This window comes from Marinobacter sp. KMM 10035 (assembly GCF_046537445.1).
In the GTDB taxonomy this organism is placed as follows: domain Bacteria; phylum Pseudomonadota; class Gammaproteobacteria; order Pseudomonadales; family Oleiphilaceae; genus Marinobacter; species Marinobacter sediminicola.
Window position 1 is genome coordinate 2,075,186 of record NZ_JBBVMG010000001.1, and the last position, 57,671, is coordinate 2,132,856.

General features: G+C 52.4%; 46 protein-coding genes and 4 tRNA genes (2 of these 50 running past the window's edge). 33 read left to right on the forward strand and 17 right to left on the reverse strand.

The annotated features are described in order from the left end of the window. Window positions 1-281: the 5' portion of a bifunctional aconitate hydratase 2/2-methylisocitrate dehydratase gene (locus tag AADB16_RS09280; protein ID WP_410803629.1), read on the reverse strand. 2,314 nt of this gene lie to the left of the window's left edge; the window shows 281 of its 2,595 coding nt (coding positions 1-281); its start codon is at window positions 279-281; its stop codon lies off the left edge, out of view. Between the two features lie 193 nt (window positions 282-474). Here AADB16_RS09280 and AADB16_RS09285 point away from each other — a divergent pair, with 193 nt between their 5' ends. Beyond that, window positions 475-1,101, forward strand: coding sequence for a tRNA-(ms[2]io[6]A)-hydroxylase (locus AADB16_RS09285; RefSeq protein ID WP_410802834.1), 627 nt, complete (start codon window positions 475-477; stop codon window positions 1,099-1,101). Window positions 1,102-1,104: 3 nt separating this feature from the next. Here the strand turns inward: AADB16_RS09285 and AADB16_RS09290 are convergent, their stop codons facing one another. Further along, entirely contained in the window at window positions 1,105-1,989 is an 885-nt protein-coding gene (locus AADB16_RS09290) for a LysR family transcriptional regulator (RefSeq protein WP_410802835.1), read from the reverse strand. 143 nt (window positions 1,990-2,132) lie between these two features. Between AADB16_RS09290 and AADB16_RS09295 the strand changes: the two genes are divergently transcribed. Continuing rightward, window positions 2,133-2,903, forward strand: coding sequence for a ferredoxin--NADP reductase (locus AADB16_RS09295; protein ID WP_309043163.1), 771 nt, complete (start codon window positions 2,133-2,135; stop codon window positions 2,901-2,903). A 111-nt stretch (window positions 2,904-3,014) separates the two neighbouring features. Here AADB16_RS09295 and AADB16_RS09300 read toward each other — a convergent pair whose 3' ends face one another. Genes AADB16_RS09300 through AADB16_RS09315 form a run of 4 tightly spaced genes read right to left on the reverse strand, consistent with a single transcriptional unit; the run spans window position 3,015 to window position 8,394 of the window. After that, the gene (locus tag AADB16_RS09300; RefSeq protein WP_410802837.1) at window positions 3,015-4,436 is read right to left on the reverse strand and encodes an NAD-dependent succinate-semialdehyde dehydrogenase; all 1,422 of its coding nucleotides are present in this window, start codon (window positions 4,434-4,436) and stop codon (window positions 3,015-3,017) included. 23 nt (window positions 4,437-4,459) lie between these two features. After that, entirely contained in the window at window positions 4,460-6,238 is a 1,779-nt protein-coding gene (locus tag AADB16_RS09305; protein ID WP_410802839.1) for an acyl-CoA dehydrogenase, read from the reverse strand. A gap of 11 nt (window positions 6,239-6,249) precedes the next feature. Further along, on the reverse strand, window positions 6,250-6,999 hold the full coding sequence (phbB, locus tag AADB16_RS09310; RefSeq protein WP_298447802.1) for an acetoacetyl-CoA reductase: 750 nt from the start codon (window positions 6,997-6,999) through the stop codon (window positions 6,250-6,252). A gap of 27 nt (window positions 7,000-7,026) precedes the next feature. After that, window positions 7,027-8,394: a malonyl-CoA decarboxylase gene (locus AADB16_RS09315; RefSeq protein WP_410802841.1), complete on the reverse strand. Its 1,368-nt coding sequence runs from the start codon at window positions 8,392-8,394 to the stop codon at window positions 7,027-7,029. 149 nt (window positions 8,395-8,543) lie between these two features. On the opposite strand from AADB16_RS09315, the gene AADB16_RS09320 reads away from it, so the two are divergent. From AADB16_RS09320 to AADB16_RS09335, 4 genes are all read left to right on the forward strand, one after another. Next, on the forward strand, window positions 8,544-8,975 hold the full coding sequence (locus tag AADB16_RS09320; RefSeq protein ID WP_309043167.1) for a MaoC family dehydratase: 432 nt from the start codon (window positions 8,544-8,546) through the stop codon (window positions 8,973-8,975). Between the two features lie 14 nt (window positions 8,976-8,989). Beyond that, a complete protein-coding gene (locus AADB16_RS09325; protein ID WP_410802843.1) occupies window positions 8,990-9,535 on the forward strand; it encodes a hydrolase in 546 nt (181 codons plus the stop codon). A 96-nt stretch (window positions 9,536-9,631) separates the two neighbouring features. After that, complete coding sequence (locus AADB16_RS09330) at window positions 9,632-11,152, forward strand: ATP-binding protein (RefSeq protein WP_410802845.1); 1,521 nt, start codon at window positions 9,632-9,634, stop codon at window positions 11,150-11,152. Between the two features lie 6 nt (window positions 11,153-11,158). Next, a complete protein-coding gene (locus tag AADB16_RS09335) occupies window positions 11,159-11,797 on the forward strand; it encodes a response regulator transcription factor (RefSeq protein WP_247115033.1) in 639 nt (212 codons plus the stop codon). An 18-nt stretch (window positions 11,798-11,815) separates the two neighbouring features. Here AADB16_RS09335 and AADB16_RS09340 read toward each other — a convergent pair whose 3' ends face one another. Beyond that, the gene (locus AADB16_RS09340) at window positions 11,816-12,241 is read right to left on the reverse strand and encodes an acyl-CoA thioesterase (protein ID WP_309043171.1); all 426 of its coding nucleotides are present in this window, start codon (window positions 12,239-12,241) and stop codon (window positions 11,816-11,818) included. A 258-nt stretch (window positions 12,242-12,499) separates the two neighbouring features. On the opposite strand from AADB16_RS09340, the gene AADB16_RS09345 reads away from it, so the two are divergent. From AADB16_RS09345 to AADB16_RS09380, 8 genes are all read left to right on the forward strand, one after another. Continuing rightward, a complete protein-coding gene (locus tag AADB16_RS09345) occupies window positions 12,500-14,842 on the forward strand; it encodes a molybdopterin-dependent oxidoreductase (RefSeq protein ID WP_410802847.1) in 2,343 nt (780 codons plus the stop codon). A 202-nt stretch (window positions 14,843-15,044) separates the two neighbouring features. Beyond that, window positions 15,045-16,442 (forward strand): hypothetical protein, encoded by a 1,398-nt coding sequence (locus AADB16_RS09350; RefSeq protein ID WP_298447787.1) that lies wholly within the window; start codon window positions 15,045-15,047, stop codon window positions 16,440-16,442. A gap of 48 nt (window positions 16,443-16,490) precedes the next feature. Beyond that, window positions 16,491-18,116 (forward strand): AMP-binding protein, encoded by a 1,626-nt coding sequence (locus AADB16_RS09355; protein WP_410802848.1) that lies wholly within the window; start codon window positions 16,491-16,493, stop codon window positions 18,114-18,116. A gap of 204 nt (window positions 18,117-18,320) precedes the next feature. Continuing rightward, window positions 18,321-19,223, forward strand: a complete 903-nt coding sequence (locus AADB16_RS09360) for a hypothetical protein (protein WP_410802850.1) — start codon at window positions 18,321-18,323, stop codon at window positions 19,221-19,223. A gap of 158 nt (window positions 19,224-19,381) precedes the next feature. Then, on the forward strand, window positions 19,382-20,407 hold the full coding sequence (locus AADB16_RS09365) for an amino acid ABC transporter substrate-binding protein (protein WP_410802851.1): 1,026 nt from the start codon (window positions 19,382-19,384) through the stop codon (window positions 20,405-20,407). Between the two features lie 87 nt (window positions 20,408-20,494). Beyond that, window positions 20,495-21,682 (forward strand): amino acid ABC transporter permease, encoded by a 1,188-nt coding sequence (locus AADB16_RS09370; RefSeq protein WP_410802853.1) that lies wholly within the window; start codon window positions 20,495-20,497, stop codon window positions 21,680-21,682. Continuing rightward, entirely contained in the window at window positions 21,682-22,767 is a 1,086-nt protein-coding gene (locus AADB16_RS09375) for an amino acid ABC transporter permease (protein WP_309043176.1), read from the forward strand. The genes AADB16_RS09370 and AADB16_RS09375 overlap by 1 nt, the downstream gene beginning before the upstream one ends. Window positions 22,768-22,846: 79 nt before the next feature. Further along, window positions 22,847-23,557, forward strand: a complete 711-nt coding sequence (locus tag AADB16_RS09380) for an amino acid ABC transporter ATP-binding protein (RefSeq protein WP_410803631.1) — start codon at window positions 22,847-22,849, stop codon at window positions 23,555-23,557. On the opposite strand, the gene AADB16_RS09385 is transcribed toward AADB16_RS09380, so the two are convergent. From AADB16_RS09385 to AADB16_RS09395, 3 genes are all read right to left on the reverse strand, one after another. Next, window positions 23,554-26,265 (reverse strand): mechanosensitive ion channel domain-containing protein, encoded by a 2,712-nt coding sequence (locus AADB16_RS09385; protein ID WP_410802855.1) that lies wholly within the window; start codon window positions 26,263-26,265, stop codon window positions 23,554-23,556. The genes AADB16_RS09380 and AADB16_RS09385 overlap by 4 nt on opposite strands. A gap of 65 nt (window positions 26,266-26,330) precedes the next feature. Further along, window positions 26,331-27,065, reverse strand: a complete 735-nt coding sequence (locus tag AADB16_RS09390) for a UDP-2,3-diacylglucosamine diphosphatase (RefSeq protein ID WP_410802857.1) — start codon at window positions 27,063-27,065, stop codon at window positions 26,331-26,333. Further along, on the reverse strand, window positions 27,062-27,571 hold the full coding sequence (locus AADB16_RS09395; RefSeq protein WP_309043179.1) for a peptidylprolyl isomerase: 510 nt from the start codon (window positions 27,569-27,571) through the stop codon (window positions 27,062-27,064). The genes AADB16_RS09390 and AADB16_RS09395 overlap by 4 nt, the downstream gene beginning before the upstream one ends. A 136-nt stretch (window positions 27,572-27,707) precedes the next feature. Here AADB16_RS09395 and AADB16_RS09400 point away from each other — a divergent pair, with 136 nt between their 5' ends. The 3 genes from AADB16_RS09400 to AADB16_RS09410 all read left to right on the forward strand — a co-directional run bounded on the left by AADB16_RS09400 (window position 27,708) and on the right by AADB16_RS09410 (window position 33,119). Beyond that, window positions 27,708-29,378, forward strand: a complete 1,671-nt coding sequence (locus tag AADB16_RS09400; protein ID WP_309043180.1) for a glutamine--tRNA ligase/YqeY domain fusion protein — start codon at window positions 27,708-27,710, stop codon at window positions 29,376-29,378. A gap of 35 nt (window positions 29,379-29,413) precedes the next feature. Then, window positions 29,414-30,802, forward strand: a complete 1,389-nt coding sequence (cysS, locus tag AADB16_RS09405; protein WP_410802859.1) for a cysteine--tRNA ligase — start codon at window positions 29,414-29,416, stop codon at window positions 30,800-30,802. A gap of 136 nt (window positions 30,803-30,938) precedes the next feature. Further along, the gene (locus AADB16_RS09410) at window positions 30,939-33,119 is read left to right on the forward strand and encodes a malate synthase G (RefSeq protein WP_410802861.1); all 2,181 of its coding nucleotides are present in this window, start codon (window positions 30,939-30,941) and stop codon (window positions 33,117-33,119) included. Window positions 33,120-33,205: 86 nt separating this feature from the next. On the opposite strand, the gene folD is transcribed toward AADB16_RS09410, so the two are convergent. Beyond that, a complete protein-coding gene (folD, locus tag AADB16_RS09415) occupies window positions 33,206-34,063 on the reverse strand; it encodes a bifunctional methylenetetrahydrofolate dehydrogenase/methenyltetrahydrofolate cyclohydrolase FolD (protein WP_410802863.1) in 858 nt (285 codons plus the stop codon). A 225-nt stretch (window positions 34,064-34,288) separates the two neighbouring features. Here folD and AADB16_RS09420 point away from each other — a divergent pair. The 10 genes from AADB16_RS09420 (at window position 34,289) to AADB16_RS09465 (ending at window position 43,725) form a co-directional block, all read left to right on the forward strand. Then, window positions 34,289-34,365: transfer RNA gene (locus AADB16_RS09420), tRNA-Pro, on the forward strand. 33 nt (window positions 34,366-34,398) lie between these two features. Then, window positions 34,399-34,475, forward strand: a tRNA-Arg gene (locus tag AADB16_RS09425). A 133-nt stretch (window positions 34,476-34,608) separates the two neighbouring features. Continuing rightward, window positions 34,609-34,684 (forward strand) — tRNA-His (locus tag AADB16_RS09430). Window positions 34,685-34,792: 108 nt separating this feature from the next. Beyond that, window positions 34,793-34,877, forward strand: a tRNA-Leu gene (locus AADB16_RS09435). A 268-nt stretch (window positions 34,878-35,145) separates the two neighbouring features. Next, window positions 35,146-36,450: a trigger factor gene (tig, locus tag AADB16_RS09440; protein ID WP_298447768.1), complete on the forward strand. Its 1,305-nt coding sequence runs from the start codon at window positions 35,146-35,148 to the stop codon at window positions 36,448-36,450. 188 nt (window positions 36,451-36,638) lie between these two features. Then, window positions 36,639-37,274, forward strand: a complete 636-nt coding sequence (gene clpP / locus AADB16_RS09445; protein ID WP_298447766.1) for an ATP-dependent Clp endopeptidase proteolytic subunit ClpP — start codon at window positions 36,639-36,641, stop codon at window positions 37,272-37,274. Between the two features lie 81 nt (window positions 37,275-37,355). Then, complete coding sequence (gene clpX / locus AADB16_RS09450; RefSeq protein ID WP_298447764.1) at window positions 37,356-38,639, forward strand: ATP-dependent Clp protease ATP-binding subunit ClpX; 1,284 nt, start codon at window positions 37,356-37,358, stop codon at window positions 38,637-38,639. Between the two features lie 187 nt (window positions 38,640-38,826). Continuing rightward, the gene (gene lon / locus AADB16_RS09455) at window positions 38,827-41,244 is read left to right on the forward strand and encodes an endopeptidase La (protein ID WP_410802865.1); all 2,418 of its coding nucleotides are present in this window, start codon (window positions 38,827-38,829) and stop codon (window positions 41,242-41,244) included. 238 nt (window positions 41,245-41,482) lie between these two features. Next, a complete protein-coding gene (locus AADB16_RS09460) occupies window positions 41,483-41,755 on the forward strand; it encodes an HU family DNA-binding protein (RefSeq protein ID WP_200201015.1) in 273 nt (90 codons plus the stop codon). 116 nt (window positions 41,756-41,871) lie between these two features. Then, window positions 41,872-43,725, forward strand: coding sequence for a SurA N-terminal domain-containing protein (locus tag AADB16_RS09465; RefSeq protein ID WP_410802867.1), 1,854 nt, complete (start codon window positions 41,872-41,874; stop codon window positions 43,723-43,725). 76 nt (window positions 43,726-43,801) lie between these two features. Here the strand turns inward: AADB16_RS09465 and hexR are convergent, their stop codons facing one another. Next, window positions 43,802-44,680: a transcriptional regulator HexR gene (gene hexR, locus AADB16_RS09470; RefSeq protein ID WP_410802869.1), complete on the reverse strand. Its 879-nt coding sequence runs from the start codon at window positions 44,678-44,680 to the stop codon at window positions 43,802-43,804. Between the two features lie 211 nt (window positions 44,681-44,891). Between hexR and zwf the strand changes: the two genes are divergently transcribed. Genes zwf through eda form a run of 3 tightly spaced genes read left to right on the forward strand, consistent with a single transcriptional unit; the run spans window position 44,892 to window position 47,763 of the window. Further along, the gene (gene zwf, locus AADB16_RS09475) at window positions 44,892-46,367 is read left to right on the forward strand and encodes a glucose-6-phosphate dehydrogenase (RefSeq protein WP_309043187.1); all 1,476 of its coding nucleotides are present in this window, start codon (window positions 44,892-44,894) and stop codon (window positions 46,365-46,367) included. After that, window positions 46,354-47,073 carry a 6-phosphogluconolactonase gene (pgl, locus tag AADB16_RS09480; RefSeq protein ID WP_410802871.1) on the forward strand — a complete coding sequence of 240 codons (720 nt, stop codon included), beginning with the start codon at window positions 46,354-46,356 and terminating at the stop codon, window positions 47,071-47,073. Before zwf ends, pgl begins: the two co-directional genes overlap by 14 nt. A gap of 39 nt (window positions 47,074-47,112) precedes the next feature. Next, window positions 47,113-47,763: a bifunctional 4-hydroxy-2-oxoglutarate aldolase/2-dehydro-3-deoxy-phosphogluconate aldolase gene (gene eda, locus AADB16_RS09485; protein WP_309043189.1), complete on the forward strand. Its 651-nt coding sequence runs from the start codon at window positions 47,113-47,115 to the stop codon at window positions 47,761-47,763. Here the strand turns inward: eda and pyk are convergent. Together pyk and gap are read right to left on the reverse strand one after the other, a co-directional pair. After that, window positions 47,756-49,204 (reverse strand): pyruvate kinase, encoded by a 1,449-nt coding sequence (pyk, locus tag AADB16_RS09490; RefSeq protein WP_410802873.1) that lies wholly within the window; start codon window positions 49,202-49,204, stop codon window positions 47,756-47,758. The genes eda and pyk overlap by 8 nt on opposite strands. A gap of 66 nt (window positions 49,205-49,270) precedes the next feature. Next, on the reverse strand, window positions 49,271-50,275 hold the full coding sequence (gap, locus tag AADB16_RS09495) for a type I glyceraldehyde-3-phosphate dehydrogenase (RefSeq protein ID WP_410802875.1): 1,005 nt from the start codon (window positions 50,273-50,275) through the stop codon (window positions 49,271-49,273). 179 nt (window positions 50,276-50,454) lie between these two features. Here gap and edd point away from each other — a divergent pair, with 179 nt between their 5' ends. Then, window positions 50,455-52,275: a phosphogluconate dehydratase gene (gene edd, locus AADB16_RS09500; RefSeq protein ID WP_410802877.1), complete on the forward strand. Its 1,821-nt coding sequence runs from the start codon at window positions 50,455-50,457 to the stop codon at window positions 52,273-52,275. A 28-nt stretch (window positions 52,276-52,303) separates the two neighbouring features. On the opposite strand, the gene AADB16_RS09505 is transcribed toward edd, so the two are convergent. Then, on the reverse strand, window positions 52,304-53,047 hold the full coding sequence (locus tag AADB16_RS09505; RefSeq protein WP_410802879.1) for a nitroreductase family protein: 744 nt from the start codon (window positions 53,045-53,047) through the stop codon (window positions 52,304-52,306). Between the two features lie 117 nt (window positions 53,048-53,164). Between AADB16_RS09505 and AADB16_RS09510 the strand changes: the two genes are divergently transcribed. Beyond that, window positions 53,165-53,758, forward strand: a complete 594-nt coding sequence (locus tag AADB16_RS09510; RefSeq protein WP_410802881.1) for a uracil-DNA glycosylase family protein — start codon at window positions 53,165-53,167, stop codon at window positions 53,756-53,758. On the opposite strand, the gene glpD is transcribed toward AADB16_RS09510, so the two are convergent. Further along, complete coding sequence (gene glpD, locus AADB16_RS09515) at window positions 53,753-55,243, reverse strand: glycerol-3-phosphate dehydrogenase (protein WP_410802883.1); 1,491 nt, start codon at window positions 55,241-55,243, stop codon at window positions 53,753-53,755. The two genes, AADB16_RS09510 and glpD, sit on opposite strands and share 6 nt — an antisense overlap. Window positions 55,244-55,434: 191 nt before the next feature. Then, window positions 55,435-56,193 (reverse strand): DeoR/GlpR family transcriptional regulator, encoded by a 759-nt coding sequence (locus AADB16_RS09520; protein WP_410802885.1) that lies wholly within the window; start codon window positions 56,191-56,193, stop codon window positions 55,435-55,437. 210 nt (window positions 56,194-56,403) lie between these two features. Between AADB16_RS09520 and glpK the strand changes: the two genes are divergently transcribed. Continuing rightward, a protein-coding gene (gene glpK, locus AADB16_RS09525; RefSeq protein ID WP_410802887.1) for a glycerol kinase GlpK crosses the window boundary here: on the forward strand, window positions 56,404-57,671 show its 5' portion. 205 nt of this gene lie beyond the right edge of the window; only the first 1,268 of its 1,473 coding nucleotides appear in the window; it begins with the start codon at window positions 56,404-56,406; its stop codon lies beyond the right edge, outside the window.

Here is a 57,671-nt window from a genome sequence, read left to right on the forward strand (position 1 = left end):
TGCATCATTCCCAGCAGTTGAACAGCTTTAGGCTTGTCCAGTAAGGGGGATGCAGCTTCACCTTTCACAATGGCGGTCAGGAACGCTGCTTTCACGTAAGCGGCTTCATCTACACCCGGTGGAATACGGTTTTCCAGCAGGTCAACCAGAGTGTTTTCTTCGCCAGCAGGCGGGTTTTTCAACAACTCAACCAGCGCTGCAGTTTGTTCTGCGTTCAGCGGCTTGGGAGGAATATTCAGAGCCGCACGTTCTGCAACGTGTTCACGGTAGGCTTCTAACACGATTTGAACCCTCATCAGTTGGTATGTCCCGCGCCTTTAGCACACGCCTGGCGGGAGTTTTATGGCGGATGGACTTTAAGTTGGCGCTGTATTCTATAGGAAAGCACCTATAAAGTTAAGCTGGCCAGAGGTCGGAGAACACGGATAGCTGCGCTATAATCGCCCACCCTTTGAATTGACGCTGTTGATTACCATGACCCAGAAAACTGATTCTATAACCAAAGCCTTGCAAGATATTCACGATTTTCTGCCTTGTGCTACGCCCAAGCAGTGGATTGATAACGCTTTAGCCAATCAGGACCTGATGTTGATCGATCACGCACATTGCGAGAAAAAAGCTGCATCGACGGCACTGAGCTTGATGTACCGCTATGTTGATAACAGCGACTTGCTCAACAAAATGTCGCGGCTGGCCAGGGAAGAATTGCGTCATTTCGAAGAGGTTTTGGCCATTATTGATAAGCGCGGGATCCCATACTGCCATCTTACCCCTGCGCGCTATGCTGCCGGCTTGCGTAAAGAAGTGCGCACCGACGATCCGGGGCGACTGGTAGATGTAATGCTTGTGGGTGCCATCATCGAAGCCCGCTCATGCGAGCGCTTTGCGGCATTGGTGCCGTTTCTTGATGATGAGCTTGCGGATTTCTATGGCAGCCTGCTCAAGTCGGAAGCGCGACACTATCGAGATTACCTGGCGCTGGCCGTGCAGGCCAATAAGGGGCCTGTTGATGAACGGCTTGCGGATTTCATCGCCATTGAAAAACAACTCATTCTGGAACCGGATACTGATTTCCGATTCCATAGTGGCCCTGTAGCCTGAGCCTCAGGTTAGGGCTCGGCACAGCTTGATCCAGGCATCAATACCCGCACTGCGGTACTTCTGCTTGTGCAGGATAAAGTAGAACTGTCGTTCAAAACTACGGTGTTGAGGCGCTTTCAGAGCTACCAGGCTGCCGCGCTTGATGGCATCTTCCAGAACCACTTCCGACAGGCACCCTATACCCAGGTCGGCCTCCACCGCGCGTTTGATCGCTTCTGTGTGCTCCAGCTCCAACAGTACGTTCATGTCGGGTAGTAGGCCATGCATGCCGCGTTCGAAGCTTTGTCTGGTTCCGGAGCCTTGCTCTCTCATAATCCAGGTGGCGCCTCGTAGATCCTCGTCTGTCAGATTTTCTTTCTTGGCGAGTGGGTGGGTTGGTGAGCAGAACACAACCAGTTGGTCTCCGCGCCATGGCAAAACTTCAAGCTCGGAAGATTGCAGCTCGCCTTCGATAAGCCCTATATCCAGCTCGAAATCCTTGACTCTCCGCACGATGGTGCTGGTGTTGGCTACTTCCAGCGCTACCCGGGGCCGGGTAGGGGTATTCATGTATTGGGCCATAACGCCAACGGCCAGATAGTTACCTATAGTTAAGGTGGCTCCGACTTTAAGGGCGCCTATTTCAGAGTTTTTGCTGAAGGCTTGTTCCAGCTCTGTTGCCTGGGCGAGGACAGCTTCCACCTTGGGTCGGTAGAGACGCCCAAGTTCATTCAGTTGCAGGCGTTTGCCAACACGGTCGAACAGCTGGATGTCGAACTGGTTTTCCAGTTCTTTAAGCGCACTGCTGGCGGCAGATTGCGACATTGCCAGCGATTCCGCTGCCCGGGTAATGTTCTGAAAGTGTGCGGCAGCCAGGAAGACTTCAAGTTGCCTGAAACTGTATTTCATACAAAACGCTCTAAATCGATGAAACCGAATAGGGTTATGGGAATATCCCATTTCATCGATAGGTTAATGGTGGGTTAGACTTTAGGCAATTCATATTTTCAATATTCTCCGCCGATAATGAATCGAACGGGTGAGGGGCTTCAATGAGTAACTTGATAAAAGAAACGGTAACCAGCGTTCATCACTGGAACGATACTTTGTTTAGCTTCAAGACCAGCCGCGACCCCGGGTTTCGGTTCAAGAATGGTCACTTTGTGATGATTGGTCTGGAGTCTGAAGGCAAGCCTTTAATGCGCGCCTACAGCATTGCCAGTGCAAACTACGAAGAAGAGTTGGAATTTTTCTCAATCAAGGTCCAGGACGGCCCGTTGACATCTCGCCTGCAGAAAATTCAGGTGGGTGATGAGATTCTGGTCAGTCGTAAGCCCACTGGAACCTTGGTTCTGGATAACCTTCTGCCGGGTAAAAATCTCTGGTTGATCAGCACGGGTACCGGGCTGGCGCCATTCATGAGCATCATAAAAGATCCTGAGATTTATGAGGCGTTTGATAAGGTCATCTTGACCCATGGTGTGAGATATATTTCAGAGCTTGCCTATCAGCAAGAAATTGAAGAGTTGCCAGAAAACGAGTTCTTCGGCGAGATGGTGAAAGGGAAGCTTGAGTACTACCCGACGGTTACCCGGGAGCCGTTCCGCAATGAAGGCAGACTGACACGAGCCATGCAGAGCGGCAAGATCACCGGTGATTTTGGTTTGCCTGATCTGAACCTTGAAGATGATCGATTCATGATCTGCGGTAGCCCAAGCATGCTTAAAGACACATGCTCCATCCTTGATGAAATGGGCTTCAAGGAAGCTCGGGGTGGCGATTTGGGTCACTACGTGATTGAAAGGGCGTTTGTGGAGAAGTAGGGCCGCGCTCGTTAAGCACAGTGTGCAAGCAGGACCGATGCGCAATTTCCGCCCTGCTTGATTCCAATAAAATCGCCCCTGCACGCAGGGGCACATGTTTGGATCGGTGAATTAGATCGCGAAGCCACCCAGCTTGGTTTCCAAATATTCTTCAATACCCTCCTGAGCACCCTCCCGACCAAGCCCACTATTTTTCATGCCGCCAAATGGGGCCGCTGCGCTGGTTGGGTTGATGTCGTTAATGCCAATAATGCCGAAATCCAGAGCTTCAAATGCGCGCATCGCTGTCGGCATGTTGTTGCTGTAGATGTAAGCCGCCAGCCCAAACTCGGTGTCGTTGGCCATGGCAATCACATCGTCGTCGGAGCGATAGGTGATCACAGGAGCGACTGGGCCAAAGGTTTCTTCCCGGTAGATTTTCATGGCAGACGTTACGCCGGATAACACGGTTGGCGCATAGAAGTAGCCGTTTGAGAGGCCGTTTTCTGTTAGACGTTGCCCACCGGTTTCTAAAGTCGCGCCTAGAGCAATTGCATCCTGAACCTGCTCATCGACCTTCTGGATGGCCTGCTCATTGATCAACGGGCCAATACCAACGCCTTCGGACATCCCGTTACCGGCTACCAGGCGATTGGCCCGGTTGGTTAGTTCCGCAATAAACGGCTTCAGGTGGTCCTCGTGCACAAATATCCGGTTAGGGCTAATGCAGGCCTGGCCGGTATTAAGAAACTTCACCAGAGACAGCCCTTTCGCTGCGTGCACTGGATCGGCATCGGGGAACACAATGGCGGGTGCATGTCCGCCAAGTTCCATAGACACTCGCTTCATGTTGGCTGCCGCCAGCGCGTTCAGCTTTTTGCCAACGGGAGTGGAGCCTGTGAACGTCAGTTTGCGGACTCTTGGATCAGTACAGAAAGCGTCGCCTACCCGCGCTGGATCCCGCACAGTGAGCATGTTGACAACTCCGGCGGGAAAGCCTGCTTCTGCAAAGATCTCAACCATGGCCTTAGCACACAAGGGCGTGCTTTCGGCGGGTTTCAGTATCACCGTGCAGCCGGCAGCTAATGCAGGTGCCAGCTTGCGCGTAATCATGGAAATCGGGTAGTTCCAGGGCGTTATTGCGCCGACCACACCCACGGGTGATTTCTGGACAATAAAACGCTGGTTTTCACGGGCGGAAGGGATACTTTGCCCGTATACACGCTTGGCTTCTTCAGCGAACCACAGCAGGAAATCTGCACCGTACTGTACTTCGTTGAGTGATGCTTTAAGGGGTTTTCCCTGTTCGCGGGTCATCAATTCAGCCAGCTCACGCTTCTGCCGAATCATCAGCTCCCAAGCCCGATAAAGCAGTTGGGAACGATAATAAGCCGTGGTTTTCTTCCATTCTTTAAAGGCGCAATCTGCGGCCGCGATGGCGGTCTCAATGTCTTGGTCTGTGCAATTGGGCACTTGCCCGATGATCTCGCCCGTTGCCGGGTTGGTGACCGAGAGCTCAGAGCGCCCGGTTAACCATTCACCGTTTATGTACATGAGGCTTTACCTTCTGGCTGGTATTAAAATTCAATCTCTGGAAGCGCCATTATGGCATCGTCACCAGATCGTATCGCGCTCAGATGTGATGAACAACGCGGTAAGATGTGGTCAATAAAAAAGCTGGTTGTCGCCAGCTTGCTGGCTGCAAATGTGCTCTGGTCACCCAGATCATTTGCCGCAGCGATAGCTGCTTTCAGCATCAACCAGCCTGCCGTTACTGTGGAGCTCAACATAAGATAGTCGAATGCAACGGCACCGGTGAATTGGTCGTCATTACCCCGCTCGAGAACCACGCGTGTCGCATCCTCAAGGAAGGCGACTGCCTGGTCAAATTTCGCTTGGCGCTCAGCGGTTAACACACAATTGCGTTGCAGTGAGCCAGTGAACGGGCGCATGTCTTCAATCAGTTCAGCCATTGCCTGACCCTGATCGCGAACGGTTTTCCGACCAATCAGGTCCAGTGCCTGAATGCCATTAGTACCTTCATAAATCGGCAGAATGCGGGCGTCACGATAGTGCTGTGCAGCGCCCGTCTCTTCGATAAATCCCATGCCGCCATAGCACTGGATGCCCAGAGAGGTTACTTCCTGGGCAATTTCAGTGCACCAGCCCTTCACCAGAGGTGTGAGCAGGTCTACTCGGCGCTTATAACGAGCCCTGATGTCGTCTGGCAGGTTCTCCGCATTGGCGTAATCGACGGCCACGCAGCCGGTGTAGGCGAGTCCGCGTGCAGCTTCGGTCAAGGTTCTCATGATCATCAGCATACGGCGTACGTCCGGGTGCTTGATGATAGGTGACACGCCTTGTTCGCCGGGAGCCGTGCCTTGAGTGCGCTCCAAGGTATAATCCCGGGCCTGCTGATATGCGCGCTCGGAAATGGACACGCCTTGCAAACCAACGGTCAGGCGGGCGTTATTCATCATTGTGAACATGCAGGCCAAACCACGATTTTCCTCGCCCACCAGATAGCCAATGGCACCCTCATTGTCGCCATAACTCATGACGCAGGTTGGGCTGGCGTGGATGCCGAGCTTATGTTCCAGCGAGACCGCCTGGCAGTCGTTTCGCTCCCCGGGCTCACCGGAAGCATCCGGGAGATATTTGGGTACGGCAAACAGTGAGATGCCCTTTACCCCGGCAGGCGCGTCGGGCAAGCGGGCGAGCACCAGGTGGATGATATTCTCCGCCATGTCGTGCTCACCCCAGGTGATGAAAATCTTTTGACCCTTTATCCGGTATACATCGCCATCCGGACGGGCTTGAGTGCGAATGCCCGATAGGTCCGAACCAGACTGAGGTTCGGTAAGGTTCATGGTTCCGGTCCATTGTCCGGAAATCATTTTCGGCAGTAACAGCTGTTTAAGCTGATCGCTGCCCTTCTCGGAAAGCGCTTCAACCGCTCCTTGAGACAACAGCGGACAGAGCCCCCAGGCCATGTTTGCGGCATGCCACATTTCCTGAACAGGAATGGCCAGTGAGAAAGGCAGGCCTTGGCCACCAAACTCCGGGTCAAACTGCAGGCTAGCCCAGCCACTTTCCGCATACTGCTGGTATGCGTCTCGGAAGCCGGCAGGCGTGACCACATTGAGGTCAGGATCCAGACGTACACCGGTTTGGTCTCCGATGACGTTGGTTGGTGCGATGACGGAACCTGCAAAGCGAGCGGCTTCTTCAAGAATGGCGGCGACGACATCCTCGGATGCGTCTTCATAACCGCACGCTTTGGCCATTTCTGAAAACCCTGCGACCTGCTGCAGGGTGAACATCATCTCACGGGTGGGTGCTCTGAACGCTGTCATGGTTTACTCCCTTAGCTCATGTACTGGCCGCCGTTGACCGACATATTGGTGCCGGTCACGAAGCTTGCTTCGTCCGCTGTGAGATAGACGACGGCTCTGGCAATGTCTTCAGGCTTGCCAAGGTGGCCAACAGGGATGCCCGCAACAATGTTGTTCAGCACTTTTTCAGGTACCTGGCGCACCATGGGGGTGTCGATGTAGCCAGGGGATACCGAGTTTGCAGTTACGCCTTTGCGAGCACCTTCCTGAGCAATGGATTTGGTGAATCCATAAATGCCTGCTTTGGTGGCGGCATAGTTGCTTTGGCCAAACTGGCCTTTCTCGCCGTTGAGCGACGAAATGTTAACGATGCGGCCAAAACCACGCTCGCACATGTTTTCGAACACTTGCTGGCACATGTTGAACATGGAAGTCAGGTTCACATTGATAACCTGATTCCACTGTTCTGGCTGCATTCTCTTCAGCGGTGCGTCGTTGGTGATACCGGCGTTGTTGACCAGAATGTCGATGGGGCCCAAATCCTGTTCTACAGCGGCTGTGAACGCTTTACAGGCTTCAAAGTCGGTTACGTCGAGCGGGTAGATAGCCACGTCAACACCCTCTTCACGAAGGTTGGCCTGCCAGTCTTTTGCTTGGGCTGTGAACTCTTCACCGGGTAGGTGAGTGCCCACCACTTTCCGGCCCTGAGCGGCCAGTGCCTTACACATGGCGGTACCCAGGCCACCGGCTGCTCCGGTAATAACTGCGATACGATTAGTCATGGTGTTCTCCTTACGTTTCAGGGTGGTTTATTTCAAAAGTTTCTTGATATTGGATGACAGGGAAATGGTTCCCTGTGAGGTGTACTGGTTACTGCGATGTACGATTTTTGGAAGCTCGTATAGATAGTTCACCATCAACCCGGCTGATTGCTTTAGGCCTTTATCCGATGTGTCTGCCATCCAGTTGAGCCGCGCGAGTTGCGCGCCATTGCTCAAATGGAAGTTTGCGACAGGATCGTTCGCACGGGATGTGCCTGGCTTGGTCGAACTTAAATAAGTTGCGGCAAGCTTCATGATGGCTTCTTGCTGGGTGCCAGTGGCATCCCCCTGACTAGCGAGCACGGGATCACGTGGCGGCGGTGTGTTGAGCCACTGTTCACCCCCAGGTAACTGCATTAGCTGGTCGGCTGGCGTGCTGTCCAGCCAGCGGCGGAAGCCGGGGATGGGTGACAGGGTGGCGAACTGTTTAAGCTGAGGGAACTCCACTTGCAGCTTGCTGACCACTTGTTTGATCAGGAAGTTACCGAAGCTGATACCCGCCAAGCCTTGTTGGGCGTTAGAGATCGAGTAGAAAATGGCGGTGTCGGCTTTATCAATGTCCTCTGTTGGCGCGTGCTCGTCCAGAAGCCTTTGAACATTGTCGGCAAGGCCATTCACCAAAGCCACCTCCACAAAAATCAGTGGTTCGTCTGGCATGTTCGGGTGAATAAAGGCGAAGCAGCGACGGTCGAAGTCCAGTCGGTTCTTGAGGTCGCTCCAACTTTTGATGGCGTGCACGGCTTCATAGGCGATCAACTTTTCGAGCATGGCACCACTGGAGTTCCAGCTGATCTCTTCCAATTGCAACAAACCGATGTCGAACCACGTGGCGAGCAGGTCGCGAAGATCCGTTTCCAATGGCTTCAGCTGTGGATAATCTTTGCGCAGGCGAAGCAGTTCCTCTCGCATATCCACCAGGAATTTCACCCCGGAAGGTACCCCGTTGAACTGCTTCAATAGTGCCGTTCGGCTGGGTATCAAAGCCTTGCGTAAGGACTGGGCGGCTTCTGTTTTCTCGTTGTGCTTGGCGTTGTGCCATTGATCGATAGCGCTCTCGACGGACGCCTCGTTAACGCCGTAATGCTCTGCAAGCAATCCCAGGAAGCGTGTCCTTCCGGTCGTAGTCAGCTTCAGATAGGCGCGGCCCAACAAAGCGGCCCGCTTGCGAGCTTCTACCTGACCGCCATTCTCAGAGAGGCAGTCGTCTATCCACTCCTTAACGATTGCGATGTCAGATTCCGGGAGGTCTTCCGCAACGCTCAGGATGTCTGAGCCACGTCGGCCTACGGATTCCAGTCCACCTGAAACCAGCTTCTTGAAGGCCCTTTCAAAAATGCTTACGGGTTGCCTCTGCATGACTGCGACTCCCTTGGTGCAAAGCGGGGTTGTTTGGATTGATGAGAGAAGGCTACCAGAGCATTTTGAAAAAACCAAGTAAAAGTACTTGGTTTGATGGATATAAACCAGTAGTGTAGTCGGTGAATGGATCAACATGAGGAAGCACAATGCAAGAATTACACGGGTACTATCTTGAAGATCTGGAAATTGGAATGGAGGCGTTCTACGCCAAGACTATTACTGAAGCAGATGTGGTTTTGTTCGCGGGCATCAGTGGTGACGACAATCCGGTACATATTAATGCGGAGTACGCGAAGACTACGCCGTTTAAAGAGCGGATTGTTCATGGCATGTTCAGTGCAGCGCTGATTTCAGCTGTATTGGGTACGCGTATGCCAGGCCCTGGGGCGATCTATATAGATCAGCAGATTAGATTTAAAGCACCGGTTCACATTGGCGATACGGTGGTTGCGTCTGCAAAAGTTATCGAGATTAACGAAGAGCGTCGCCGAGTAAAGTTGGAAACCATCTGCAAGGTGGGTGATAAGGTTGTTGCGGAAGGTGTCGCCACCAACATGGTTGATCGCCGCCCTGCGTAAGTCTGGAGACTATTATGTTAATGGATATAGAGAAGTCCATCGTTGCGGTTATTGATGTTCAGGCCCGACTATTGGGTGGAGTGCATGAAGCCGATAAACTGGTGAATAACTGCAGTTGGTTGGTTCGTCTGGCAAAGCTGATGGATGTGCCAGTAGTCGGATCGGAGCAATACCCGGATGGGCTGGGGCCCACGGAAGAAGGTTTGCGTGAATTGGTGGGCCCGGCCAATATATACGGCAAAGCTCACTTTTCCTGCATTGACGACCCCGGGTTCGAAAAGGCATTCCTGGCGCATGATCGAAAACAGGTTGTCCTGTGCGGCATGGAGTCTCAAGCCTGCGTGATGCAGTCGGCGATCAGGCTGCTAGAGAAGGGGTTGGACGTATTTGTGGTGGCTGATGCTATTTCAGCGCGTAACTCATACGACACCGAAGTAGCACTGCGTCGGATGGAGCAGGCCGGTGCCAGAATTGTCACAAAAGAAATGGTCGGGTTCGAGTGGATACGACGTTCTGATGCGGCTCAATTCAAGGCTTTCAGCAAAGAGTTCCTGCGCTAGTAAGTCACGGGGTCCTGATGCCTTGTGGCTAAGGGCCCCGGAGACCGTCAGAATAGGGTCCGACCAGGCAACCCGAGTTCAGAGAACCCGTTTCCCATGAAAAATCGCACCCCGGAAGAGGGGCTTACCGCCCTGACCGACGACGCTGAGCGCAACCGCTTGCTGGCGGAAATGGCTGAGCAGTCTACCGATATGATTTCCCGGCACACACCGGAGGATTGGCTGTTTATCTATGCGTCTCCGGCGGTTACGCATTTGCTGGGCTATACGGTCGAAGAAATTGTTGGTATCTCGGCTTACGATCTCTACCATCCAGACGATGTTGAAGACTTCCGGTTGCGGGCACCCACGGTGAGTTATGACCGGGGTTTGTACACCCATACTTATCGCTTTCGCTGTAAAGATGGACACTACATCTGGTTGGAAAGTACCAGCCGGACCATTCGAGACCCGGAGACCAATGATATCCGGGAAATCCTTGTGGTGTCTCGGGATGCAACCCATCGAATCATGGCAGATAAAGCAAGCCGGCGTTTGGCGCGGGTGCTGGAGAGCACTCAGGACCTGGTTATATTTGCCAATCTGGATTTTACCGTTTCGCACCTGAACGAAGCCGCCCGGAAAGCTCTTGAAATGGAGTGCATGGAATACAGCTCGTTCCCGCTCTCGAGGCTTGTGACTGAGAAAGGCCTGGCCACCTTGATGGATGAAGGCTTTCCAGCAGCAAAGGAAACAGGGAGTTGGCGTGGAGAGCTAACGATGCAAAACCTGAACGCATCTCGCATACCGGTCCTGCTCGAGCTCTTGGCTCACCGCTCCTTGCATGGGGATATTGAGTATTTCTCACTGGTCGCTCACGATCTCACCGAGAAAAAAGCAGCCGAAGACCAACTCAAGCAGTATCAGGCCGAAATTGATCATGCCAGCCGGCTGGTCACTATGGGTGAACTGGCATCGAGCCTGGCCCATGAGTTGAACCAGCCACTCTCCGCTATGGTGAATTATCTCCGGGGCATTGAACGGCGTTTTGCGGACAAGCCCACTCTCGCGTGGAGCGATGTGGAACTGCCGATTACTCGAAGCATCCGGACGGCGTTGAGAGCAGGTGAGATCATCCATCGGATGATGGATTTCACGAGAAAGCAGGAGCCAGTCGTTACTCGCCTCAATTTACGGGATTTGATCGGGGAGATGATCAACTTCTGCGAGAGTACGGCGGAAAGGCACAATGTGTCCGTAGTTTTTGAGCCCGACTTGAATTTGCCAGACGTTAAAGGTGATCGGGTGCAGTTGGAACAGGTAGTGTTGAACCTGATCGTGAATGCTGTGGAGGCGAGTGGTTCTGCTGATCGTGACGACGCTGCCATTGTGCGAGTCAGAGTTGTACCTCATGAGAGTGGGCAATTAAGAGTAGAAGTTGAGGATCAGGGGCGGGGGATTTCCGAGGTAGATATGTCTCGTCTTTTTGATCGCTTTTTCTCAACCAAGGAAACTGGGCTAGGAATGGGGCTGGCCATAAGCCGTTCATTGGTAGAGAATCTTGGTGGCGAGCTTTGGGCAGAAAACCTCCCTACGGGCGGCGCACGTTTTTCATTTACTCTCAATATTACTGACTGATAATTCATGACCTCTAAAAACGACGCACAAACAGTTTTCGTTATTGATGACGACACGGACGTGAGAGATTCATTGAAGTGGTTGCTTGAGTCTGTAGGTCTCAATGTTCAAACCTACGAGAATGCGATGGCGTTCTTTGAAGCTTTCGATACCGGCGCGAGTGGCTGTATCGTGATGGATGTGCGAATGCCAGGATTGAGCGGCATTAACGCTCAGAAAAAGCTGCCGGAATACAATATTGAGCTGCCGGTGATCATGATTTCGGCCCACGGTAATGTCGATATGGCGGTGACGGCCCTGACTCAGGGTGCCATTACATTTATCGAAAAGCCATTTGATGACCAAACCCTGATCGATCATGTGCATAACGCATTGGAAAGAGATCGGAGCCGGTCTGTTCATCGTCGCTCACAGTCTCGTATACGGGACTGTTATGAACGATTGACCCGGAGAGAGCGCCAAGTACTGGAGTTGATCGTTAAGGGGTTGTCTAACCAGGAGGCAGCAGACGAACTCGGTATTAACAGGAAAACAGTTGAAGGCCACCGGGCCAATATGACCGCAAAGATGAAAGTAGATTCGTTTGCGGAACTGGTACAGGTAGCCATCGCGCTAGGATTGGTACAGGGTATTACAAGCTTGTAAATCCAACTGCACAACGGGTCAAAGCCGAGCGAGGTTTTCTCTTGCAGCGTCCGGTAACCTGATCGGTCTTTGGGTGTTATCGTCAACGCAAACAATCACCGTTTCAGCGGTCGCGCAACACACCCCATCTTGAAAGATGCCCTGATATAGCTGTATCGAGCTGTTGCCAACATGCGTGACGGCCGTTCCAATATCTACGGTTCCTGGCCAGTGAATTTCAGCGCTCAGTTGCAAATTCAGATTGACGATTACGAAGGAGGTACCAGGTGAAGTGAGTGGTGCTTCCGAATCGTAGATCAGCTCAACTCGCCCCGTTTCAATAAACGTTGAAAATACCGCATTGTTCACATGCCCCTGTCGATCCGTGTCTGCATAGCGCAGTTTGTCGTAGGTGCGATGCGGAAACTGTTCCAGAGTCCAATCTTTAGTCGCGTCAGCTGCCATTTTCGGTTCCCCCTTTCGTCTGGGCTAAAGGAGTCGGAGCATTGCGCACGGCAGTATGTATGTCAAATTGTCCGTCCCTTCCTGGCGCGTAAGCCAGCTTTAGCATGGGTGCGTCATGCCGCTCCCCGTCGTGCTTAAGTGCATACCCATACAGTAATGGGTATTTACGCTTAATTAAATTTGCACAAACCGAGTACAAATACTTGCTTTTGGTCTATGCTGTCTTTTCCTAATAACAAAATGAAGAGGGCTCAACCCATGCCATTTGAGCACGCGAAAAAAGGGACGCTTACCAGTAGTCATTGGGGAACCTATCGAGTTCATGCAGATAACGGAAGTATTACCGCTTTAGAAGGGTTCGAGCGGGATGAAGATCCATCGCCCATCGGACAAGGTATTGTTGATGTGCTGGACGGGCCCATGCGTATTAAAATGCCAATGATTCGGCGTGGATGGCTGGAAAACGGGCCGGGAAATGCAGGGGGCGCTCGGGGAGCCGATGAGTTTGTCGAGGTATCCTGGCCTAGAGCAATCAAGTTGGTGGTGGAAGAACTAAATCGTGTGCGCGATCGCTATGGTAACCAGGCCATCTATGGTGGGTCCTACGGCTGGTCCAGTGCAGGCCGTTTTCATCATGCCCAGAGCCAGCTAAAGAGATTTCTCAACTCGGTTGGTGGGTACACCTACTCACTGAATACATACAGCTATGCAGCGGCTGAAGTCACTTTGCCTCACGTGCTCGGGGACTTCTATTCCATGGTCAATGGCGCAACCAGTTGGGACGTTATCAAGGAGCACACAAGCCTGTTCGTGGCATTTGGTGGGGCGCCTGCCAAGAATGGCCAGGTGACCAATGGAGGTGTTGGTCGTCATGTGCAGAAGCAGGGCATGCTGGATGCAGCTTCTAACGGAGTAAAGGTGGTGAATGTTAGCCCCTTGCGTTCAGATGTTCTTGATGAAATGAACGCAGACTGGGTCGCTCTTTATCCGGGCAGCGATGTGGCACTTCTCCTGGGTATTGCCTACACCCTCCATACTGAAAATCTGGCAGATACTGAATTCTTATCGACCTATACCGTGGGCTACGAACGCTTTCAGCAGTATTTTATGGGCGAGACCGATGGTGTCGTTAAAGACTGCTCTTGGGCCGCGATCAAGACGGGAATCCCAGCTTCTCGCATCCGGGATTTGGCGCGAGATATGGCTCGCCAGCGCACAATGATCTCTGTGAGCTGGTCTCTTACCCGACAGGACAACGGTGAGCAACCCTATTGGGCCGCAATCGCAGTTGCTTCCATGTTGGGGCAGCTTGGGCTGCCTGGCGGTGGTATTGGTTTTGGGTATAGCGCCATGAATGCTATCGGTGCTAATTATCAAGGCATTCCCGGCGCCTCTCTTCCCCAAGGTAAAAACCCGATAAAGAGCTTTATTCCTGTCGCTAGAGTTACGGACCTGCTTCTCCATCCCGGTAAGCGCTTTGAATACAACGGCGTAGTTGGAACCTATCCGGAAATTCGGTTGGTTTACTGGGCGGGTGGCAACCCTTTTCATCACCATCAGGATCTTGTGCGCATGAGAAGGGCATGGCAGAAGCCCGAAACGATTATTGTCCATGAATGGTGCTGGAACGCTCAGGCTAAACACGCAGATATAGTGCTGCCGGCAGCGACCTTTTTAGAGCGTAATGACATCGCTTCATCCAGCCGGGATCCTTTCCTTGTGTACATGCAAAAAGCTGCTGAGCCTGTAGGTCAAAGCCTGACAGACTATGAAATATTCAGCGCGCTGGCAGAAGAGTTAGGCGCGCGAGAAGCTTTCACAGAAGGCCGCGATGAAGAGCAATGGTTGCAGGTCATTTATGACGAAACCCGGCAAAAAGCGGGTGGCAGTGGTATTGATTTACCAACTTTTGAAGCGTTCAAGGCAAAGGGGTGGTTCGAGAACTCGATGCCGAAAGAACCACAGGTTTTAATGAAAGCCTTCCGCGAGAACCCTGCGGCGAATCCACTTGGAACGCCAAGTGGGAAAATAGAGATATTCTCTGAAACTGTCGCTGGCTTCGGTTATGAAGAATGCCCAGGCTTTCCATTTTGGAGTGAGCCCAAAGAGTGGTTAGGGCAGGAATCCCCCGAATACCCCTTGCACCTGATTTCCAATCAGCCGAAAAACAAACTGCACTCTCAATTGGATCACGGTTCTTATAGCCGGAAGTCGAAGATAAATGGCCGAGAGCCAGTGGTTATTCACCCGGTTGATGCAAAGGCCAGAAACATTGTAGACGGCAGTTTGGTTCGCCTTTTCAACGGGCGCGGTGCCTGTTTGTGCTCTGCCGTCGTGAGCGACGAAGTGCGCCCCAGAGTTTTACAGCTGAGCACGGGGGCATGGTTTGACCCGCCACAACCGGGAGATTCAGCGATATCTTGCCGGCATGGTAACCCGAATGTTCTTACCCGGGATCAAGGAACATCCCGCCTGGCCCAAGGGCCGAGTGCATTGTCATGTCTCGTAGAAATTGAATTGTTTGAGGGTGAAGCTTCGGCTATGCCGATGGGCGCCTTTTCGCCTCCCGCAATCCGTAGCGAGCCTGTTCCGGGTTCATAAACCTCCAGTTTTTAAACTGTGTAACACCTGGTCAGTGACAAGAAATGTACTCGTGCTATTGAGCAGCACCCGGAGATAAATACACTCGCCCACTTTATCGAGTAAAAACCCTTGATCAAGTGGGTATTAATGACTAGTATTTGGGTGGGAATAGTCTCTTCCCTATGCAATTCGAAACTCAGTTGGATGGAGAACAACAACAATGTCCCTAAAAAAGAGATCAACTGGCGGTGAGCAGCCGTCAGCCTTGGGCGCACTGAACCTTCGTGTGCCCTTTGTGCATTACAAAATTGAGATTCCGGATATTCTGCAAGGTGCGATCTTGTGTGTCGTTCCGCTGAGTATTACCGCACTGATGACATCTGTTCTGGGGATTCCGTTTGAAATTGCCGTTGCTTTTGTCCTCCTCAACAACATTCTCTATCTGGTACACACGCATTTCGGTGATCCCACGGTTGCCGGTTGGATTACAGCCGGGATTCCGCTGTATGTAGCCTTCTTGTCGAGCTACCCAGAGGGGGACGCCAGAATACTGGCGTTAATTGCCTTACAGTTAACCGTCTCAGCTATATTTCTTGGTCTGGGGGTGTTCAAGGGGGCTGATGCGCTGGTGCGGAAAATGCCTGCGTCACTGAAATCAGGCATTTTAATCGGTGCGGGTATTTCGGCCATCATGGGCGAGTTTGGCGCGGATGGCCGTGTATGGACAATGCCTATTACCATCTTGACGGGCGCTGTGCTGGGCTTTTTTATGTTGTTCTCAGAGACAGCAAGCCCACTTCGTGCCCGATACGGTTTCTTTCGCTTTGTCGCCCAATACGGCATAGCTGTGCCTTTTCTGATTGCTTATGTTTTGGGCCTTATTATCGGTGAGGTGGATGCGCCTGTTATTGAGTGGGGTTTTACCACCATTCCTTTGGGCACTATCTTGCGAGACTACAGCGTGTTCGGGCTGGGCATGCCACCACTGCAATATTTTATTGATGCGATTCCTCTTGCGCTGGCGGCTTATATAATTGCCTTTGGCGACATATTGGTTATGGATTCTCTGTTCAAGAATGCTGATGCTGTTCGCAAGGACGAAAAACTGGTTTTCAGCCCGCGCCGGAACAGCATCATCGTGGGTATTCGCAATTTGGTGCATGGAATCTTTGCACCCTTTATCAGCCTATCTGGCCCAGCGTGGACCGGTGGTCAAGCGTTGGTGATTAACCGCTACATGAATAACCCACGTTCGGTGATGGACAGCTATTGGGGTGGTGCGACCAGCCTGTACTGGGGCATGACCATTGCCGTTGTGTTGGTTCCTGTTGTGACGTTATTCAAGCCTGGTCTCAATATCGGCATGGCGCTTACGTTGCTGATCCAAGGGTATCTGTGCGGGTATCTCGCCATCGAAATGCTTGATCGTCAGACCAATCTTGAGCGTGGCATCGCGGTTATTGTCGGTTCCGTACTTGCCGTGCAGGGAGCCGCCTGGGGGTTGGGTGTCGGGCTTGTACTCTGGTTCTTCCTGGAGAAGAACTGGTTTGCGGATGCATACGTTGCAAAGCATCACGATGACGAAATGGCAGACGATACCGCAACCGAACAACGTTAGTTGATTGCGGCAAAGCACGTTTGAACGAACAACTAAGGGTTTAAAGTAATGGATAATATGTTTGAGCTCGGGCTCGATAAAACAGACGCAAGCTACACGCCCCTCACGCCGATTTCTTTTATACAGAGAACGGCCCTGGCGCACCCAACCCGCACCGCGGTTATCCACGGCAGCATCCGTCGGACATGGGCGGAAACCTACCAACGCTGCTTAAAGTTGGCATCTGCCCTGCGAAAACTGGGCGTTCGGAAAGGGGACACAGTAGCGGCACTCTTGCCAAATATCCCCGAAATGCTGGAACTGCATTTTGCGGTGCCAATGATTGGAGCTGTTCTGAACGCCCAGAACACCCGGCTTGATTCCAAAACCATGACTTTCATGCTCAACCATGGGCGTGCAAAAGTGTTCTTTACCGACATGGAGTACAGTGATCGGTCCCGTGATGCTCTTGTCGGTTGTGATGCCAAGCCGATTGTTATTGATGTTGATGATCCTAATTTCGCTGGCGGCGAACGGATTGGCAAGATGACCTACGAAGATTTGCTGGCGACGGGTGATGACGATTTCGCGTGGGATATGCCTGACGACGAGTGGCAGGCAATTGCCCTGAACTACACGTCAGGCACTACCGGGAATCCAAAAGGTGTGGTTTACCATCATCGTGGCGCGCATTTGAACGCTTTGAGCAATATCATCGGTTTTGGGTTGCCATCAGGCGCGGTTTACCTCTGGACACTCCCGATGTTTCATTGCAATGGTTGGTGTTATCCATGGGCGGTAACCGCTGTGGCAGGTACTCATGTGTGCCTGCGCTCTCCACAACCTAAGCCAATATATGATGCCATTGCCGAGTACGGGGTTACCCATCTTTGCGCTGCACCGGTTGTGTTGAATATGCTTATTAACGCCCCCGAAGAATATAAAAAGCCGTTCAGCCAGCAGGTAACCGCAGCGACCGGTGGCGCGGCACCTCCCGCGGCAACGATTGCAGCTATGGAATCCATGGGGGTGAAAGTAGTGCACCTGTATGGTTTGACAGAAACCTATGGTCCCAGCCTGATTTGCGAATTCCAGGATGAGTGGCATTCCCTGGATGGCAAGGGCAAAGCGGCGAAGATGGCCCGGCAGGGGATACTGTCATTGTCCATGGCGGACATGATGGTGGCAGACCCTGTGACCCTCGAGCCAGTTGAACAGAACGGCACGGCGATTGGTGAGCTGTTTGTTCGGGGCAACTCCGTAATGAAGGGGTATCTGAACAACCCGGAGGAAACTACCAAATCCTTTGGCGGAGGTTGGTTCCATACTGGAGATTTGGGGGTATGGCACACCGACGGCTATGTGGAAATTAAAGACCGCTCCAAAGATATTATCATTTCGGGTGGAGAGAATATTTCGACCCTTGAGGTGGAAAGTACGCTCTACGATCATCCTGCGGTACTGGAAGCAGCGGTTGTTGCAGCACCCGACAACCACTGGGGTGAAATACCCTGTGCGTTTATCACCTTGAAATCCGGCAACGATCACCTCACGGCAGCGGACATTGAAACCTATTGCCGGGCAAATCTAGCAGGCTTCAAAGTACCCAAGAAAATTGTATTTATGGATGACTTGCCAAAGACATCGACGGGGAAATTGCAGAAGCACGTGCTGAGGAGTCAGCTTACCGGTTAAGAATGAGCGTGTATTAATTTGACGATGACATTTCCCCGGCCCATGCCGGGGTTTTTTGTAAGTGCGCTCAGGAAAAGTAGATTGGCATTCTGATTGCTGAGGAGGCTGCAGCTGGCATATTTCGTCGATTGGTGCTCACGCTGTTTTATTCAAAATAATCTCTTCATACTGCTGGTCGGTTTTCGTTGGTGAGAGGGGAATGTCGTGTCTAGGGCGTTTGGATTGCTGTGTTTAGTGACTGTTGTGATGTTGTCAGGTTGTAATTCCGAAAAAAAATCGGAAAGCGTCGATGGTGCAACGGATGGTTTGGATAAAGAGATTGGCTTGGCTACGGAGAATCCTTTCGGTGAAATCTCGCTCGCGCTCAAGCCCGCACAACTCGACTGGATTGGCCAGAAAATATTTCAGAACGAGTGTGCCGGCCAGTTTCAGTGTCTTGTCCATTGGAACGACGGAGAGGCTTTTCCCTCTCTGGGTATTGGCCACTTTATCTGGTATCCGGAAGGTGTTAACGAGCGATTTGTAGAAAGTTTTCCGGCGCTTGTCGAATACATGAAACAGCGCCAACTCAACATTCCCTCATGGTTGAGGGAGCTTGAGCCCTTTAATGCGCCCTGGGCAGATAAGGCTTCTTTTGACGCTGTCGAAAATTCCGTCAATGTTGCCGAACTACGGGAATTCCTGGCGGGCACTCAGGGCATTCAGGCGGAGTTTATTGTTCGGCGAGCCAAAACCTCATTTGCCAAGATCGTCGAGTCTGTGCCTGAAGACCAGAAAACCCGATTGAAAGCTGATTTGGAGGTTCTGAGCTCTACCCCGGGTGGAATTTATGCCTTGATAGATTATGTCAACTTCAAGGGCGAGGGCCTTTCAGACGCGGAGCGATATGACGGAGAGGGTTGGGGGCTTCGACAGGTGCTTCTGGCTATGGAGCCCAACCCTGACATCGCAACATTAGCCCGGTTCCGGGCGGCGGCAGCAAAAGTTCTCACCAGAAGAGCTGAAAACGCAGTGAATCCGATTGAAAAAAACCGCTGGTTAAAAGGTTGGTTAAGGCGCCTCGAAACCTACAGGCAGCCAGACGGCGAAATCAGCTCCGCAGAATAAGTTGATAAAAATTCGTTGTTTTCCTGAACAGTGTCTATCTTGTAATGACATGTAACTGTGCTGCTTTCTCTGTGTTGTGTCGATGTATGCGACGCACTTAATTTTGGCGTGGATTCATGGTCTCAGGCAAGTAACCAATAAACGTTCGGAGAATAACAATGAAAAGAATGATACTGGTAGCCCTTGGCATGACGTTTGTTGCGGGTGCACTCTCGACGACAGGTGTTCTCGCGGCAACAACCCTGGAAAGCGTGAAGGCGAAAGGCCACCTGCAGTGTGGTGTGACCAGCGGGCTTCCCGGGTTCTCCCAGCCAGATGAAAAAGGCAGCTGGACGGGCATCGATGTGGACACCTGTCGGGCAGTAGCTGCAGCCGTTTTCGGAGATGCCAAGGCCGTAGAATTTACGCCGTTGACCGCTAAGGAGCGATTTACTGCGCTGCAGTCGGGCGAGATTGACATGCTGTCCCGAAACACCACATGGACGCTTACCCGGGATGTGTCACTGGGGCTTAACTTTGCTGGCGTGAACTACTACGACGGGCAGGGTTTCCTGATTAACAAGGACATTGGCGTAGACGATGCAGAGCAGCTTGACGGCGCCACCGTGTGCATTCAGTCAGGCACAACGTCCGAGTTGAACCTCGCTGATTATTTCAGGGCCAAAGGCATGAAGTTCAAGCCGATCGTGTTTGATACATCCGAGCAGACTGTCCAGGGTTTTGCTGCAGGCCGGTGCGATGTGCTGACGTCTGACCGTTCCCAGCTCGCGGCTTTGCGCTCTAAGCTGGCCGATCCCAACACTGCAAAGATACTGCCCAATACCATTTCAAAGGAGCCTCTTGGCCCTGTGGTTCGTCAAGGTGACGATCAGTGGTTCAACATCGTCAAATGGGTATTGTTTGTCCAGATTAACGCTGAGGAACTGGGCATTACCATGGATAACGTGGGCGAGATGTTGAAGTCGGATAACCCGAACGTCCAGCGCTTGTTGGGAACCGATGGTGACATGGGCGCAAAACTGGGGCTACCGGATGACTTTGGTCATGCCATTGTTAAACAGGTTGGAAACTACGGCGAAATGTACGATCGCAACGTAGGGCCTGATACAGCCCTTGGTCTTGAGCGAGGAATCAACGCTCTCTGGACTAATGGCGGTATCCTCTACGCGCCGCCAGTACGCTGATATCTGAAAAGCTATGCCGGGGTCTTCGTGGGGCCTCGGTGTTTACTCTGGCGCAGTTTAATGCAGGGAAGCTTTTCAGGATAATGCATGAAAAAACAATCTATTGATTCCAGATCCGCCAGGCCCAAACCCTGGTACGACCCGCGCATTCGAGCACTGTTTTTTCAGGTTGTTACGCTGGGCGTCGTGTTTTGGGCCGGCTGGGTTCTGATTGACAATACTCTCTCGAATATGGAAAGCCGTGGCATCAGCACCGGTTTCGGATTCCTTGATGAGACTGCCGGCTTCGGCATCATCATGCACCTGGTGCCCTTTGATGCAACCATGTCATATGGGCGCACATTCTGGGTGGGTTTGACCAATACCCTTCTGGTGTCAGCCATGGGTGTCGTTGCTGCGACCATCATTGGGTTCCTGGTTGGTGTTGCACGCCTGTCGAGTAACTGGCTGGTGGCTAAAATCGCGCTGGTCTATATCGAAGTCATTCGCAATATCCCGCTGTTGCTCCAGATATTTTTTTGGTACTTCGCAGTGCTCGCCAGCCTTCCAGCGCCACGACAGAGTGTGGAGGTTGGCGGTGCATTTTTCTTGAATAATCGGGGTCTGTATTTGCCCGGGCCGGTAACTCAGGACGGCTTCGGGCTGGTTTGGGGAGCACTTCTGGTAGCCATTGCGGCGGTTTTTGGCTTGCGGAGCTGGACCAAAAAACGTCAGAAGGCGAGTGGCCAGCTCTTTCCGACAGTCAAGGTAAGCATCGCGATTCTGGTTCTTTTACCACTTATCGCGTTTTTTTTGGCGGGCCAACCTCTGGAATGGGATTTACCTGCATTGAAAGGGTTCAATTTTGGCGGAGGGATTTCGCTAATCCCCGAGTTGGCCGCTCTTTGGGTTGCGCTCTCGCTTTACACGGCGAGCTTTATTGCGGAAATTGTACGCTCGGGCATTCTGGCGGTCAGCAAGGGGCAAACAGAAGCATCCAAAGCCCTTGGTTTACCAAATGGCCTGACTCTGAGGCTGATTGTTATCCCCCAGGCGATGCGCGTAATTATTCCGCCGCTCACCAGTCAGTATCTGAACCTCGTCAAAAACTCTTCACTGGCGACCGCCATCGGTTACCCGGATCTGGTTTCTGTATTTATGGGCACCACCCTGAATCAAACAGGCCAGGCGGTAGAGGTTGTTGCCATAACGATGGGCGTATACCTCACGATCAGTCTGCTGATTTCACTGCTCATGAATCTATATAACCGGGCTGTCGAGATCAAGGAGCGATGATGACCGAATCGACGATTAAACCACCTAAAAAGAACCTCGGGCCGGTCAAGTGGATGCGTACGCACCTGTTTTCCAGCTGGTACAACAGCTTGCTGACACTGGTAGTTGGCTACCTGCTACTCACCAGTGTCGGGCCTCTGGTGAGTTGGGTGTTTCTGGACGCTACCTTTGAGGGCTCTGGCCCGGGTGACTGCCTGGGCGAGGGCGCTTGCTGGCTGTTTGTAAGTCAGCGTCTGAATTTCTTTATTTATGGCTTCTACCCCGACGAGCTTCAATGGCGGGTGGATATCATGTTCGGACTGTTGGCTCTGGCGTTCGTGCCTCAGTTTATCGAGGGGTTCCCCGCCCGTAAATGGCTCGGGATCTTCGGTATGAGCGGCCTGCCGATAATCGGCTATGTGTTGATCCCTGGAGGAATTCTGGGGCTGGAAGAAGTGGAAAGCTCAAAGTGGGGCGGCCTTATGCTCACACTCATACTGGCTTATATCGGGATTCTGGCGTCTCTGCCTATCGGAATTTTGCTTGCCATTGGGCGTCGATCCGACATGCCTATTATTCGCGGCCTCTGCGTGGTGTTTATCGAGGTCTGGCGGGCCGTGCCGCTGATTACGGTGTTGTTCATGGCCTCAGTGATGCTGCCTTTGTTTCTTCCGGAGGGAGTAAGCTTCGAGAAGCTTGTGCGGGCATTGATCGGCATTACGTTGTGGCAGTCGGCCTACATGGCAGAGGTTATAAGGGGCGGACTTCAGGCTATCCCCCGAGGGCAGTATGAGGCGGCTAATGCTCTTGGTCTTGGCTATTGGCGAAAGATGGGATTGGTTATTCTGCCCCAGGCACTAAAGCTGGTTATTCCCGGCATCGTGAATACCTTTATATCACTGTTCAAGGACACCACTCTGGTGCTGATTATTGGCTTGTTCGATATTCTCGGCGCGGTTCAGTCAACGATAGCAGACCCTGCTTGGCAAAACGTTGCGATAGAGGGCTATGTCTTCGTGGCCTTCTGTTTCTGGGTGTTCTGTTTCGGGATTTCCCGCTACAGCCAGAACCTCGAACGCAAACTCGATACCGGCCACAAAACCTGATGGTAAAACTATGATGCAACACTCCGAATCTGTAGAAACTCAAGCTGAAAGCAAGCCGGGCATTATCCGTGTGGAAAGTATGCACAAGTGGTATGGCGACTTTCACGTGCTTAAAGATCTTAACCTGGCGGTTGATCAGGGCGAACGCATTGTAATCTGTGGCCCGTCAGGCTCAGGCAAATCCACGTTTATTCGGTGCATCAATCGCCTTGAAGAGCATCAGCAGGGCAAGATCATCGTAGATGACGTTGAGCTTACCGACGATGTCCGTCACATAGACAGTGTGCGCAGGGAAGTGGGTATGGTGTTTCAGCACTTTAATCTGTTTCCTCACCTCACAGTGCTGGAAAACTGCTGTCTGTCGCCTATATGGGTGCGCAAGTTGCCTCGTCGGGAAGCCGAAGCAGCTGCCATGGAGTACCTTGAGCGGGTAAAAATTCCGGATCAGGCTGCCAAGTATCCCGGACAGCTATCAGGTGGCCAGCAACAACGTGTGGCCATTGCGAGGGCTTTGTGTATGAAACCCAAAATCATGTTGTTTGATGAGCCCACGTCGGCACTTGATCCGGAAATGATCAAAGAAGTGCTCGACGTTATGATCGAGCTGGCCGGCAGCGGCATGACCATGATCTGTGTGACCCATGAAATGGGCTTTGCCAAAACCGTTGCAGACCGAGTGATTTTCATGGATGAAGGTGAAATTGTCGAAGAGGCGCCGCCCACAGAATTTTTCAGCAACCCCAGAGAACCTCGCACCCAGAAGTTTCTGCAGCAAATTCTGCAACATTAAGGAACAGGCCCTCTGTCAGAGTCGCTTTTACGCGGCTCAGGCAGAGTGCGAACATGGATATCCCGTTGCGGGAAAGGAATTTCAATGCCGGCTTCGGTGAGCGCGTTCGTAATGGAAGCGTGGATTTCGTGGGACAGGGGCATCATGTCCTGCAGGTCTTTGATGTACACCCATAGCTCGAAATCAATACTGCTATCCCCCAGCGCTACACAGAATACCTCCGGAGCGGGGTCACTGACTACTCGTTCATTGTTGCCAGCAACGCCGATCAAAATCTCTTGGGTCTTATTGACATCCGACCCGTAGGCGACTCCCACACGTAGGGTAACCCGTGTAATTGAATCTGAGAGGGTCCAGTTGGTCAGGTCCTGGGTCACGAAGGTTTTGTTTGGGATAACCTGTTCTTTTCTGTCCCAGTCGACCAGTGTTGTGGCTCGAATACGTATGCGGGCAACCGTGCCGGTAATGCCATCTATTGTGACCATGTCACCCACCCGGATAGGGCGTTCAAACAGAAGAATGATGCCCGAGACAAAGTTAGCGACGATTTCCTGAAGTCCGAACCCGAGGCCGACACCCAGGGCGGCAATAAGCCATTGCAGTTTCGACCATTGAACTCCTATTACCGCGAAGCAGGTTATCACGCCAGCGAACACCAACAGATAGGCTGTGAGAGTTTTGATCGCATAGCCTGTGCCTGGCTCCAGGTTCAGCCGGCTCAGAATGGTTACTTCAAGGGTGCCCGGGAGGTCGCGGGCTGCCAATATGGTTCCTGCTCCAATCAAAGCAGCCAGCAGCACGTCCGCAAGAGTTATTGGGAGCGGATCCCCACCTTGCAAGTCGGTAGAAATGGTCCACAACGTGATGTTGTCGAACAGTTTGAGTGCAGGGAAAACGTCGGCCCAAAGCATCGTCAAGCCGGTAATGGCCAGTGCGGCTATTACAATGCCCAGCAATGATGTGCTCTGATGACTGATGTCCTTTAGGTTCATTGCTGGCATATCCAACGAAGGCAGAATGTTCTCTTCGGACGTGTCGTCGGCTTCCCGGTTTTCAGCTGCTTTTTGCTCCGCTGCTCGCTGTTCGCGCAGAATGTCGAGGGTGAGGCGGCGTTCACGCACAGAAAGAGCCCTCAATCCCAGATAGTAGAGCAATGAAGTGAAAGCCAGCCAGCAAATGGAGATGAACAAGTTGCGTTCAAGTTGAAGGGCTGTGTAGTGATAGCCAAACAGCGACGCAAGGGCCAGAACAAGGGGAGTGATAACGGCGATAATGTGCAGGAACACCAGGAGGCCATGTTGGGATTTGTACGCCCTCACAGCATTCATGATGCGTTGCGCAAATACCGCCAGTGCGATGGATACCAAGGTAAACAGCAGGCGGCCGAGGCTGTCGTCAAACTGTGCGCCTTCAGGGGTTGAAGTTGTGGATGTAGTTATGATGGTTACCGGCAATACGAATGCCATCAGCAGGGGGATTTCCCGGCGGATAACCAGCAGGGAACTGGGGTTCCAGTGGAAGTGGTTTTCACCAAGGCCATGCTTGCGTGCTACGTTACGGATAAACGCCAGCAAAAACATGATGAAACCCGCGGCTGTCAGTCCTTTCGAAAGGGCAGAGAAAAACTCGTTGCCTTCCATCAGCAGCAGGGCGGCCAATGAAAATACAAGCACGCCGGGCAATGCCAGCAGGAAGCTGTTAATCAGTGCCTTTATGGTAAACGCCATGCGGTCATGGCCAACATTACCGATGTAGCGGCTGTTTTCGATCAGATCACCCGCGATAGCTTTCCGTGTTATAAGCAGAGCTAGAAACAGAAGGGCTACAAGGGTTATGCGAGTGCCACGTTCTTTCCACGACAGGGCGATGGCGTCACTGAGGGCACCGAAGTGCAGTTGGGAGACAAACCATTTTGCAGACTGGTACAGCCCGCCGGCGGTTTCAGTACTCACAACCGCGGCGCTTGGCAGCCAGAACAGGCGCTGTTGTAGAAGCTTCTGATATTCCTGAACCTGATCCTGAAGGGCCGTAACTGTGCTGTAGTATTCATTGAGCACATCAATATGTTCGGTAACGGCTTTGTGCAGTTCGCGTAGCAACTCGGAGCGGCGGGTTTGCAGTTGCCCGCGGGCATCGTCACCAGGCTCCGCAATGGCTTCAAACTCTTCGAGCCTCAGTTGCTCTTCTCTTGCGGACGCAAGCTTATTCTCTATGCCTTCTATTAAAGCGCTGGCAATACTCTGTCTTTGTAAGCGTTCAAGTCTCTGCTTTAACAAGTTGGCATAGTTTGCAGTTAGGTTGAGGCCCGCCTTCTCCAGTCTCAGCTCAAAACTCTTATACTCATCCTGCAAGCGGGTCAGAATGGATTCGGCGTAGGTTAGCCGCTCCTGGCTGTCTCTCACTGCTGTCTGACGCTGCGTTAGTGAGGATTGCAGCGTGCGCACCTGCTCCAGAATGTCTGAGTTGACCACCTCTGGTAGCTTGATATCGGGAGGGGAATCCGTGTCAGCTTCCAGTTCTGGTTGAACGGCCGGTCGCGATTCCTCTGGCTGTTCAGCGCTTTCTTTGCTTTGCCGGGTGGCTGTGTCTGATGGCCTGGTTGTATCACCGGAGTTTTCGGCCCAGGCAGGAAATGCCAGAGAACAGAGAAGAATAAAGCCGGCCATGTATGTTGCCAGAACTGCATAATGGGTCGGACGTTGCTTCATATTCTGCACTCCTTGCACGGACGGCTCTAGGTAGTGATCCCCTGCATCATGCAGCAGTGGGCGTCTCAGGAGTTTGGTAACGGCATCTTTTTCAGCTCTGTCTCTTGTTCAGACTGCGCAACCAGCCACCAGACATGCTTGTCCCAGTCGCCCAGAACGATTCGCTTTGCGGATTTCCCGTCTACTTCCAGAGAGTGTACAGCAGGTCTGTGGGTGTGCCCGTGAATGAGTAGAGGCACATCATGGGCTTCCATAACTCGCTGCACCTCTTCCGGGGTTACGTCCATGATATCTTCAGTTTTGCCCTGGTTCGATGCCATGCTCATTTCCCGCAGTTGCCTTGCCATTTGCTGGCGATCCTCAAGAGGGCGGGACAGAATCATCTTTTGCATTTGCGGATTACGCATTTTGGCGCGAAATTTCTGGTATTCAACATCAGCGGTGCAAAGGCTGTCACCATGCATCAGCAGAGTAGGGGTGCCATAGAGATCGATGAGTGTGGGGTCATCCAGAAGAGTGGCGCCGGCACGTGCGCAGAAATCCTCGCCTAGCAGAAAATCCCGGTTGCCGTGCATCAGGAAAATGCGGGTGCCGCTGTCGCTCAGGGTGCGCAGTGCGGCTGCAGCCTGGTCTTGGAGAGGGGTGCGCTCATCATCACCAATCCAGGCCTCAAAGAAATCACCAAGTATGAACAGCTGCTCTGCACCGGGCGCTTCTTCTTCAAGAAAGCGAAGAAACGCCCCGATAATATCGGGGCGTGACTCTTCCATGTGCAGGTCGGAAATAAACAGCGTGGTCACGCTGTGCCTCCGTCCTCGATAACAGTGGCCTTTTCAATGACCACGTCCTCGTAGGGTACGTCTTGATGGCCGGAATCCATGGTGGTGCGGACGGCGCGGATTGCGTTAACTGTCTCCATACCTTCTACAACCTTGCCAAAAACACAGTAACCCCAGCCTTCGGCATTTTTTGCTGTGTGGTCCAGAAACCCATTGTTTTCCACGTTGATGAAAAACTGGGCTGAAGCCGAATGTGGGTCCATAGTACGGGCCATGGCGACGGTGCCCTGCATATTGCTCAAGCCGTTGTCCGCTTCGTTTTTGATTGGGTCGCGGGTCTTGCGTGCCACCATGCCAGGCTCGAAACCGCCACCCTGAACCATAAAGTTACTGATAACCCTATGGAAAATCAGGCCGTCGTAGAAGCCATCGCGAACATACTGTTCAAAATTCTTTGCGGTTTCTGGGGCTTTTTCGTAATCCAGTTCGAGCTTGATATCGCCGTGATTGGTTGTCAGCAGAATCATCAGGGTTTCCTGTTCATTGAGTTGGAATCGCTTAAAGCCGGTATTGTACGCAAGAGTTTCCGGTGATGCATGAGTCCGCTCTGGATTTATGAGTATAATAGACGGTTTACGACCCACTTCTTTTAATAGAGATTGTATGAGCGCCGAGCCGAAGAAAGCCCATAACTTTATTCAGAACCTGATTGAAGACGCCGTTGCCAAAGGCGAGCATACCGGCCAGGTTGTGACCCGTTTTCCGCCTGAGCCTAATGGTTACCTGCACGTGGGCCATGCGAAATCTATCTGCCTTAACTTTGGTATCGCCAATACGTTTTCCGGTGTGTGTAACCTACGGTTTGACGACACTAATCCGGAAAAGGAGAGCCAGGAGTACATCGATGCCATCAAGGCAGACGTTGAATGGCTGGGTTACACCTGGGATGGGGAAGTACGTTATGCCTCTGACTATTTCGATTCTCTGTACTATTTTGCAGAGGAACTGATCGAGAAAGGCAAGGCGTATGTCTGTGCGTTAACTGCAGATGAAATGGTGGAGTACCGGGGCACCTTGACTGAACCGGGCAGAAACAGCCCTTATCGCGACCGCCCTGCAGATGAAAGCCTGACGCTATTCCGTGATATGCGGGATGGTAAGTTCAAAAACGGTGAACTGGTGTTAAGGGCGAAGATTGATATGACGTCCCCTAACATCAATATGCGAGACCCTATACTTTATCGCATTCGTTTTGCTGAGCATCATCAGACGGGCAATAAATGGTGCATCTACCCGATGTACGACTTCACTCATCCGATCTCAGATGCCATGGAGGGGATTACTCACTCTCTGTGCACGCTCGAATTTGAAGATCACCGCCCCCTCTACGATTGGGTGCTTGATAACATTACTGCGCCTTGTCAGCCGCGACAGATAGAGTTTGCTCGTCTGAACCTGAACTACACCATCACCAGCAAGCGTAAACTCAAGCGCCTGGTGGATGAACATTTGGTCGAAGGCTGGAATGACCCTCGCATGCCGACTATTTCGGGTATGCGCCGTCGCGGTTATACGCCGGAATCGCTCCGTGCGTTCTGCGACATGATTGGTGTTAACAAGGCTGGCGGGACGGTGGATATGGGGATGCTTGAATTCGCTATCCGCGAGGACCTCAACACTCGCTCACCTCGTGCCATGTGCGTGATGCGCCCATTGAAAGTGACGCTGACCAACTATCCGGCCGACAAGATCGAAACTCTCTCCCTGCCTGTGCATCCTCAGAACCCGGATATGGGGCAGCGTGATGTTACCTGGAGCCAGACTCTGTTTATCGACAGGGATGACTTCGTGGAAGAGGCACCACGCAAGTGGAAGCGATTGGCACCCGAGCAGGCGGTTCGTTTACGCGGCGGCTATGTGATGACGTGCAAGGAAGTTGTGCGCGATGCCAGTGGCGAAATTGTGGAGCTGCGCTGTGAATACGATCCGGCCACACTGGGTGTTAACCCCGAGGGTTACAAGCCTAACGGTGTGATCCACTGGGTGTCTGCCAGCAACAGTGTGGAGTGCGATATTAACTTGTACGACCGACTGTTCAACCACGAATCTCCGGACAGTGACAAGGAAGGAGACTTCCTGGATCACGTTAACCCGCAATCGCTTGTGGTGTTGAAGGGTGCGCGGGTAGAGCAAAGCTTGGCAACGCCGCTTACAGACTTGCCGTACCAGTTTGAGCGCGAAGGTTATTTCTTCTGTGATCAGGAGTTGACAGCCAAAGCCGGGAAGCCGGTATTCAATCGCACTGTTACCTTGCGGGATTCGTGGGGTAAATAGAGAGTAAATAAGGGTAAGCATTCGGGAGACCAGCTTTGATCAGGATTTATAATACGCTCACCCAGCAAAAAGAAGTCTTTATGCCTATCGAGCCGGGAAAGGTTCGCATGTACGTGTGTGGTATGACGGTTTATGACTACTGCCACCTGGGTCACGCGCGGGTGCTGGTGGCTTTTGACGTAGTAACGCGCTACATGCGCAATCGCGGCTACGATGTGACCTATGTGCGCAATATCACTGATATTGACGACAAGATTCTTCGCAGAGCCGAGGAAAACGGCGAACCGTTTACCGAGCTGACCGAGCGTATGATCGCGGCGATGCGCGAGGATGAGGCAAGGCTTGGTGTGTTGTCACCCAGCGCAGAGCCTCGTGCCACGGATTACATTGCTGAAATCATAGCCATGATCAATACGCTGATCGAATCTGACCATGCGTATGCCGCGGACAACGGCGATGTCTATTTTTCTGTAGAGTCATTTAAGGATTACGGAAAACTCAGCAAGAAAAAACTCGAAGATCTGCTGGCGGGTGCGCGCATCGACGTACAGGAAGCCAAGCGAAGCCCAGCGGATTTTGCGCTTTGGAAAGCTGCCGATGAAGGTGAGGTCAGCTGGCCTTCACCTTGGGGTAATGGTCGACCGGGTTGGCATATTGAATGTTCTGCCATGTCAACAAAATGCCTGGGCGATACCTTTGACATTCATGGAGGCGGACCGGATTTGCTGTTCCCTCACCATGAAAATGAAATTGCCCAGTCCGAGTGCGCTACCGGGCATACCTTCGTGAATACCTGGATGCATGCGGGCGCAATCCGTGTGAATAAAGAAAAGATGTCCAAATCCCTGGGCAACTTTTTCACCATACGGGAAATACTGGAAACCTACCCGCCCGAAGTGGTCCGCTTCTTTTTGGTTTCCAGTCACTACCGCAGCCAGGTCGATTATTCTGAAGACAATCTGGCTGAGGCAGGGCGTTCTCTGGCCAGGCTATACCATGCACTGCGTGGCATAGAGCCAATGAATTCAAACGACGTGCCTGAAACTGAGCAAGATCGTCGTTTTGTCGAGTTAATGAACGATGACTTCAATTGCCCGGGGGGTATCTCGGTTTTACACGCGCTTGCCAATGACATAAATCAACACCGCCGGGAAGGCCGTGAAGATGACGCAAGGCAGGCGGCAACTGTGATGATCAGGCTTGGTGATGTTCTCGGAATCTTGCAGCAAAACCCCGATGCTTTTTTTCAGGCTGATTCCGGTGGAGAGCTGACGGCAGAAGACATTGAAGCGAAAATTCAGGCCCGCGCTGATGCCCGTAAAGCCAGAGATTTTGCGGGTGCCGACCGCATTCGTGACGAGTTGGCAGAGCAGGGCGTTATTCTGGACGATTCCCGTGAGGGAACAAGTTGGCGGCGCAGTTAACGCTGATACCAAGGTCGCGTTGTACTCAGGGAAATGACCTTATAAGGAACTTCCCGTATAATGCGGCCTTCGATTTTTCGAGCCCGGCTGCTGAATGGCGGTTGGGACAGGGCTAACCCACTGAGGCTTATTAACGATGACAGATCGCGTACAACTCGGCGGCATTCAGGTCGCAAAGAACTTGTATGACTTCGTAACTAACGAAGCAATTCCAGGCACTGGGCTGGATGCAGATAAATTCTGGGCGGAATTCGACAAGATCGTAAATGATCTGGCGCCGAGAAATCGTGAGCTGCTGGCTAAGCGCGGTGCTATCCAGGAAAAAATGAACAGCTGGAACAGCGACCATAAGGGCCAGAAGCTCGATATGGCCGCTTATAAAGCCTTCCTAAAGGAAATTGGTTATCTGGTAGAAGAGCCTGCTGACTTCCGTATCTCTACGGCGAATGTTGACCCTGAAGTGGCAACCATGGCTGGCCCTCAGCTAGTTGTGCCAATCATGAATGCTCGCTTTGCGCTGAACGCTGCAAACGCACGTTGGGGCAGCCTCTACGACGCGCTCTACGGAACCGATGCTATTTCCGAAGAGGGTGGTGCTGAAAAAGGCCGTGGTTACAACCCGGTTCGTGGTGCCAAGGTTATCGAGTTTGCACGTAACCTGCTGGATAACTCTGCGCCTTTGGCGGCAGGCAGCCATAAAGATGCAGTCTTGTATCAGGTTTCTGGCGGCAAGCTGGCTGTTAAATTGCAAAATGGCGATGTGACCGGCCTGAAAGATGAATCCGGTTTCGTGGGTTACACCGGTGCTGCCGATGCGCCTACAGGCATTCTGCTGGTCAAGAACGGCATGCACTTTGAGATCCAGATCGATGCCACTCACCCCATTGGCAAAGACGACGGCGCTCACGTAAAAGATGTACTGATGGAGTCTGCACTGACCACCATCATGGACTGCGAAGACTCTGTTGCTGCTGTAGACGCCGATGATAAGACTCTGGCCTATAGCAACTGGCTCGGCCTGATGAAGGGTGATCTGGAAGAAACCTTCGAGAAGGGCGGCGAGCGCCTGACCCGTAAAATGAACGCAGATCGTGAATACACTGCAGCTGACGGTAGTCAGATCAAACTGAAAGGCCGCAGCCTGATGTTTGTTCGTAATGTTGGCCACCTGATGACCAACCCGGCTATTCTGCTGAAAGACGGCAGTGAAGTGCCTGAGGGGTTGATGGACGGTATTCTTACTTCCCTGATCGCCATTCACGATTTGAAGGGCGACGGTAAGTTCCAGAACACCGCAACTGGCTCGGTGTACATTGTTAAACCAAAGATGCACGGCCCTGAAGAAGTAGCGTTTACCAACGAATTCTTTGGTCGTGTCGAAGATGCTCTGGGCCTGCCGCGCTTCACTCTGAAGGTCGGCATCATGGACGAAGAGCGTCGCACCACAGTGAACCTCAAAGCGTGTATCCACGCCGCCAAAGAGCGTGCAGTGTTCATTAACACAGGCTTCCTGGACCGAACCGGTGATGAAATGCACACTTCTATGGAGCTTGGTCCGTTCATTCGTAAGGGTGAAATGAAGCAGGCAGCATGGATTGGCGCCTACGAGCAGTGGAACGTAGATGTAGGTCTGGAAACAGGCTTCCGTGGTGTTGCACAGATTGGTAAAGGTATGTGGGCAATGCCAGACCTGATGGCGGCTATGCTTGAGCAAAAGATTGGTCATCCGAAATCTGGCGCCAACACTGCTTGGGTGCCTTCGCCAACGGCAGCGACCCTGCACGCGACCCACTACCACCAGGTATCAGTTGCTGACATCCAGAAAGAGCTGGAAAGCCGTGCCCGTGCCAGCCTGGACGATATCCTGACTGTGCCGGTGATGGACGATCCTTCCAAGCTTACAGCGGAAGATATTCAGCAGGAATTGGACAATAACGCCCAGGGTATTCTGGGTTATGTTGTTCGCTGGATCGATAGTGGTGTTGGTTGTTCCAAGGTTCCTGATATCAACGATATTGGTCTGATGGAAGACCGCGCGACTCTGCGTATTTCATCCCAGCATCTGGCCAACTGGCTGTACCACGGCATTTGCACCGACGCGCAGGTTGAAGAAACCATGAAGCGCATGGCGCAGGTTGTGGACAAGCAGAATGCCAATGACCCAAGCTACCGTCCTATGGCGCCAAACTTTGCTGACAGCATTGCATTCCAGGCCGCTATGGACCTGGTTCTCAAGGGGCGCGAGCAACCGAGTGGTTACACTGAGCCGCTGTTGCATGCGTATCGCTTGAAGGCGAAGCAGGCGCTCGGCCAGTAAGTTCGGCTGAGACAAAAAAACCCGCTTCGGCGGGTTTTTTTGTGCGTGCTTTGGTGCTCTTTAAAGATCGGGGGGGCGCCGCGGGACTAGCCGGTGTGCAGTTCGTTCGCTGCGTACAGGGTGTTTTGCAGTAGCGTGGCAATGGTCATGGGGCCAACGCCACCAGGTACCGGGGTGATATAGGCTGCCCGGGCTGAAGCTGTTTCAAAGTCCACGTCGCCCTGCAGCTTCCCGTTTTCCATGCGATTGATGCCGACATCGATCACGGTCGCGCCAGGTTTTACCCATTCGCCTTTGATCAGCCCGGGCTTTCCTACGGCAGCGATGAGAATGTCTGCGTCACGAACGTATTTTTCCAGATCCGGTGTGAAACGGTGACACACAGTAGTGGTGGCGCCTTTGAGTAGCAGTTCCATGGTCATGGGGCGACCGACAATGTTAGATGCGCCCACAATCACTGCGTGCTGCCCTTTGTAGGGGGTGTTGATGCTATCCAGTAGGGTGATCACACCAGCGGGCGTGCATGGCCTCAGGGCAGGCTTACGCTGCACCAGGCGGCCTATGTTGTAGGGGTGAAAGCCATCAACATCTTTGTCTGGTCGGATTTTCAGCAATATCGGGTCGGCATCCAGGTGGCTGGGCAGTGGAAGTTGTACAAGGATCCCATCCACCAGCGGATTTTCATTCAGCTCATCAACCAGGGCCTCCAGGGCATGCTGGGTGGTATCTGAGGGCAGGTCGTAGGAGAGAGACAGGATGCCGGCAGCGTCGCAGGCTTTACGCTTGTTGCCCACATACACTTCGGAAGCCGGATCGTTGCCCACCAGAACCACGGCAAGGCCGGGTGCGCGCAGTCCATTTTGTATGCGGGTCTCTACGCCGGAAGCGACTTGGTGTCTGACTGCGGCAGCAATTTCTTTTCCATTGATTAGTTTGGCGCTCATGATTCGTCTTGTCGGTTGGCATTGGTAATTAAAAGGGGCATTATTGTCGCACGCCTGTCGCCTAACTCCAATCAGTGGAGCATGGGGAGTTGTCGCAGCCCCGGTGCAGGTTGAGCGTCAAAATTACTGATTTAAGAGAGAATTTGATTTTCTTTGTTGACGAAGCGAAATTCCGACGGTAATATGCGCGCCAACTTTGCTGAAGCAAGAGTTGATCAGTTTGAACGGGGTATAGCGCAGTCTGGTAGCGCGCCTGCTTTGGGAGCAGGATGTCGGGAGTTCGAATCTCTCTACCCCGACCACTTTTCTACATGTTCAGCTAGGCCAACGGTCAAGCGCCCGTAGCTCAGCTGGATAGAGCATCGGCCTTCTAAGCCGAGGGTCGCAGGTTCGAGTCCTGCCGGGCGCGCCATTAAAGCCGTCGGCTTGATCGAAACCGAACTGCAGGCAAAGTTAACAGGTTTAGGATTAAAGATTATCTGCAAGGGAGTTTGGCTGCAGTTAATCCAGGTTATCGAAGATACCGAAAGGTATGTCCCGATGTGGTGGACGTAGCTCAGTTGGTAGAGCTCAGGATTGTGACTCCTGCGGTCGAGGGTTCGATCCCCTTCGTCCACCCCACTTTTCAAAGCAATGAAATCCGCATGTGTTGAATGTGTCAGCGCTGTAACATCTGTTAAGTGTCAGCGATTAAGTGATACAGCAACGCGGTACAGGTTTTTAGAATTCCGGGTTGTGGCGAAATTGGTAGACGCGCCAGATTTAGGTTCTGGTTCCGAGAGGAGTGGGAGTTCGATTCTCCCCAACCCGACCACCTTGAGAAGGCTCTTAGAGATGATCTAAGAGCCTTTTTTTATTGCTCTTGCCCCCTTTATTTTGCAGTTTTCGTCCCAAACTCCTGCCTGCAAGTGCCGCTGGCGTCACGATCCCGGAAACTACATTTGGGAGATGATTCTCTCGTCAGGGTAAACCGTGATAAACTATCGGCTTTTAATTTTGGGTCATTTCCGGGGAAACGCTTCGGAATGGTCTTTTAGTTTTAATTTCATTCACATACCGAACCTGAATTTTGAGGATCTTCCATGCAAGTGTCTGTAGAAACGACCTCCAACATCGAGCGTCGCATGACGATTGGTGTGCCCGCCCAGGAAATTGAACAGGCGGTTCAGAAACGCCTGCAGGAAACTGCTCGCACTGTGCGCCTGAACGGTTTCCGTCCTGGCAAGGTGCCCATGAGCGTGGTCAAGCGTCGTTTCGGTGACAGCGTGCGCCAGGAAATAGTCGGCGAAATCATGCGCGACAACTACATTAAGGCCTTGCAGGAGCAGGATATCAATCCAGCGGGCTGGCCCAAGCTTGAGCCCAAGACCATGGAAGCGGGCAAGGACCTCGAGTTTGTTGCCATTTTCGAAGTGTTGCCAGAAATAGAGCTGGGCGACCTGAGTAAAGTCTCTATTGAAAAGATGACCTCTGAAATCACCGACAAAGATATCGACACCATGATCGATAACCTGCGTCGTCAGCAGGCCACCATGAAGTCTGTTAAGCGTAAGTCCAAGAACAAGGACGTGCTGACCATCGACTTCAAGGGCTTTATTGATGGTGAGGAGTTCGAAGGTGGTGCTGCAGAAGGCCACAAGCTGACTCTGGGTTCGGATCAGATGATTCCTGGTTTTGAAAAAGCCATCGTTGGCGGAAAGGCCGGTGAGGAGCTGGAAATCGAAGTGACGTTCCCTGAGGACTATCACAACGAAGAGCTCAAAGGTAAGCCTGCGAAGTTTGAAATCAAGATTCATGAGGTTGAAGAGCCTCAGTTACCTGAGCTGAATGCCGAGTTCTTTACCAAGTTTGGTATCGAGGCGGAAGACGAAGCGGCATTCCGTGAAGAAGTTAAAAAGAACATGGAGCGCGAGCTGAAGCAGGCTGTATCCAACAAGGTCAAGAATGACGTTGTAGACGGCCTTCTCGAATCAACCGAGTTTGATATCCCGGCTGCATTGGCAGATCAGGAAATCGATCGTCTACGTCAGGAAGCGGTCCAGCGTTTTGGCGGACAGGTTGATTTTCAGCAGCTGCCCAAGGAGATTTTCCAGGAGCAGGCTGAACGTCGCGTGAAGACCGGACTGCTGTTCCAGGAAGTTGTAAAGGCAAACGACCTGAAAGTAGATGCCGCCAAGGTTGATGAAAAGATCCAGGAAATCGCGTCAACGTATGAACAACCAGATGAAGTCATTGCGCACTTCACCGGTAACCCGGAGCAGAAGAGTCAGATCGAATCTTCCGTTTTGGAAGACCAGGTTGTTGACTACGTTCTCTCTCAGGCTAATGTCAAAGAGAAGAAGGTCAAGTACGAAGAAGCCATTCAGGCAGGGCAACCCCAGCGCTGATATTGGCGGCGTGACAGCACCTGAGCCAGAATACGTTTGGCTCAGGTGCTGGCCGAAAGAAATTAACAGCCGGCATGTCCGGCTGTTTTCATCTAGGCTTGAGGCTGGCAAAGTAACAGGTGCAAAAAAGCTGAGGATGCCGTGGTTTTATGCCACGCCCAATTATCCATAAGGAGTTCAGGCGAATCATGATGCAGAAACCAATCGATGGTCTCGCAATGGATACCAGGTCCGCCCTGGTGCCGATGGTTATCGAGCAGACCGCCCGTGGGGAGCGCTCGTTTGATATATACTCTCGTCTGCTCAAGGAGCGGGTGATCTTCATGGTTGGGCAGGTGGAAGACCACATGGCTAACCTGATCGTAGCGCAACTTCTGTTCCTGGAATCTGAAAACCCGGACAAAGACATCCATCTGTACATCAATAGCCCGGGTGGCTCTGTGACAGCGGGCATGTCGATTTACGATACCATGCAGTTTATCAAGCCTGATGTTTCAACGTTGTGTGTGGGCCAGGCTGCGAGCATGGGTGCTTTCCTTCTGGCGGGGGGCGCTGCTGGTAAGCGTGCATGTCTGCCTAACTCCCGGGTTATGATTCATCAGCCTTTGGGTGGTTATCAGGGTCAGGCAACAGATATCGAAATACATACCCGCGAAATTCTGAAAATCCGGCATACGCTGAATTCGATACTGGCTCATCACACAGGCCAGGATCTGGAAACCCTCGCCCGGGACACGGATCGTGACAACTTTATGGATCCGACACAGGCTAAAGAGTACGGGTTGATCGACTCGATACTTGATAAGCGCGTGCCGAATAAATAATACTGGCAGTAATCGCATCACCTTGGCCGGCGTCTTATCATTTATCTAATGCGCCGGCAAAACGAGATCAGAGGTATTTCAATGGCAGATGAAAGAAACGGCAGAGGCGACGATAACGGCAAGTTGCTCTACTGCTCGTTTTGTGGAAAGAGCCAGCATGAAGTCCGTAAGCTCATTGCAGGGCCTTCGGTGTTCATCTGCGACGAGTGCGTCGACCTGTGCAACGATATTATCCGCGAAGAAATTCAGGAGAACGCACAGGAGGAGCCGAGTGATCGCCTCCCGACGCCGGCTGAAATCCGCAACACGCTTGATGAATATGTCATTGGCCAGGACCGAGCCAAGGTTGTACTCGCGGTAGCGGTTTATAATCACTACAAGCGCCTTCGGTATGGTGAAGGCAAGGGCGATGTAGAGCTTGGTAAAAGTAACATTCTGCTGATTGGCCCGACGGGTAGCGGTAAAACGTTGTTGGCGGAAACTCTGGCGCGCATGCTCAATGTTCCCTTTACCATTGCCGATGCCACAACGCTTACTGAAGCTGGCTACGTGGGTGAGGACGTTGAGAATATCATCCAGAAGCTGCTTCAGAAGTGCGATTACGATGTGGATAAGGCCCAGCGCGGTATTGTCTATATCGATGAAATCGACAAGATTTCACGCAAGTCAGATAACCCCTCCATCACCCGGGACGTTTCAGGTGAAGGTGTTCAGCAGGCCTTGTTGAAGTTGATAGAGGGCACTGTTGCCTCTGTGCCGCCCCAGGGTGGTCGCAAGCATCCGCAGCAGGAGTTCCTGCAGGTTGATACAGGCAATATGCTGTTCATCTGCGGTGGCGCGTTTGCCGGGCTGGACAAGGTCATCCGTGACCGCACCGAAAAGAGCAGTATCGGCTTTTCGGCAGCAGTTGCCAGCCGGGATGAGAGCAAAAACACCGGTGATGTGATCAAGAACGTTGAGACGGAAGATCTCGTCAAATACGGTTTGATTCCCGAGTTCGTTGGGCGTTTGCCAGTCATAGCTACCTTGACTGAGCTGGATGAAGAAGCGCTCGTGCAGATTCTTACAGAGCCGAAAAACTCGCTGACCAAGCAGTATCAGAAGCTGTTTGACATGGAAGGCGTAGAGCTGGATTTTCGGGATGACGCACTGCGCGCAGTTGCAAGTAAGGCTCTGGAGCGTAAAACAGGCGCCCGGGGACTTCGTTCCATTATGGAAGCCACGTTGCTCGACACCATGTATCTGATTCCTTCGGAGCACGATATCTCCAAGGTTGTTATTGATGAAAGCGTAATCAAGGGTGATTCAGAGCCTTTCAAGATATACGCGAACAATGATCATGCTAAAGCAGTGCCTGATGATTGATCAGTTCTGTATAGCCGGGTTGATTAAATAACCTGAAGAAATCAGAAAAAGGGGCGGAAACGCCCCTTTTTTAATGGTTTGTATCAACAGGACGGTGTGCTGTGCTGTTTGGTAAAAAGATTGCAATTTCAGAGGTCGCCCCAATGAAGGGTGGTATGCTGAATGAAACACAGTCAGAGGATTCCTTATGACCCGGATACCCCAAGATATCGTGCAAGAATACCCGCTTCTCCCTCTTCGGGACGTGGTGGTGTTTCCGCACATGGTGGTCCCCCTGTTTGTGGGCCGCGAGAAATCCATCCAGGCGCTAGAAGCCGCAATGGAAGGGAGCAAGGAAATCCTCCTGGTGGCCCAGCGGGATGCTTCCACCGATGAGCCTGGCCCCGATGACGTCTTTGAGATGGGCACCTTGGCGACGGTACTGCAAATGCTGCGCCTTCCAGATGGCACCGTGAAGGTATTGGTTGAGGGCAATGCCCGGGCCGCGATAAGTAACGTATCAGAAGCCGAATATCTGTCCGGTGGTGCCACTCTGCTTGACGAAGAGGGCCTTCCTGAGCGCGAAGAAGACGTGCTTATGAAGACCCTTACAGAAGAGTTTGAAAAGTACGTAAAGCTGTCCAGAAAAGTGCCTTCTGAAGTCTCCAGCGCCTTGACGGGTATTGAAGAGCTGGAACGCCTTGCTGACACCATGGCTGCCCATCTGGAAATGCGAATCCCGGAAAAGCAGGAACTGCTCGAAGCACTCGATATCCGTCTCCGTGTGGAGCTTCTGCTTGGAAAACTTGACGGCGAGATCGACCTTATTGAGGTTGAAAAGCGCATCCGTGGCCGCGTTAAAAAGCAAATGGAGCGCAGTCAGCGCGAGTATTACCTCAATGAGCAGATGAAGGCTATCCAGAAAGAAATGGGTAACCTCGGAGAGGGTAATAACGATTTTGAAGAGCTTGAGCAGAAGCTTGAAGAGGCAGCGCTGCCAGAAGAGGCTCGTAAAAAGACAGAGTCGGAACTGAATAAGTTGAAAATGATGTCGCCCATGTCTGCCGAGGCTACGGTTGTCCGTGGTTATATCGACTGGATGCTGGCAGTGCCCTGGAAAAAGCGCAGCCGAGTGCGTCACGACATTGAAAAAGCAAGGGAAATTCTTGATCAGGATCACTATGGCCTTGATGAGGTCAAGAAGCGCATTCTTGAATACCTTGCAGTGCAGAGCCGTGTGAAAAAAGTAAAGGGGCCTGTGCTGTGTTTAGTGGGCCCTCCTGGTGTGGGTAAGACCTCCCTCGGGCAATCCATTGCCAGGGCAACCAACCGCAAATACACGCGCATGGCGCTTGGCGGTGTGCGGGATGAGGCCGAGATTCGTGGCCACCGCAAAACCTATATTGGGGCCCTGCCAGGCAAGTTGCTGCAAAAATTGGCTAAAGTCGGTGTTAAAAACCCGCTGTTCTTGTTCGATGAGATCGACAAAATGGGCATGGATCACCGCGGTGACCCGGCCTCTGCCCTGCTGGAAGTTCTGGACCCTGAGCAGAACCACACGTTCAACGATCACTACCTGGAAGTGGACTACGACCTTTCCGATGTCATGTTTGTGTGCACCTCAAACTCCATGAACATTCCCTCTGCGTTGCTGGATCGCATGGAAGTTATCCGGATCCCGGGCTACACCGAAGATGAGAAGGTCAATATTGCACTGCGCTACCTGTTGCCAAAGCAGATCAAAGCCAACGGTTTGCGCAAGGATGAGCTCACACTGCGTGAAGATACTTTGCGAGATATAGTTCGCTATTACACGCGGGAAGCCGGTGTCCGTGGGCTTGAGCGGGAAATCGCCAAGATTTGCCGCAAGGTTGTTCGTGAGCATGTGGAAGTCAACGACAAAGCTGTTATCACGATCGAGCCTGGCATGCTTGAGAACTATTCCGGTGTACGGAAGTTCAATTACGGGCTGGCGGAAGAAACCAATCAGATCGGGCAGGTGACTGGCCTTGCATGGACCCAGGTGGGTGGTGAGCTACTCACACTTGAGTGCGCTCTTACGCCAGGTAAGGGCAGGGTTGTTAAAACCGGGTCACTTGGGGATGTGATGCAGGAATCTATCCAGACGGCGCTCACGGTTGTCAGAAGTCGTGCAGCGGGTCTTGGTATTGCAGACGATTTTCATGAAAAACACGATTTGCATGTGCACGTACCGGAAGGTGCAACGCCTAAAGATGGACCTAGCGCCGGTATTGGGATGTGCACAGCGCTGGTTTCTGCCTTAACGAAAATTCCGGTCCGTGCAGACGTCGCAATGACCGGTGAGATTACTCTTCGTGGTCGGGTTTTGCCTATTGGCGGCCTGAAGGAAAAGTTACTTGCAGCGCATCGCGGCGGCATCAAGACTATTGTGATTCCTGATGAAAACGTTAGAGATCTCAAGGAGATACCGGACAATATAAAAGAATCTCTGGAGATAATTCCGGTTAAATGGATTGATGAAGTGTTGGACATTGCGCTGGCTTATGCGCCCGAGCCGCATACCGCCGGTTCATCGTCTGAAAAGGGTTCTGGTAAGCCCCGTGATGACGAAAGTGACAGTGCAGAGCGCATAAATACACATTAAACCCGAGATGAGTTGTTGACACGCCGGAGAACCCATTGGTATAACTGTTTCGCCGTGAAGCAGCCAATACCAAGGGCTCCCGCGCAGTGTGTATCTATTCCAAACACCGGTTGAATGCCGAAAGGAATAAGAAAACCGAAGAATGGAATTCTCCGACCGCTTGTGCGATAGTCGAGAACGTCCAAGAAAAAACAATCCAACCGAGAACATCTTCAACCTGAAAGCGAAGGGGTTTAGTGTGAACAAGTCCGAACTTATTGATGCAATTGCAGAATCAGCAGATATTTCCAAAGCCGCCGCTGGCCGTGCTCTGGATGCAATGACCAATTCCATTACCGGTGCTCTGAAAAGCGGCGACCAGGTAACTCTGATCGGTTTTGGTACATTCTCTGTTAAAGACCGTGCAGCACGCACTGGTCGAAACCCGCAAACGGGTGCCGAGATCAAGATCGCGGCTTCCAAAGTGCCTGGGTTTAAAGCAGGTAAGGCCCTGAAAGACGCCGTTAAGTAACGGTTCTTTCTCCGGTGGCGCCTGTCAAAGGGAGCCACCAAGAAGAATTGAAGGCGCATTCCAACAGGGTGCGCCTTTTTACGTTGAGATTATCGGCATAGGGATTCGGGATAAATATGCTTCAAGATATGCGGGAAAATTCCCAAGGAACGATTGCCAAGATCATTATCGGTCTGTTGGTCGTGTCTCTCTCCGTCTGGGGGATGGATGCCATTGTTGGCGGCTTCTCCGGCGAGCCGGAAGTTGCGACAGTTAACGGTGAGGACATAACGGAGCGGGACTTCCTGCGGGTGGTTCAGATGGAAAGCCAGCGTCGCCTGGCCGCTATGGAGCGTCCTGACCCTGCCTTGCTGAATGAAGATCAGATTCGTAAAGACGTGCTTGATTCGCTGATTCAGGAACAGGTTCTTATCCAGGATGCCGACGCTCAGGGTCTTGCGCTCAGCGATGCTGACATTGATGCCTTGATTACCCAAATGCCCCAGTTTCAGGTAGAAGGGCAATTCAACCGTGATCGTTTTGTGGCTTCTGTGCGCAATCTGGGCATGGGTGTTGGCGAGTTCCGTGAAGCCATGCGCAAGCAGTATGTGGTCAACCAGATTCGTGCGGGTATTATGCAAAGTGGCTTGGTCGCCAACGAGAATGCCGCGCAACTGTTGCGGATTCAGAACCAGACCCGGAGTTTCCGTATTCTTCAGATTCCTGCAACTGCCGTTTCTGGTGATATCGAGATTACAGATGCAGACATCGAATCCTTCTATGAGGGCAACAGTGCCGCATTCCAGCAGCCGGAACAGGTGGATGCTGCATATATAACCTTGTCCCTGGGCTCCATGGCCGAAAAGGTTGAGATTAGCCAGAAAGAGCTGGAGGCGTACTACGAGCAGAGGTCCGGCGACCTGGCCCGTGAGGAGCGTCGTGCCTCCCATATTCTGATTGAGGATGGTGCTGATGCCGAGCAGACTCTCGCATCGATCAAAGAGCGCCTGAGCGCTGGTGAGCGCTTTGAGGAGCTGGCGAAAGAATTCTCTGTAGACACCGTTTCTGCGAAAGAAGGTGGTGATCTGGGCTATGCGGGCCGCGGCGTTTATGATGAAGCCTTCGAAGAAGCCTTGTTTTCCCTTGAAAAAGGCGCTGTATCCGATCCAGTGAAAACCACTTTTGGTGTGCATTTGATCCGCCTGGATGATGTTCGTCGGTCAGAAGTTCCATCATTGGCAGAGTTGGAGCAGCAGCTTCGCAGCGAACTTGCCCTTGAGCGTGCGCAGGAAAAATATGCAGAGGTGCGTGCAGAACTGGCGGATTCAGCCTATGCGGCAGATGATCTTGCCGGCCCTGCGAAGGAGCTGGGGTTAGAGATTCGTGAGGCTACTGGAGTCACCAAAAATGGTGGGCAGGCGCCGTTTGACCATGCAGGGCTCGTTCGCCAGTTGTTCTCGGAGGATGTTCTTGAGGGTGGCTATAACACTGAGCTGATCGATGTGGGTGACAATGTTTCCGTTGTAGCCCGCGTGAGGGAGCATCGTGAAGCTCAGAAGCTCGCTCTGGACGACGTACGAGACGATATACGCCGAACGCTTGAGGCTCGCCAAACGCGGAAGCTTTTGAATGAGCGTGCAGATTCCATCATTGCCGGACTTGAGGAAGGCAAGGCGCTCGATGCGTTTGATGCTGGCGATTGGCAGCAGTTCGAGGAGCAGGCACGTAATGCTGTGGGTGTCGATCCACAGGTTGTACAGGCCGCGTTTTCCTTGGCCCGGCCTGCTGAGGATGCGCCAAGTTACGGCTCTGCAACGACTCAGGGCGGCGTTGTTGTGGTCGCGCTGGATGCGGTCCATGAAGGTAGCACAGATGACAACAGTGCTGATCTGGATCAGCTGCGTACGTTCCTGGCTTCACTGGAAGGCCAGCGTGAATACGCCGCTTACCAGCAGTTCCTGAGGAGCACCGCTGAAGTATCCCGGCCGTAGGTAGAGGTAAGCATACTAAGAAACCCGGGCAAGGAATTGTCCGGGTTTTTTGTTGCCTGAATTTTGGTAGAGGCGCTTACTCCGGGGTTGACGGAAGGCGCGTCGGCATAAGGCTGTCTTTAATTTTCTTTAAATGCCCGAGGAAGTCTGCGCCGCGTTTTAGCGTAACGCCGGTGGCGAGGATATCGATAACCGTAAGGTGAATGATTCTGGATGACATGGGCATATACACCTCAATGTCTTCCGGAGCAGTGATTTCCAGCGTGGTGGTGCAAACCTCCGCCAGGGGAGAGTTGGGTGTTGTGATGCCAATAACGGCAGCGCCGTTGTCTCGGGCGATGCGGGCAATATCCACGGTTTCTTTGGTACGCCCGGTGTAGGAAATCATAACGATAACATCCCCGACACTGGCGCCGGCAGCGACCATTCGTTGCATCAGTGCATCGTCATAAGACATCACCGGGATATTAAATCGGAAAAACTTGTGCTGTGCGTCCAGCGCCACGGACGCGGAACCCCCCATGCCGAAAAAGTTGATCTGCTTAGCCTGGATCAGATAATCGATCGCCGTTGCCAGTGCGCGGGGGTCCAGCGCCTGCCGGGCCTTTTCCAGGTTGGCCATGGTGCTCAGCATGATTTTGTCGGCAAACTCTGCAACGGTGTCATCAGGCTCAATGTTCTGGCCTATATAAGGGGTTCCTGTGGCAATGCTTTGTGCGAGGCGTATTTTGAAGTCTGGGAAGCCTGTTGCAGAGAAGCCCCGGCAAAACCGGTTAACGGTGGGCTCGCTTACGTTGGAGGCCCGAGCTAAAGCTGCAATGCTGTAGCGTGTTGCTGCACTGGGGTCGCGCAGGATTGCTTCTGCCACTTTGCGCTCTGATTTATTCAGAGTATCAAGTCTGGACTGTATGTCCTCCAGAAGGTTGTCGTCACGATGCGCATGGTTTGCGGCCATCAAAGCTGCTCCCTGAATTTCGGATGAAATCATTTTGAATATCGGGTGATTATACCGCGATTTTAGCGTATTTGGGGTAGTAAACGTATCATCAACCTGATGGAGCCCTTGGATTAATCCGGGGTTGGTGCCATTATTTAGATAAAACTACTACATTTAGAAGCGTGCAAGATGCATTGTTAACGCCTGACCCACCGGAGAAAAGTGCTTAATGGCCCACAGAATGACGACCCGATGCGACATAATGCTGTTTGGAGCTCTGGGTGATTTGGCTCAGCGGAAGTTGTTTCCAGCGTTTTACCAGCTTGAAAGAGCCGGGCTCCTGGCCGATGGCAGCAGAATACTGGCGATTGCCCGCAGGGAGCTTGATACGGCAGCGGTTCGTAAGCAGTTGATGGAGAGGCTTGAGAAGCACGTGAAGCCCGACGAATTTGAGCCCGCGGTAGCCGAAGCTTTTCTGCAGAGGGTTGAATACCAGATATTGGATTTTCATGATGAGAAGGGATTCGGTGTGCTTAACAGCTGGCGCACCGAATATGAGAATCAACTCATCGTATACTTGGCGAGCCCTCCCTCCATGTACGGCGTCATTGCCCGAAATCTCAGTTCTGCCAGTTGCTGTACCGAAAACACCCGCGTGGTGGTTGAGAAGCCGATTGGCCATGATCTTGACTCCTCCCGCGTGATCAACGATGAACTTGGTGAGGTGTATAGCGAGAGCCAGCTATTCCGGATTGATCACTATTTGGGAAAGGAAACCGTCCAGAACCTGATTGCCTTGCGTTTTGCCAATAACCTGTTTGCTTCCCAATGGGACCAGAATCATATCTCCCACGTTGAGATTACGGTTGCTGAGAGTGTTGGAATTGAGGGACGGTGGGGCTACTTTGACAAGGCAGGGCAAATTCGCGACATGATCCAGAATCACATGTTGCAGCTGTTGTGTCTGATCGCCATGGACCCACCTTCGGACTTGTCTGCCGACAGTATCCGTGATGAAAAAGTAAAAGTGCTCAAGGCGCTTCGCTCTATCACGCCGGACATGATGGATACCTGCGTGGTGCGGGGGCAATACGCAGCCGGCGCCAGCACCGGAACTCCGGTTCCGGGTTATCTGGAGGAGGAAGGTGCGAATAAGAGGAGTGAGACAGAAACCTTTGTTGCACTGAAGGTGGAAATCGACAATTGGCGCTGGTCGGGCGTGCCGTTCTATATACGTACCGGGAAGCGTCTACCGGAAAAGCTGTCACAAATTATTATTCATTTCAAACCAGCCCCCCATTATATTTTTGATCCGGACCAAAAACATCTGGCAAACAATAAGCTGATTATCCGGCTGCAGCCGGATGAAGGAATGTCGCTTAAAATACTCACCAAGGATCAAGGCTTGCACAAAGGCATGCGCCTTCGACAGGGGCCGCTGGAATTGACGTTTTCGGAAACCTTTGAAGCAGAGCGCATTCCCGATGCATATGAGCGTCTTCTTTGGGAGGTCATGAAAGGCAACCAGTACCTGTTTGTTCGGCGGGATGAAGTAGAGCATGCTTGGCGCTGGGTTGATCAGATTATTCAAAACTGGAGTGATGGTGGTGACCCGCCGAAGCGATACGCTTCGGGAACCTGGGGACCAGTGGCCTCCATCGCAATGATCACGCGGGATGGAAGGAGTTGGTATGAAGATGCCTGAGCTGGATTTTCCCCAAGGTATAGAGGCGCGTTTTGGAGAGACGCCTCAACTGGTTGCACATCAACTCGCTGGCACAGTTGCTGAGTTCCTGCGAATGCGTCTTGAAAGTGCCCCGCGTGCCAGCCTGGCGGTTTCTGGCGGCTCCACTCCCTTGCCATTTTTTCAGGCCTTGTCGCACAAGGCGCTGGATTGGGGCAGGGTGGATATATTACTGGTAGATGAGCGCTGGGTTGAGGAGGCCGATGACGCCAGCAACACTCGGCTGGTCAAAGCAAACCTGTTGCAGAATAACGCAGCAGCTGCCAGGTTTTTTTCTCTGAAGCAGAAGGGTGAAACACCAGAAGACGGCTTGGCGGCGGCTAATGCCGAGCTTGTTACGCTGACGCGCCCGTTGGATGTTCTGATTCTTGGAATGGGTAATGACGGCCATACCGCATCCCTGTTCCCGGATGCCCCGGAGTTGGCCCATGCCATGAACCTGGAAATCCGGGAAACCTTAGCTGCAATGACGCCGCCATCTCAGGCGCACCCGCGCATTACGCTTACCTATGCCTTTATGCATAGAGCCCGCTTTATCGCACTGCATCTCAAGGGCGAGGATAAGTTGGCTACTCTTAAGAAAGCCCTAAGTGAGCCCGGCGGTATATTTACAATGCCGGTTCGGGGATTCCTGAAACCGGGCCTCCAGGTCTTCTGGAGCCCCTGAGCCTTCTTTGGCTCATCTTAAGCCCGTGTGGAGAGAATCATGAGTTATGTGTCCGAATTTCACCGCGACCGCATCAGATCTGTTTTGGCGGCGTCTCAGCTTATGCCTGTTATCACCATCAAGCATCCTGATGATGCGGTACCGCTTTGCCAGGCGCTTTTTGAGGGTGGTATCCGGGTGATGGAAATAACTTTGCGCACGGAGCATGGGATTGGGGCGATAAAGCAAGTGCGGGAAGCCCTGCCAGAGGCGTGGGTTGGCGCTGGCACTGTCACCTGTGTTGATCAGTACCGGCAAGCGGAAACAGCAGGCGCTCAGTTCATCGTTACCCCTGGCGTTACAAAAGCGCTTCTGGATTTTGCTTTAACCTCTGAAGCACCTCTTTTGCCGGGCATTTCTACGGCTTCCGAGTTGCTGCTTGGGTACGGTTTGGGCTACCGGGAGTTCAAGTTTTTTCCCGCAGAAGTGGCGGGTGGGCCTCCTGCCTTGAAGGCTTTTGAAGGCCCGTTCCCCGATGCGGTTTTCTGCCCAACGGGCGGTGTTCGCCGGGAAACGGCCAGGGATTACCTGGCTTTGGGCAATGTGCTTACGGTGGGCGGCAGCTGGTTAACCCCGGACGACGTTGTATCAGAGCGAGACTGGCCCAGGATTACCGAGATCGCAGAGGCCAGTCTGGCTGCTCTTAGCTGATATCGGCGCCAACCCGCACAATCTTCATGGTGTTGGTTCCACCTTGGGCGTTCACATAGTCGCCCTTGGTGATGACAACCAGATCACCCTCATTGACTACGCCCAGGGTAACCAGCTCAGACACAGCCTGTGCATTCGTGCGCTCGTTCGGGATTTTCGCAGAATCAAACGGAACGGTTTGCACTCCCCGGTACATAGCCACCCGATGCTGCGTTGAATGATGCCGTGAATAAGCAAAAATCGGCAGGCTGGACTTTATACGAGACATTAAGCGCGGAGTTGCGCCCGTTTCTGTCATGCAAATAATGGCAGTAACGCCGTTCAAGTGGTTTGCTGCATACATGGCCGATAAGGCAATGGCCTCGTCAACAAGCTCCATGCTTTCGTGAATCCGATGATTCGATTGGTGCATTGTCGGGTGTTTTTCTGCACCTATACAGATGCGCACCATTGCTTCTACAGCCTCTACCGGGTAGTCACCTACTGCTGTTTCGGCAGATAGCATAACCGCGTCTGTGTAATCCATAACAGCGTTCGCTACATCAGACACTTCCGCGCGAGTCGGCATGGGGCTGGTGATCATGGATTCCATCATCTGAGTTGCTGTTATAACCGCGCGGTCAAGAACCCGGGCTCGGGCAATGATAAGCTTCTGAACGCCCACAAGTTCTGCATCACCTATCTCAACCGCAAGATCGCCTCTGGCGACCATAACCACATCAGAGGCCTCAATAACTGCATCCAGAGCTGCAACATCATGGGCCAGTTCAGCGCGTTCGATTTTGGCAACGAGCCCGGCATTAGAGCCTGCCTCTTTAAGGAGCTTGCGAGCGGTGTGCATGTCTTCTGCCGTTCGTACGAATGACACTGCCACGTAGTCTGCACCAAGGCGCGCTGCGGTCACTATGTCTTGTTTGTCTTTCTCGGTCAGCGCATCAGCAGACAACCCGCCACCACGCTTGTTAAGGCCCTTGTTGTTGGAGAGCGGGCCGCCAATCAGTACTGTCGAGGTTATGCAGTGGTCTTCTACAGATTGCACTTCCATTTCGATGCGGCCGTCGTCGAGAACAAGAATATCGCCCGGCTTTACATCGTTAATAAGTTGCTCATAGTCGATACCAACACGCTCTTCGGTGCCGGCCTCTTTGTCCATCGAGGCATCCAGAACAAACGTTTGGCCTGCCTTCAGAATGACTTTGTTTTCTGTGAATCGGGCAATGCGGAGCTTTGGGCCTTGCAGGTCTGCGAGCAGGGCAACAAATCGGCCCTGTGATGCGGCTGCGTCCCGCACTCGACGGGCTCGCTCCATGTGCTCATCTGCGCTGCCATGGGAAAAGTTGAGCCGGGTAACATCGACTCCGGCACGGATGATGGCAGCCAGGGATTCCGGAGAGTCGGTGGCGGGGCCTAAGGTGGCGACAATTTTGGTACGCCTGAGCATATATAGTGTCCCTTGGTTGTTCGGTTTAATGTTGTACAAGTGACTCTGGCTCCGGAGTGGCCGCCTTTATCGGCTGGCCTCCATCAGTGCGAGAGCGTTATCCAGCATCCGGTTTGAGAATCCCCACTCATTATCGTACCAAGCCATGACTTTTACATGACAGCCAAGCACGCGAGTGTGGTTAGCGTCGAAAATGCTGGATAGAGCATTATGGTTGAAATCGATGCTGACCAGTTTCTCGACGTTGTAGCCTAGTACCGGATTGGATTCAGCAGCGGCTTTTACCACTGCATTTACTTCTTCAATGGAGGTTTCCCGGCTTGCGATAAACCCGAAATCGACCAGCGACACGTTGATTGTTGGCACTCGCACTGCCAGGCCGTCAAGCTTTCCATCCAACTCGGGAATGATTTTCCCGATGGCTGCTGCGGCGCCGGTTTTGGTCGGGATCATCGACTGGGTTGCGGAGCGGGCGCGGTAGAGATCAGTATGGTACACATCGCTTAAATTCTGATCGTTCGTATAAGAATGTATGGTTGTCATTAGCCCGCTTTCGATGCCTATCGCTTTATGTAGCGCATCGGCAACCGGTGCCAGGCAGTTGGTGGTGCAGGACGCACTGGAAATAATAGTGTGCTGTGCCGTGAGTGTGTTGTGGTTTACACCATAAACAATCATGGCATCGGCATCCGGGCTTGGAGCCGAGATAATAACCTTGCGGGCGCCGGCTTTGATGTGGGCTTCTGCCTCATCACGCTTGGTGAATAATCCGGTGCACTCCAAAACAAGGTCAACATTCAGTTCACCCCAGGGCAGGTCTTCCGGGTTGCGAATGGCGGTGATAGCAATCCGGTCGCCATTTACGCTGATAGATTCGGCATCGTGGCTGACTTCTGCATTAAAACGCCCGTGAACACTGTCATACTTGAGCAGGTGGGCATTGGTTTCTGCGTCGCCAAGGTCGTTGATTGCAACGACCTGGAGTCGGTTGCGGTAGTCATTTTCATAAAGCGCGCGGAGGATGTTGCGGCCAATCCGTCCAAAACCATTAATTGCGATACGAATTGTCATATTCTGGATCCTGATCTAGATGTTTTGTTCGATTTTTGCTCGAACTTTGTTGTTGATGTAGTAAATATAACAAAATAATGTTCGATTATGAACGTCATAGTGATGAGTGGCGGAAAAAGAAGGTAAAATTACGTACTATTGAGTGTAATTGCATAACTGGCAGACATTGGAGCTTCAAAATGCATCCGACGGTTAAAAAAGTTACCCAGCGAATTATCGACCGCAGCCGCGCCTCTCGAGAGGATTACCTTGGCCGGATGAATGAGCTTAAAGCGCAATCGCCGCATCGCGGCGCGCTCTCCTGCAGTAATCTTGCCCATGGCTTTGCTGCTTGCGGCCAAAGCGATAAAGACACGTTGAAGCTAATGAATAAAGCCAATGTGGCCGTGGTTTCCGCCTATAACGACATGCTTTCAGCGCATCAACCATACGCGGGCTTTCCTGATGTTATTCGTGAGGCGGCCCACGGCATGGGGTCGGTGGCCCAGTTTGCGGGTGGTACACCTGCCATGTGTGATGGTGTTACTCAGGGCCAGCCCGGTATGGAACTCAGCCTGTTCTCCAGGGACACTATCGCCATGAGCACGGCGGTAGCTCTGAGCCATAACATGTTCGATGCCACATTATTGCTGGGTGTTTGCGACAAAATTGTTCCCGGATTAATGATCGGGGCACTCAGTTTTGGGTACCTGCCGACCATCCTTGTTCCAGCCGGCCCTATGCCTTCTGGCCTTCCGAATAAAGAAAAACAGCGAATCCGTCAGCTATATGCCGAGGGTAAGATAGGCAAAGAGGAGTTGCTCGAGGCAGAGAGCAAGTCCTACCACAGTCCAGGCACCTGCACCTTTTACGGCACGGCCAATAGCAACCAATTACTGGTTGAGGTTATGGGGCTGCATTTACCTGGGGCGGCGTTTGTTCACCCGAACACCCCGCTGCGGGATCAGCTGACCCGTGCCGCAACAGAACAAGTGATCCGTTTGTCCAAGCCCCAAGGTGGAGAGCTTGGCTTGGGCGATATGGTTGATGAGAAAAGTGTTGTGAATGCGTTGGTTGCGCTTCTGGTAACGGGAGGCTCCACCAACCATACGCTGCATTGGGTGGCGATTGCCCGCGCTGCCGGCATAATTATCGACTGGGATGATTACGCCGATCTTTCCTCTGCAGTGCCATCCATGACCCGTATCTACCCGAATGGGGAAGAAGATGTGAATGCCTTCCATGAAGCCGGTGGAACACCCTTCCTGATTCGAGAACTGCTTGATAACGGGCTCTTGCACAACGATGTGGAGACGGTTGTAGGGCGCGGGCTGGAACGCTATACCCAAATGCCAGCGCTGGAATCTGGCAAGTTGGTCTGGCAGCCATTTATAGGAAAAAGCCTGCGCCCAGACGTTCTAAGTACTGCTTCTGAGCCTTTTGCGCCAGACGGTGGGCTCAAGGTGTTGCACGGCAACCTGGGGCGGGGCGTGATCAAGGTATCTTCGGTTGCGGCAGAACACCACAGAGTTGAAGCGCCCGCTGTGGTTTTTAATGACCAGAATGAATTGAAAGCGGCGTTTGATGCGGGCGAACTGGATAGAGATTGCGTTGTTGTTGTGCGCTTTCAGGGCCCAAGATCCAACGGTATGCCAGAGCTGCATAAGCTGACGCCGTATCTCGGGGTATTGCAGGATAGAGGGTTCAAGGTTGCCCTTGTTACGGACGGCCGAATGTCTGGAGCGTCGGGCAAGGTTCCCGCAGCGATACACGTGTACCCGGAAGCTCTCGAAGGTGGAGCGCTTGCCCGGGTTAAAGATGGTGACACCATATGCCTGGATGCTGATAAGGGCACCCTGGACATCCTTGTCGAGGAAGCGGAGTTTTCAAGTCGGGAAGCCGCGAGGCTAGACTTATCGGGGTATCAAAAGGGCTTTGGTCGAGAGTTGTTTGGCTGGATGCGGCGTGCGGTCAGCACGCCGGAAGAAGGTGCCAGTGTGTTCGGAGATCAGCTGCCATAACGGTCTAAGCAGGCTGATCTCTGATGGTTCACAGATAGTGAATCAAGGAATCTTGATCGAACCTGTACTGTTGGTTGTAGACGCCGTTCTCAGCTCGGCGTCCTGCGGCCAACACCATGGTGACCAGCCCTTTGCGGGGCAGTTTTAGCAGTTTGCGCACACGGCACTCGTCAAAGCCTTCCATGGGGCAAGAGTCGTAACCGTGTGCACGAAGTGCAAGCATCAGGTTTTGGGCAGCCAGGGCTGTGGATTTGGTTGCCCATACCTTCATTTCGTTCACTGAGTAGGGGCCACGGGGAACCGGGCGGGTCAGCCCTACAGCCAGTCCCAAGGATTTTTTGGCCACTCCCAGAACCCCAAATGGCCCTTGGTTGTAGTGAATAGGTGCAATTTTTTTGTAGTACTTCTCAACAATTCCAGGCAGCTTTTCATTCTTTGGCCATTCTTCCAGCGCAAGTCGAGCGTGCTTCCTCCAGGTGTCTGGGCGCGCAACAATTGCAATCAAAACGGGTGCGGTGGTCGCAGCATTTTGCCCCAGGCAAGCTTCAGCAAGCTTGCTTCGTAACTCGGGTGTTCTGACAACAAAAAACTCCCAAGGCTGAAGATTGCTGGAGTTTGGTGCCAGTGTGGCCAGTTCCAGACAGTCCTCGAGTACCGCATCGGGGATGGGTTCATCTGTGAAGCGCCGGATAGAGCGGCGGCTACGAACGACCTTGCGAAACTCCTCAATATCAATTTCTGGTAGGGGTAGGGGGCCTGCTTTTGCGTTCATTATGAATACCTGATGGTGTTGCGGCGAGCGATTCAGGGCTACTTGCCGCCTTGGATTATGAGCTCTATGGTTACGGGAAATTGATTCTTATGCAATCGCCGGGATGATTTGGAGTCTATGACGGATAAACTTGCCCACCTGTCTTTTGATGAGCTGGTTCAGCAGGTACGCGCCTGCACTCTGTGCGCGGACTTCTTGCCACTGGGGCCGCGGCCGGTTGTGCAGCTGTCTCCGGAGTCCAGAATTCTTGTTGTGGGGCAAGCACCCGGAACGCGGGTTCACGAAACAGGCGTGCCGTTCAACGATCCAAGCGGTGACCGGTTGCGGCAGTGGATGGGGATTACGCGGGAAGATTTTTACGATGACCGAAAGCTGGCCATTTTGCCCATGGGGTTCTGTTACCCTGGAACCGGGAAATCCGGTGATCTGCCGCCAAGGCCGGAATGCGCGCCAGCATGGCGTAGTGCATTGCTTGAGCGCTTGCCCAATATCGCGCTGACTCTGGTGATAGGGCAGTACGCCCATGCCTGGCATTTACCCGGTGCAAAGAAATCTGTTACGGAAAACGTCCGGAACTGGCGAGATTTCTGGCCAGAAAAGCTGCCAATGCCCCATCCAAGCCCGCGCAATAACCTCTGGTTGCGCCGGAATCCCTGGTTTGAATCCGAGGTGATTCCGGAGCTTCAAGAGCGGATAGCCAAACTGCTATAAGTTTTTCTCAAGGTAGGCATCAAGTGCTTCAACATCACTGGTTGACGCATAGAGCCCCTGTTTGGTTCTGCGCCACAGGATGTCCTCTGAAGTCATTGCCCACTCGTGTTTCACAAGGTGCTGAACCTCTTTCTCATACAGGTTGCCGGTAAAGAGTTGGCCTAGCTCCTCCACAGAGGTACAACCCTGCAGGAGTTCGCGGGAGGCTGTGCCGTAAGTCCTCACATAACGGCTAATAATGTCGTCAGCTAACCAAGGGTAATCCTGCTTGAGTTCGGCTGAAAGGCTATCCTTGGTAGCAAAGTCACCGCCAGGCAAAACTGCGGTTTTCGTCCAGCGGCCACTGGCTTCGGGGAAAAAGTGGCAAAGCTTGTTGGTTGCGACCTCAGCCAGCTTTCTGTAGGTGGTTATTTTACCACCGAAAACTGAAATCAAAGGCGCCTTGCCTTTTGCCTGATCAATCTCAAAGGAGTAGTCGCGGGAGGCTTTTTGGGCGTTTTCCTCTTCACCGTCCATTAGCGGCCTGACACCGGAGTAGGACCACACCACATCTGAGGGTTCCAGCTGCCTGACAAAGTGCGCATTCACAATCTTCAGCAGGTAGTCTGTCTCTTCCGGAGAGATTTTGGCATCCTTGGGGTCGCCCTCGTACTCAACATCAGTAGTGCCCACCAGAGAGAATTGATCCTCATAGGGGATCACAAACACGATGCGCTCGTCTTCATTCTGGAGAATGTAGGCTTCCTCATCCTGGTTGATCTTGGGCACAACAATATGGCTGCCTTTAACCATTCGAATCGTTTTGGGGGCTGGCATGGAGAGCGTTTCTCCAAACAGCTTGCTTACCCAAGGGCCAGAGGCGTTAACAATAACCTTGGCTGAAACGGTTTTCTCTTCTTTGCTGACCATATTGCGGAGGGTAACAGTCCAGTTCTTGTCTCCACGTACTGCATTCACGCACTTGGTTCGGGTGAGTATGGTTGCACCCGACTCCTGTGCCTTTTTTGCAGTGAGAATGACCAGTCTTGCGTCATCAACCCAACCGTCGGAGTACTCAAACCCTTTGGTGATGTCCGGCTTCAATGGCCCTGACTTATCGAAGCGGATTGAGCGCGACCCCGGGAGCATTTCACGTTTTGCCAAGTGGTCATAAAGGAACAAGCCTGTTCGAATCATCCAGGCTGGTCTCAGGTGAGGGCGATGGGGAAGACGAAAGCGCAATGGCCGCATGATATGGGGTGAGTTCTTGAGTAGAGACTCGCGCTCAGCCAAGGCTTTTTGCACAAGCCGGAACTCATAGTGCTCAAGATAGCGAAGCCCGCCGTGAATGAGCTTGCTGCTGTTCGAGGAGGTTGCAGATGCCAGGTCATTCATTTCACAGAGCAGCACCTTGAGGTTGCGGCCAGCCGCATCCATCGCTATTCCTGTGCCGTTGACACCGCCGCCAACCACGACAACATCGTACTGTTCATGCCCCATAGTCATTGCTAGTCATCTCCTGGTGCTGTGGGAAAAGACGCCAATTCGATGTGCTGAAAGCGAACTTTTCTGAAGCTAAATAGGTTATTTGAATAGTATGCGAAAGACTTTGGTTTTCGTAAAGGAAAATATGGAAAAAAAACGAAAATTGCGAAGGGTGATAAAATTGAGCTGTTTGCTCAATGCTTGGGGGCCTCTCAAACAATGTGGAGCTTGATGCTGTTCTCTTTCAGAATCCGGGAGATTTCGACAGGTGGCTTTTGGTCGGTAAATACATGATCTGCCTGCGATATATTGCCCAGCCTGACCATTGCATTTCGACCGAACTTGGAATGGTCAGCGGCGAGTAATACTTGATTGGAATTCGCGATAATAGCCTGCGCCACCCGAACTTCGCGGTAGTCGAAATCAAGCAGTGAGCCATCGTTGTGGATACCGCTGATTCCGATGATGCCGAAGTCCATTTTGAATTGATTGATAAAGTCGCGGGTTGCCTCGCCCACTATGCCACCATCACGACTTCTGACCTCGCCGCCGGCAATGATCACATGAAAATCCTCCTTGGCAGAAAGGATGGAGGCAACGTGCAGGTTGTTGGTCACAACCTGCAAGTTATTTTTCTGGAGCAGGGCTTTGGCGATGGTTTCGGTGGTGGTGCCAATATTAATGAACATTGAAGAGTTATCAGGAATCATTGCAACCATGGCTTCGGCAATGCGTTCCTTTGCTTCCAGATCCATGATCTTTCGATCATGGTAGGAGGTATTCATGGTGCTGGAGTCAATCCCGGCCCCGCCGTGATGTCGGCGTAACTTGTTCTCTTTGGCGAGTTCGTTCAGATCCCGGCGGATTGTTTGTGGGGTTACCTTGAATTGGTCTACCAGCTGCTCGGTGGTTACAAAGCCGTTCTGTTGGATCAGTTCTATAATCTGATCCTGTCGCCGCCGCTGTGCCATTCAAAAAGCCTCCACCCTGTGGTTGTTCTTATGCGAAATAATGAGCAATTATAAACTCAGGTAGAGTAAAGTTTAGTCTTTTTGAGCGTTTTATACAGCATTTAGAGCCACTTATCTGTTCGTCAGCAGATGATGTTTGCGAAATCTCTTGGCAATCATATTCAAAAAAGTAAACATACGAACAAATAAGAAAGCGAGGACGAAATAGCGATGAGCCAGTACCTGCTATCCATTGATCAGGGCACAACCAGTTCCCGAGCCATACTGTTTGATTTGAAAGGCAACATTCACGCCGTACGCCAGCAGGAATTTACTCAGCATTTTCCAGATAGCGGGTGGGTTGAGCACGATCCAGAGGATATCTGGTCAACCGTCACCAAGACTTGTAATGAGGTCATGGCGGAGGAGTGCGGAGTAGATGATGAGGTTGTTGCAGTAGGCATCACCAATCAGCGGGAAACCACCATCGTTTGGGACAGGAATACAGGTAAACCGGTTTACAACGCGATTGTGTGGCAGGATCGCCGAACAGCTTCCTATTGTAAGTCCCTTAAGAGCGCGAGCCGTGAACCTGCAGTTCACAGCAAAACCGGTCTGTTAATTGATCCCTATTTTTCTGCCACCAAAATTCGCTGGATTCTTGATAATGTTCCTGGTGCCCGTGAGCGTGCAGAGCGGGGAGAGCTCGCCTTTGGAACGGTTGATACGTTTTTGCTCTGGCGTCTGACTGGTGGCCGCGTGCACAAAACTGACGCCACTAACGCAAGCCGAACCTTACTGTTCAACATCCACACCCAGCAGTGGGACTCGGATCTGCTTGAGCTGTTCAACATTCCTGAATCCCTGTTGCCCGAGGTGCTGGATTCCGCTGACGATTTTGGTGAGATCACTAAGTGTGAAGCCCTCAATGGGGTGTCGGTGCTTGGTGTGGCGGGTGATCAGCAAGCAGCCCTGTTCGGCCAGACCTGCTTCGATGTAGGAATGGCCAAAAGCACCTACGGCACTGGCTGCTTTCTCATGCTCAACACGGGCGAGAAGGCTTTGAAATCAGAGCACAGGCTGTTAACAACAGTGGCCTACCGCTTGAATGGCAAGCCTACCTACGCCATGGAAGGCAGTATTTTTGTGGCGGGCGCGGCGATTCAATGGTTGCGCGATGGTCTGCAGTTAATTGAGAACGCCTGCGACACAGAGCCATTGGCAAAGGATACTCCGCTAGATCACGGTGTGTATCTTGTGCCTGCATTTACCGGGTTGGGTGCGCCTTACTGGGATCCCAACGCGCGGGGAGCGATTTTTGGTTTGACCAGAGATACGGGCATAAAAGAAATCGTAACTGCGGGGCTGCAGTCGGTGTGTTATCAAACCAAAGATTTGCAGAAAGCCATGGAAAAAGACGGTATGCGACCGATCACTCTGCGGGTTGATGGCGGTATGGTGGCGAATAATTGGGTGCTTCAGTTCCTTGCAGACATTCT

Coding starts and splice junctions, on each gene's coding strand:
- AADB16_RS09330 (WP_410802845.1), top strand. CDS start 9,632: ATGAAAAATCGCACCCCGGAAGAGGGGCTTACCGCCCTGACCGACGAC.
- AADB16_RS09325 (WP_410802843.1), top strand. CDS start 8,990: ATGTTAATGGATATAGAGAAGTCCATCGTTGCGGTTATTGATGTTCAG.
- AADB16_RS09380 (WP_410803631.1), top strand. CDS start 22,847: ATGCACAAGTGGTATGGCGACTTTCACGTGCTTAAAGATCTTAACCTG.
- AADB16_RS09315 (WP_410802841.1), bottom strand. CDS start 8,394: ATGCAGAGGCAACCCGTAAGCATTTTTGAAAGGGCCTTCAAGAAGCTG.
- edd (WP_410802877.1), top strand. CDS start 50,455: ATGCATCCGACGGTTAAAAAAGTTACCCAGCGAATTATCGACCGCAGC.
- tig (WP_298447768.1), top strand. CDS start 35,146: ATGCAAGTGTCTGTAGAAACGACCTCCAACATCGAGCGTCGCATGACG.
- AADB16_RS09370 (WP_410802853.1), top strand. CDS start 20,495: ATGAAAAAACAATCTATTGATTCCAGATCCGCCAGGCCCAAACCCTGG.
- AADB16_RS09465 (WP_410802867.1), top strand. CDS start 41,872: ATGCTTCAAGATATGCGGGAAAATTCCCAAGGAACGATTGCCAAGATC.
- pgl (WP_410802871.1), top strand. CDS start 46,354: ATGAAGATGCCTGAGCTGGATTTTCCCCAAGGTATAGAGGCGCGTTTT.
- AADB16_RS09340 (WP_309043171.1), bottom strand. CDS start 12,241: ATGGCAGCTGACGCGACTAAAGATTGGACTCTGGAACAGTTTCCGCAT.
- AADB16_RS09290 (WP_410802835.1), bottom strand. CDS start 1,989: ATGAAATACAGTTTCAGGCAACTTGAAGTCTTCCTGGCTGCCGCACAC.
- AADB16_RS09355 (WP_410802848.1), top strand. CDS start 16,491: ATGGATAATATGTTTGAGCTCGGGCTCGATAAAACAGACGCAAGCTAC.
- hexR (WP_410802869.1), bottom strand. CDS start 44,680: ATGGCCGCAAACCATGCGCATCGTGACGACAACCTTCTGGAGGACATA.
- AADB16_RS09350 (WP_298447787.1), top strand. CDS start 15,045: ATGTCCCTAAAAAAGAGATCAACTGGCGGTGAGCAGCCGTCAGCCTTG.
- AADB16_RS09520 (WP_410802885.1), bottom strand. CDS start 56,193: ATGGCACAGCGGCGGCGACAGGATCAGATTATAGAACTGATCCAACAG.
- AADB16_RS09335 (WP_247115033.1), top strand. CDS start 11,159: ATGACCTCTAAAAACGACGCACAAACAGTTTTCGTTATTGATGACGAC.
- AADB16_RS09300 (WP_410802837.1), bottom strand. CDS start 4,436: ATGTACATAAACGGTGAATGGTTAACCGGGCGCTCTGAGCTCTCGGTC.
- gap (WP_410802875.1), bottom strand. CDS start 50,275: ATGACAATTCGTATCGCAATTAATGGTTTTGGACGGATTGGCCGCAAC.
- pyk (WP_410802873.1), bottom strand. CDS start 49,204: ATGCTCAGGCGTACCAAAATTGTCGCCACCTTAGGCCCCGCCACCGAC.
- AADB16_RS09295 (WP_309043163.1), top strand. CDS start 2,133: ATGAGTAACTTGATAAAAGAAACGGTAACCAGCGTTCATCACTGGAAC.
- lon (WP_410802865.1), top strand. CDS start 38,827: ATGACCCGGATACCCCAAGATATCGTGCAAGAATACCCGCTTCTCCCT.
- AADB16_RS09510 (WP_410802881.1), top strand. CDS start 53,165: ATGACGGATAAACTTGCCCACCTGTCTTTTGATGAGCTGGTTCAGCAG.
- AADB16_RS09395 (WP_309043179.1), bottom strand. CDS start 27,571: ATGATTCTGCTGACAACCAATCACGGCGATATCAAGCTCGAACTGGAT.
- glpD (WP_410802883.1), bottom strand. CDS start 55,243: ATGACTATGGGGCATGAACAGTACGATGTTGTCGTGGTTGGCGGCGGT.
- clpX (WP_298447764.1), top strand. CDS start 37,356: ATGGCAGATGAAAGAAACGGCAGAGGCGACGATAACGGCAAGTTGCTC.
- AADB16_RS09365 (WP_410802851.1), top strand. CDS start 19,382: ATGAAAAGAATGATACTGGTAGCCCTTGGCATGACGTTTGTTGCGGGT.
- AADB16_RS09345 (WP_410802847.1), top strand. CDS start 12,500: ATGCCATTTGAGCACGCGAAAAAAGGGACGCTTACCAGTAGTCATTGG.
- AADB16_RS09285 (WP_410802834.1), top strand. CDS start 475: ATGACCCAGAAAACTGATTCTATAACCAAAGCCTTGCAAGATATTCAC.
- AADB16_RS09320 (WP_309043167.1), top strand. CDS start 8,544: ATGCAAGAATTACACGGGTACTATCTTGAAGATCTGGAAATTGGAATG.
- AADB16_RS09375 (WP_309043176.1), top strand. CDS start 21,682: ATGACCGAATCGACGATTAAACCACCTAAAAAGAACCTCGGGCCGGTC.
- AADB16_RS09385 (WP_410802855.1), bottom strand. CDS start 26,265: ATGAAGCAACGTCCGACCCATTATGCAGTTCTGGCAACATACATGGCC.
- zwf (WP_309043187.1), top strand. CDS start 44,892: ATGGCCCACAGAATGACGACCCGATGCGACATAATGCTGTTTGGAGCT.
- clpP (WP_298447766.1), top strand. CDS start 36,639: ATGATGCAGAAACCAATCGATGGTCTCGCAATGGATACCAGGTCCGCC.
- AADB16_RS09305 (WP_410802839.1), bottom strand. CDS start 6,238: ATGACAGCGTTCAGAGCACCCACCCGTGAGATGATGTTCACCCTGCAG.
- AADB16_RS09410 (WP_410802861.1), top strand. CDS start 30,939: ATGACAGATCGCGTACAACTCGGCGGCATTCAGGTCGCAAAGAACTTG.
- AADB16_RS09505 (WP_410802879.1), bottom strand. CDS start 53,047: ATGAACGCAAAAGCAGGCCCCCTACCCCTACCAGAAATTGATATTGAG.
- AADB16_RS09400 (WP_309043180.1), top strand. CDS start 27,708: ATGAGCGCCGAGCCGAAGAAAGCCCATAACTTTATTCAGAACCTGATT.
- folD (WP_410802863.1), bottom strand. CDS start 34,063: ATGAGCGCCAAACTAATCAATGGAAAAGAAATTGCTGCCGCAGTCAGA.
- phbB (WP_298447802.1), bottom strand. CDS start 6,999: ATGACTAATCGTATCGCAGTTATTACCGGAGCAGCCGGTGGCCTGGGT.
- eda (WP_309043189.1), top strand. CDS start 47,113: ATGAGTTATGTGTCCGAATTTCACCGCGACCGCATCAGATCTGTTTTG.